Below are 56,950 nucleotides of genomic sequence, written 5' to 3'. Positions count from 1 at the left end.
GGACCGCCGGATGTACGACGTCCTCGGCTGCATGCCGACCATCCCCGGCGCGGTCGGCGCCTTCCGCCGCTCCGCCCTGGAGCCCATCGGCGGCATGAGCGACGACACGCTCGCCGAGGACACCGACGTCACCATGGCGCTGCACCGCGCAGGATGGCGGGTCGTCTACGCCGAGAACGCCCGCGCCTGGACCGAGGCCCCGGAGTCCGTCAGCCAGCTGTGGTCCCAGCGCTACCGCTGGTCGTACGGCACCATGCAGGCCATCTGGAAGCACCGCCGCGCGGTGATCGAGAAGGGCCCCTCGGGCCGCTTCGGCCGCGTGGGCCTGCCGTTCGTCTCGCTGTTCATGGTGCTGGCCCCGCTGCTCGCCCCGCTGATCGACGTCTTCCTGCTCTACGGCATCGTCTTCGGACCCACCGAGAAGACGATCGTGGCCTGGCTCGGCGTCCTGGCCATCCAGGCGGTCTGCGCCGCCTACGCCTTCCGGCTGGACCGGGAGAAGCTGACCCCGCTCATCTCGCTGCCCCTCCAGCAGATCCTGTACCGCCAGATCATGTACGTGGTGCTGCTCCAGTCCTGGATCACGGCGCTCACCGGCGGCCGGCTGCGCTGGCAGAAGCTGCGGCGCAGCGGCGGGGTGTCCGCGCCGCCGCCCGGCGCCGACGGCATCCCGCCCCAGCGGCGGTCCGGGGCCATGGACGGGAGGCCGGTGCGATGACCACCCCGCCCTACGACCCGACGCGGCCGCCCGCCGCGGCCGGCTTCCCCGCCCCACCCCTGCCTGGTCCGACCCGGAGCGCCCCGCACATGACCGCACCACCCCTCCAGCCGCCCGTCGGCACGGACACCGCCGTACCGGCGGAGCCCCGGCCGAAGCAGGCCCGGCGCGCTCCCGTGCGCGACCGGTACTTCGACCTGCTCCGGGCGGTGGCCCTCTTCCGCGTGGTCCTGTACCACCTGATGGGCTGGGCCTGGCTGCCGGTGGTGTTCCCGTCCATGGGCGTGATGTTCGCCCTCGCGGGCAACCTGATGGCCCGCAGCCTCAAGCGGCCGGCCGTACAGGTCGTCCGCAGCCGCATGCGCCGCCTGCTGCCGCCGCTGTGGCTGCTGGGCGTCGTCGGCGTGACCGGCATGGTGCTGCAGGGCTGGGGGCCGAACGAGGACGGGCACCCGGGCTGGTGGTGGTTCCACCTGGTCTACTGGATCCTGCCGCTGAGCGACCCGCCCTTCGCCGAGAGCGTGCCGGGCATCCACGGCATCCTGGGCGAGGACTGGGCCGCGGAACTGGGCGGGCCGCTCTGGTACATCCGCGCCTACCTCTGGTACGTCCTGCTCTCCCCGGTCCTGCTGCGCGCGCTGCGGGCCCTGCCGTGGCTGACGATCCTCGCGCCCCTGGTGCTGTCCGCCGCCTTCCAGTTCGGCTACCTGAACCTGCCGGGCGAGCGCTTCCCGTCCGCGCTCACGGACTTCAGCACCTTCGGCGCCTGCTGGATCCTCGGCATGGCCCACCAGGAAGGCATCCTGAAGCGGCTGCCGCGCTACGTCGTGCCCTCGGTCGCTCCCGTGATCGCCGCACTGGGGCTCTGGTACGCCTTCAGGGAGGGCTTCAAGACCGGGTACGACCTGGACTCCATCCCCTTCGCGCAGGCCGTCTGGTCCTTCGCCACGGTCCTGCTGCTCCTGCACGTCAGCCCGTCGTGGACCGAGTGGCCGCGCCGGCTGCGCCGCTGGGACCGGCTGATCACCCTGCTCAACTCCCGCGCGGTGACGATCTACCTGTGGCACAACGTCTGCATCCTGGTCGCGGCCACGCTCTGGGACCAGTTGTGGGGCTTCGACGCCATCTACGAGAACGTCCCGTGGCTGCTGGAGAGCCCCTGGCCGGTGCTGGTCATCGCCTGGCTGCTCATCGGGAGCTGCATCGTCTGGTTCGGCTGGATGGAGGACGTGGCCGCCAAGCGCAGGCCCCAGCTGTGGCCGGACGGCGGCAAACGCACGGCAGCGAAGCAGCCGAGGGCCCGCGCCGCGCACCGGGGCTGACGCTCCGCACCCGGGGCCGCGCGCCGCACCGGGGCTGACGGGTGTCGGCCCGCCGTGCGAGACTGCCCCGGTTGCGCGAGTGAACAGGGTGGCGTGAGCCGGTCAGGGGGAGCAGCGGGATGAGCAAGCGGCAGACGCAGAAGATGCTGGAGCTGATGGCGAGCGGCGAGCCGGTCCAGCTCACCAGCCGGATGTCGTCCGTGAAGAAACTCGCCAAGCTCGCCTTCGTCGCCCAGCAGTTCGGGTATGAGTACGCCGACGTGCGGCAGAGCGGCGGGAACAACGCCGCGCTCACCATGCTGCTCGTCCCCGACCCGAGCCCGCAGGCCCGCACCCGGGCCGCGCAGAACTGGGCGCAGTACCCGAACGCCGGTGACGGCGTGTCGCTGCCGCCGCTCGTGCCGGACGCCTTCGAACTCCTCAAGGCCCGGATCAACTTCGACCTCACTGGCAAGAACGCCCAGAAGAACATGGGCTACGGCGCGCTCGGCGCCACCGTCGCCAGTGTGGTCCTCGCCTACCGCGAGGGCGGTTCGTCCGACGACTTCGTCCTCGCCGGGATCATCTGGCTGGTCCTCATGGTGGCCCTGGGCCTCGGCTTCCTCGTCACCCGCAAGCGCAACGCCAAGTTCGCGGCGCGGCTGCAGGCGGCCGGGTTCGTGCCGCTGGCCGACGAGACCGGGCGGGTGCGGTACCTGCCGCCCGGCGGGCAGCTGCCGGGGCACGGGAACCCGTTCGGCACCGCGCCGGGTGGCTACGGGCAGCCGGCCCCGGGCCCGTACGCCGCCCAGCCGCCGCAGCAGCAGCCGTACGGCGCACCGCCGCAGCCGTACGCACCGCAGGCCCCGCAGCCGTACGCGCCCCAGCCCGCCCCGCAGGCCCAGCAGCCCTACGCGCCCCAGCCGCCCTACCCCTCGCAGCAGGCCCCGCAGCCGTACGCCCAGCCGCAGCAGCCGTACGCGCCCCCGCAGGGGCAGCAGCCGTACCCGCCGCAGGGCCACCCGCAGCAGAACCCGCACTGGCAGCCCCAGCACCCGCAGGGCTGACCGCGATCTCTCACCCCGCCTCCGCGCCGGGTGAGAGCAACGTTCCCTGCCGGTCATCCACAGCCCCACCGGCCCGAAACGCGCCCTGCCTAGCGTCGGCGCCACCGAGCTGTGGAGCACCGTGGAGGCGCGATGAAAGCCCGTGGCGGACGCTGGATCGAGCACTGGGATCCGGAGAACGAGACCTTCTGGAAGGAGACGGGGCGGCGAACGGCCCGGCGGAACCTGTTCTTCTCCGTGCTCTCCGAGCACATCGGGTTCTCCGTCTGGACGCTGTGGTCCGTGCTGGTGCTCTTCATGGGCCCGGAGTACGGGCTGTCACCGGCCGACAAGTTCCTGCTGACCTCCGTGGTGACCCTGGTCGGTGCCGTCGTGCGGGTGCCGTACACCTTCGCCGTCGCGGTCTTCGGCGGCCGCAACTGGACGATCGTCTCGGCGAGCCTGCTCCTGGTCCCGACGGTCGCGGCCTTCGTCGTGATGGAACCGGGGACGTCCTTCTCGACGTTCCTGCTGATCGGACTGCTGGCCGGGATCGGAGGCGGCAACTTCGCCTCGTCCATGACCAACATCAACGCCTTCTTCCCGCTCCGGGAGAAGGGGTGGGCGCTGGGCCTCAACGCCGGCGGCGGAAACGTCGGCGTCCCCGTCATCCAGCTCGTCGCCCTCGCGATCATCGGGGCGAACGGCGGGCCCCGGGTGCTGCTCGGCATCTACATCCCGCTGATCCTGGTCGCCGTCGTCCTCGCCGCGCGCTACATGGACAACCTCACCACGGTGAAGAACGACACCGGGGCCGCCAAGGACGCGGCCCGGGACGCCCACACCTGGATCATGTCGGTGCTGTACGTCGGCACCTTCGGCTCGTTCATCGGCTACAGCTTCGCCTTCGGACAGGTGCTGACCACCCAGTTCGGGCGGACGCCGCTGCAGGCCGCGTACCTCACGTTCATCGGCCCGCTGCTCGGTTCCCTCGTCCGTCCGCTGGGCGGCAGGCTCGCCGACCGGTACGGCGGTTCGCGGATCACCCTGTGGAACTTCGTCGCCATGGCCGCCGCCACCGCGGTGCTCGTCCTGGCCAGCATGGAGAAGTCGCTGGCGCTGTTCGTGCCCGTGTTCGTGGTGCTGTTCGTGCTCAGCGGGCTCGGCAACGGCTCGACGTTCAAGATGATCCCGGGCATCTTCCACTCCAAGGCGCTGGCGCGCGGGCTGACGGGCGAGGCGGCCGTACTGCACGGACGGCGCCTGTCGGGTGCGTCGATGGGGCTGATCGGTGCGGTGGGCGGCCTCGGCGGCGTCGGGATCAACCTCGCCTTCCGCCAGTCCTTCCTCTCCTCCGGGTCGGGCACCGGTGCCTTCGTCGCCTTCCTGGCCTGCTACGCCGTGTGCATCGTGGTGACGTGGGCGGTATACCTCCGCCGCCCCGCCGTGCGCGGCGATGCGCGGGCGGGAGCGGCGCGGACGGAGGCGCGGCGCAGCTATGCGGAGGTGTGACGTAACACTGGTGACATGAGGCCGAACCGAGCCTGTCACGCACCGTTGACAGGCTCGGTCGGCACGTGACTGTGCACGCGGGTGTGAACGGATCGGAGCGCGGCGGGCGATGGACGACGTAAGCGAGGCGGGTGGCATGGACGAGGGAACGCAGCGACCCGACCACGGCCCCCTGGCCGGGTTCACCGTGGGCGTGACCGCCGCCCGCCGGGCCGACGAACTGGGCGCGCTGCTCCAGCGGCGCGGTGCCACCGTGCTGCACGCGCCGGCGCTGCGGATCGTGCCGCTGGCCGACGACGGCGAGCTGATGGCCGCGACCAAACGCATCGTCGACCAGGCACCGGACGTCGTCGTCGCCACCACCGCCATCGGGTTCCGGGGCTGGGTCGAGGCCGCCGACGGCTGGGGGCTCGGCGAGACGCTGCTGGAGCGGCTGCGCACGGTGGAGCTGCTGGCGCGCGGGCCCAAGGTCAAGGGCGCGGTACGGGCCGCGGGGCTGACCGAGCGGTGGTCGCCCGCCTCGGAGTCCATGGCCGAGGTCCTGGACCGGCTCCTGGAACAGGGGGTGGAGGGCCGCCGGATCGCCGTGCAACTGCACGGGGAGCCGCTGCCGGGGTTCGTGGAGGCGCTGCGGGAGGGCGGCGCCGAGGTGGTGGGCGTGCCGGTGTACCGCTGGCTGCCGCCGGAGGACCTCGGGCCGGTGGACCGGCTGCTGGACGCCGCCGTGTCGCGCGGCGTGGACGCGGTGACCTTCACCAGCGCGCCCGCCGCGGCGTCCCTGCTGGGCCGGGCCGAGGAGCGGGGCCTGCTGCCGGAGCTGCTCGCCGCGTTCGGCCACGACGTGCTGCCCGCCTGCGTCGGGCCGGTCACCGCGGTGCCGCTCCAGGCGCACGGCGTCGACACGGTCCAGCCCGAGCGCTTCCGGCTCGGGCCCCTCGTCCAGCTGCTCTGCCAGGAACTGCCGGCCCGCGCCCGGGCCCTGCCCGTCGCCGGGCACCGGCTGGAGATCCGCGGACACGCGGTGCTCGTCGACGGGGAGCTGCGGACCGTGCCGCCCGCCGGCATGTCCCTGCTGCGCGCCCTGGCCCGGCGGCCCGGCTGGGTCGTGCCCCGCGCGGAGCTGCTGCGCGCCCTGCCGGGCACCGGCCGCGACGAACACGCCGTCGAGACCGCCATGGCCCGCCTCCGCACGTCCCTCGGCACCCCGAAGCTGATCCAGACGGTCGTCAAACGCGGCTACCGCCTCGCCCTGGACCCACCCACGGACGCCAAGTACACAACCGACTGACCCCCTGACCCCCCGGCCCTTCCGCACCCGCGGCGCCTCCACCCGCTCGCCGCGACCAGTCGCCCTCGGGTGTGTCAGTGCGGTGGCGCCGGGGAGGGCGTGGTTGCCGGTCGGGAGGGGCGGTTCCGGGTGGCCAGGCCCGTGGCCAGGCAGGCCGTCGCCAGGGTCGACAGGGCGGCGCGTACGGCGTTCCACGCCACCCACGGGTCCTCGAACCGCTCGCGCAGCGCCGCCGGGTCGCCGGGGCCGGCCAGGGCGTCGTTGAGGGGGACGTTGCCGACGACGGTGACCAGGAAGGCGAGCGCGTACGCCGTCGCGCCGGCCCGGATCCACCAGCGGCCGGGCAGCCCGCGCGACTGCCACCCCGCCAGGCCCGCGAGGGCGAGCGCGCCCATGAAGACCAGCAGGAACACCGGGTTCTGGATCACGTCGTTGACGTCGCGCATCACGTCGACGTACACCCGGTCCCCGCTGCGCGCCAGCGCCGGCATCACGGCGCAGGCGAAGACGTAGAAGGTCCCGGCCATCAGACCCGCGGCGACCGTGGCCGCGACCAGTACTCCAGCGGCGGTGCGGGACCGCCGTTCCCCGTTGGTGTTCGTCATGCGTCCAGTCAACGCGCGGCCCGGCGCGCCGGACATGGCCCGGGCGCGCGGGCGCATGCGCGAGCGTCCACGCGGGAGCGGTACGAGGGGTTCCGGGCGCGGGAGCGGGCAGGCACTGTAGAGGGGAGCGGTCCGCGTGCGGCCCGCGCGGTCTCCCTGCTCCCCTTTCCGGGCCCGTGCCTGAGCGGGCAAGCCCTAGGCGGTGACAGGAACATGGCACTGGGCACGGCCACCGACCCGTACGAGCTGCGGTTCGACACCGGGCGGATCTGTCTGGACCTCGTCGCCACCACCCACCCCGCCGAACGCCTCGGCTCCGTCGACGCCCTGCGTGCCTGGATCACCGGCTCCGGACTCGTCCCGCCCGGCACCCCGCTGGCCCACGCCGACCCCTCCTGGCTGACCGGCTTCCGCGAACTGCGCGGCGAGACCGCCCGGTTGGTGCGCGGCCGCCCGGTGCCCCCCGACCGCCGCCACGAACTCGCCCTCGCCCGCGTCAACGAACTCGCCCTCGCCGCACCGCCCGCCCCCCGTGCGGTACCCGGCCGGGACGGCGCACTGGTGCGGGAGCTGACCGGGCCACCGCGGTGCGCCGCGCTGCTCGGCGCCCTCGCCCGGGACGCCGTGGACCTGCTCACCGACCCCGTCGCACGGGCGAGCCTCAGGCAGTGCGCGGGCGACAACTGCCCCATCGTGTACGTCGACACCTCCCGCGGCCGCCGCCGGCGCTGGTGCTCCAGCGAGATCTGCGGCAACCGCGAGCGCGTCGCCCGGCACCGCCGCCGCGCGGCCCTGGCCCGGTAAGTACCCGTAGGTTCCCCCGCGTCCCGTTCGTCACGCCGCCCCCGGGAAAACTCTCATCTCGTTTTGAACACGCCGCACTTCGCGTCCGTACCGGATGGGCGAGCGACCGACTGGGGGATCCCCCGGACACCGGAGGTGGGCGTGCGCAAGGATTCCGTCGTGGCCAACGAACGTGGTGCGAGGGCCCGACATCGCATGTCCCAGTCGTCCTCGGAGCCCGACGAGGAGCTGATGCGCGCGCTGTACCGCGAGCACGCCGGCCCCTTGCTGGCCTACGTGCTGCGGCTGGTCGCGGGGGACCGCCAGCGCGCCGAGGACGTCGTCCAGGAGACGCTCATCCGGGCCTGGAAGAACGCCGGTCAGCTCAACCGTGCGACCGGATCGGTACGCCCCTGGCTGGTGACGGTCGCCCGGCGCATCGTCATCGACGGCCACCGCAGCCGGCAGGCCCGGCCGCAGGAGGTCGATCCGTCGCCGCTGGAGGTCATCCCCGCGGAGGACGAGATCGACAAGGCGCTGTGGCTGATGACGCTGTCGGACGCGCTCGACGACCTGACCCCGGCCCACCGGGAGGTCCTCGTCGAGACGTACTTCAAGGGGCGTACCGTCAATGAGGCGGCGCAGACACTGGGCATACCCAGCGGCACCGTTCGCTCCCGGGTGTTCTACGCCCTGCGTTCGATGAAGCTGGCACTGGAGGAGCGGGGGGTGACGGCGTGATGAGCGGCTACGGGGGAGTTCAGGGATTCGGCGGGGGATTCGGCCCGGACGACACGGGTAATCCTGTCCCCATGCAGGGAGCACCGGCGCCGAACGAGCACGAGACCGTCGGCGCCTACGCCCTCGGGATCCTCGACGACGCCGAGGCGACGGCCTTCGAGGCCCACCTCGCCACCTGCGAGTGGTGCGCCCAGCAGCTCGACGAGCTGGCCGGCCTGGAGCCGATGATGGCGGCCCTCGCCGACCTGCCCGGCACCGGTACGCCCGCGATCGCCGAGTCGCTCACCGTCAAGCCCAGCCCGCGGCTCTCGGAGAAGCTCGTCGACGAGGTCGCCGAACGCCGCGCGAGCAAGCGCCGCCGCAACTTCTACCTGGTGGGCACCGCCGCCGCGCTGATCATCGGCGGCCCGTTCGCCGCCGTGGCGACCACGGGCGGCGGCGGTGGCGGCGGTGACGACGGCGGCAGCCCCAGGGCCGAGGCCTCGCAGCAGGCGGCGAGCCCGGCCGAGGCCGCGTTCGCCGCCATGCCGGACCGGGTCACCGCCACCGACCCGGCCACGCAGGTCAGCGCGACCGTGGCGCTGGAGAAGAAGGCCTGGGGCACCGAGACGGTCCTGGAGCTGAAGAACCTCAAGGGCCCCCAGAAGTGCTCCCTGATCGCCGTCGGCAAGAACGGCGAGCGGGAGACCCTCACCTCCTGGACGGTCCCCGACTGGGGCTACGGCATCCCGGGCGCCACCACCGACAAGGGCAAGAAGCCGCTCTACGTGCACGGCGGCGCCGCCTTCGAACCCAACCAGATCTCCCACTTCGAGGTCATGACCTTCGACGGGAAGCGACTGGTGGAGGTCGACGCGTAGCCGGCCGCGGGCGTGCCGTGGCTTCCTGGGCCCCCTTCGCGTATTTTTGACGGCTGCCCAGCACGTCAGAAGGGGGCCCGGTGGCCGCACAGGCGCAACAGGATTCGGCGGTCGACTCGGAGCACGACCCGGTACGCGGGGACTCCGCACGGGAGGACTCCGTACGGGACCGAGAGATCGACGTGGAACAGGCGCACCTCGACCGGGTGTACCGCCGCCTGGAGGAGAAGATCCACGAGGCGGAGTTCCTCATGCACGACGCCGCCCAGCGCGGCCACGTCGGCACGCCCGGCGCCCTGGCCGAGCGCGACGCGCAGGTCTTCCGGGCCGGCATCCACCTCAACCGCCTGAACAACGAGTTCGAGGACTTCCTGTTCGGCCGCATCGACCTGCTCCTCGGCAAGGACGGGAAGAAGGGCCCGGACGGCGCGTACACGGCGGTCGAGCCCGCCGAGGGCGCCCTGCGCCCCGACGGCACCGCCGACATCGCCGAGACCCTGCACATCGGCCGGATCGGCGTCCTGGACGAGGACTACGCCCCGCTGGTCATCGACTGGCGGGCGCCCGCCGCCGCCCCCTTCTACCGGTCCACGCCGGTCGACCCGGGCCGGGTCGTGCGCCGCCGGGTGATCCGCTCCAAGGGGCGGCGCGTCCTCGGCGTCGAGGACGACCTGATGCGGCCCGAGATCACCGCCCGCCTGGACGGCGAGGAGCTGGCCGTCGTCGGCGACGGCGCCCTGATGGCCGCCCTCGGCCAGGCCCGTACCCACTCCATGCGGGACATCGTGGCCTCCATCCAGGCCGAGCAGGACCGGGTGATCCGCGCCCCCGCCGCCTCCGTGACCTACGTCGAGGGCGGCCCCGGCACCGGCAAGACCGCCGTCGCCCTGCACCGGGCGGCCTACCTGCTCTACCAGGACCGGCGCCGGTACGCGGGCGGCATCCTGATCGTCTCGCCGACGCCGCTGCTGGTGGCCTACACCGAGGGCGTGCTGCCCTCGCTCGGCGAGGAGGGGCAGGTCGCCATCCGTGCGATCGGTTCACTGGCCGACGACGCGGCCGGGGCGGAGGCCACGCTGTACGACACTCCGGCGACCGCCCGCGTCAAGGGCTCCTCCCGCATGCTCCGGGTGCTGCGCAAGGCCGCGCGCGGGGCGCTGGAGCCGGCCGACTCGCCCACCCTGCTCAGGGTCGTCGCCTTCGGCCGCCGCCTCGAACTGGAGGCCGAGGAGCTGGCCGGCATCCGCCGCACCGTCCTCGGCGGCACCGCGCCCGTCAACCTGCTGCGTCCCCGGGCCCGCCGGCTGCTCCTGGACGCCCTGTGGGAGAAGTCGGGGGCCGCGGCCCGGCACACCGACCCCGAGCTGGCCGCCGAGCTGCGCTCCTCCTTCGACGAGGACGTCAGCTCCGAGGACTCCTTCACCGCCTTCCTCGACGCCTGGTGGCCCGAGCTGACCCCCGCCGCCGTGCTGGCGGCCATGGCGGACGAGCGCCGCCTGGGCCGCTGGGCACGGCGCGTGCTGAACCCCGGGGAGGTCCGCAAGGTCGCCCGTTCGCTGCGGCGCGAAGGGTACTCCGTGCACGACATCGCCCTGCTCGACGAGCTGCAGGCGATCGTCGGCACCCCGGCCCGCCCCCGCAAGCGGCGCGAGGCGGACCCGCTGGACCAGCTCACCGGCCTGGAGGAGCTGATGCCGCAGCGCGAGGAGACCCAGTGGGAGCGCGCCGAGCGCCTCGCGCAGGAGCGCACCGAGTACGCGCACGTCATCGTCGACGAGGCGCAGGACCTCACCCCCATGCAGTGGCGGATGGTCGGCCGCCGCGGCCGGCACGCCACCTGGACCGTGGTCGGCGACCCCGCCCAGTCCTCTTGGTCCGACCCCGACGAGGCGGCCGCCGCCCGGGACGAGGCCCTGGGCACCCGTCCGCGCCGCCGCTTCGAGCTGACCGTGAACTACCGCAACCCGGCCGAGATCGCCGAGCTGGCGGCGAAGGTCCTCGCCCTGGCCATGCCCGGCTCGCCGTCCCCGTCGGCGGTGCGCTCGACCGGCGTGCGGCCGCGCTTCGCGGTGGTGGAGGACTCCCTGGCCGGGACGGTCCGGGCGGAGGCGGCCCGGCTGCTCGGCCTCGTGGACGGCACCGTCGGCGTCGTGGTCGCGATGGACCGGCGCGAGGAGGCCCGGCGCTGGCTGGCCGGGCTCGGCGACCGGGTGGTGGCGCTGGGCAGCCTGGAGGCCAAGGGCCTGGAGTACGACGCCACGGTGGTCGTCTCCCCGGCCGAGATCGCCGACGAGTCGCCCGCCGGACTGCGGGTGCTGTACGTCGCCCTGACCCGGGCCACGCAGCAGCTGACGGTCGTCTCCGGCGAGCGGGACGAGCCGGACGCCTCCGGCGTGCCGGACCTGCTGCGCGACTGAGCGCCGGGCCGGGGACCGGCTCCGGGACGTGCGAAGGGCCCGCGCCGTCGGCGCGGGCCCTTCGCTTGCGTTTAAGTGGCACCGACCCGCCATGCTCGCCTCGCGGCAAGTGGTCGCTCGTAGCGACGAAGGTTGGGCCCGGGGGCTTGGATCGAGCCGGTGCCACGTCCAAGGTAACAAACGATCCCCGCAAGACAATTCCCGTCCCGCGGGTTCCTTCGGCGACCTCGTCGCCTCCCTCGCGACTCTCCCGGTGCCCCCTTCCCCCGACGGGCTACTTCTCGTATGGTGGAAGTCGTTTTCCGAAATCCGGGTGAACAAAAAGTTCGCAATCCGGGGCGGCTACCGCGTACCCAGCGGTAGGTGCGACGATCGGACGGCACAACCCAGTTACACGGTGAAAGCAGAGGAAGTCGGCCATGGCAACGGCGCCCAGCGTCTCCTACTCGATGACGGTCCGACTGGAGGTGCCCGCGGGCGGAACCGCCGTCTCGCAGCTCACCACAGCGGTGGAGTCCGCCGGCGGCTCGGTCACCGGCCTCGACGTCACGGCCTCCGGCCACGACAAGCTCCGCATCGACGTCACCATCGCGGCCGGCTCGACCGCCCACGCCGAAGAGATCGTGGAGCAGCTGCGCGGCATCGAGGGCGTCAGCCTGGGCAAGGTCTCCGACCGTACCTTCCTCATGCACCTCGGCGGCAAGATCGAGATGGCGTCCAAGCACCCCATCCGCAACCGCGACGACCTGTCCATGGTCTACACGCCCGGCGTGGCCCGCGTCTGCATGGCGATCGCCGAGAACCCCGAGGACGCCCGCCGTCTGACCATCAAGCGCAACTCCGTTGCGGTCGTGACGGACGGCTCCGCGGTGCTGGGCCTGGGCAACATCGGCCCGAAGGCCGCGCTGCCGGTGATGGAGGGCAAGGCGGCCCTGTTCAAGCGCTTCGCCGGCATCGACGCCTGGCCGATCTGCCTGGACACCCAGGACACCGACGCGATCGTCGAGATCGTCAAGGCCATCGCCCCGGGCTTCGCCGGCATCAACCTGGAGGACATCTCCGCGCCCCGCTGCTTCGAGATCGAGGCCCGGCTGCGCGAGGCCCTCGACATCCCCGTCTTCCACGACGACCAGCACGGCACCGCCATCGTCGTGCTCGCCGCGCTGACCAACGCCCTGCGCGTGGTGGACAAGCCCATCGAGAACGTACGGGTCGTCATGTCCGGCGCCGGCGCGGCCGGCACGGCCATCCTCAAGCTGCTGCTCGCCGCCGGGGTCAAGAACGCCGTCGTCGCCGACATCCACGGCGTCGTGCACACCGGCCGCGCCGACCTGGTGGACGCCGCGCCCGAGTCCGCCCTGCGCTGGATCGCGGACAACACCAACCCCGAGGGCCTCACCGGCACCCTCAAGGAGGCCGTGCACGGCGCCGACGTCTTCATCGGCGTCTCCGCCCCCAACGTCCTGGACGGCGCGGACGTGGCCGCCATGGCGGACGGCGCGATCGTGTTCGCGCTCGCGAACCCGGACCCCGAGGTCGACCCGGCGATCGCCCGCGAGACGGCCGCGGTCGTCGCCACCGGGCGCAGCGACTTCCCGAACCAGATCAACAACGTGCTGGTCTTCCCCGGCGTCTTCCGCGGCCTGCTCGACGCCCAGTCCCGCACCGTCAACACCGAGATGATGCTCGCCGCCGCGCACGCCCTCGCGGACGTGGTGACCGAGGACGAGATCAACCCGAACTACATCATCCCCAGCGTCTTCAACGACAAGGTCGCCGGTGCCGTCGCGGGCGCCGTGCGGGACGCGGCGAAGGCCGCGGGAGTGGTGGCGTAGGTTCCCCCGACCGGGGAAGGCGGCCCGTGGCACGGTGGTGAGGATCACCACGGCGGGCCGCCCCTCCGGCGCGTCGCGGGATGTCGGGCCTCGGATCGCCCTCTAGGGTTGCGCAAGGCTCAGGCCCTCTCGGCGTGTGACTCCCAAGGGTGTTCTCACGACTCCTGGGGGTGCCGGATTGGCTTTACCGCCGCAGGTGGAGGCAGGATGCCTCCCTGGGCGCGAGGGTCTGACGACCGACCCGGGTCCGGGGAATGTCAGAGGGCCCTGGCAGCATCGGCATCGCTGTGCCCAACATGCGGCTCCGCCGCGTGGCACGCCTCAACGGCAAGAAGAACACGGGAGTAACAACATGAACCGCAGTGAGCTGGTGGCCGCGCTGGCCGACCGCGCCGAGGTGACTCGCAAGGACGCCGACGCCGTGCTGGCCGCGTTCGCCGAGGTTGTCGGCGACATCGTCTCCAAGGGCGACGAGAAGGTCACCGTCCCCGGCTTCCTGACCTTCGAGCGCACCCACCGTGCCGCTCGCACCGCCCGCAACCCGCAGACCGGCGAGCCGATCCAGATCCCGGCCGGCTACAGCGTCAAGGTCTCCGCGGGTTCCAAGCTCAAGGAAGCCGCCAAGGGCAAGTGATCGCTCCGCTCTGAGCGCAGGGGACTGCGCGGATCGTTCGTTCGGGATGCGGGCGTTTCGCGGCTGCGGGTCGTTCGTGGCTGGTCGCGCAGTTCCCCGCGCCCCTTCCGGGGCGCACCACGCAACGCCGATGGGGCGGCCACCCGGGTCCGGGTGACCGCCCCATCGGCGTGTTCGGGGGGCCGTCTAGCCGAGGGCCTTGCCCGGGAGTTCCACCTTTGCGCCCAGCTCCACGAGCTTGTCCAGGAAGTTCTCGTAGCCGCGGTTGATCAGGTCGATGCCGTGCACCCGGGAGGTGCCCTGGGCCGCGAGGGCGGCGATCAGGTACGAGAAGCCGCCGCGCAGGTCGGGGATGACCAGGTCGGCGCCCTCCAGTTTGGTCGGCCCGGAGACGACGGCCGAGTGCAGGAAGTTGCGCTGGCCGAAGCGGCAGTCGGAGCCGCCCAGGCACTCGCGGTAGAGCTGGATGTGGGCGCCCATCTGGTTGAGCGCCGAGGTGAAGCCCAGCCGGGACTCGTACACCGTCTCGTGGACGATGGACAGGCCCGTGGCCTGCGTCAGGGCGACCACCAGGGGCTGCTGCCAGTCCGTCTGGAAGCCGGGGTGCACGTCCGTCTCCAGGGCGATGGACTGCAGCCGCCCGCCCGGGTGCCAGAAGCGGATGCCCTCGTCGTCGATCTCGAACGCGCCGCCCACCTTCCGGAAGGTGTTCAGGAACGTCATCATCGAGCGCTGCTGGGCCCCGCGGACATAGACGTTGCCCTCGGTGGCCAGCGCCGCCGAGGCCCAGGAGGCCGCCTCCAGGCGGTCCGAGAGGGCACGGTGGGTGTAGCCGCCCAGCTCGTCCACACCGGTGATGCGGATCGTGCGGTCGGTGTCCATGGCGATGATCGCGCCCATTTTCTGCAGGACGCAGATCAGGTCCTCGATCTCCGGCTCCACGGCCGCGTTGGACAGCTCCGTGACGCCCTCGGCGAGCACGGCGGTCAGCAGCACCTGCTCGGTAGCGCCGACCGACGGGTACGGCAGCCGGATCTTGGTGCCGCGCAGCCGCTGCGGAGCCTCCAGGTACTGGCCGTCCGCCCGCTTCTCGATCTTCGCGCCGAACTGGCGCAGCACCTCGAAGTGGAAGTCGATGGGCCGGCCGCCGATGTCGCAGCCGCCCAGGCCGGGGATGAAGGCGTGCCCGAGGCGGTGCAGCAGCGGGCCGCAGAACAGGATCGGGATGCGCGACGAACCCGCGTGGGCATCGATGTCGGCGACGTTCGCGCTCTCCACGTGGGAGGGGTCGAGGACCAGCTCGCCGGGCTCCTCACCCGGACGGACGGTCACCCCGTGCAGCTGCAGCAGCCCGCGTACGACCCGCACGTCGCGGATGTCCGGCACATTGCGCAGCCGGCTCGGCGCACTGCCCAGCAGGGCGGCCACCATGGCCTTCGGCACGAGGTTCTTCGCACCGCGGACCCGGATCTCGCCCTCCAGCGGGGTCCCGCCGTGGACAAGCAGTACGTCATCAGCGCCGTTGACGGTCATGAATCTCGCGTTCCGTGGGGTTGGGCAGGGGCCAGAAGGGAAAGGGTAATCGTCTTGTACCCCCCTTCAGGGCGCCTCCGCACGGTCCTGCAACGTCATGGATTTGTCACAACACGCGGCGTTCACCGGCGCGTACAGGGGGTCACGATCGAGGGACGTGCGCGGGTGCGTGTTCACTCCCGTGCCCCCGATTGCCTCCCCACGGGAGGGGAACATGCGGGATCATGTCTGGCATGACCGAGGTGTCCTCGCTCACGGGGCGACTGCTCGTGGCAACGCCCGCCCTGGCGGACCCGAACTTCGAGCGTGCGGTGGTGCTCCTCCTCGACCACGACGAGGAGGGCTCCCTCGGTGTCGTCCTCAACCGCCCCACGCCGGTCGACGTGGGCGACATCCTGGAGGACTGGGCGGACCTGGCCGGCGAGCCGGGCGTCGTCTTCCAGGGCGGCCCCGTGTCGCTGGACTCGGCCCTAGGCGTCGCCGTCGTCCCCGGCGGGGCGACCGGCGAGCGGACGCCGCTGGGCTGGCGGCGGGTGCACGGCGCGATCGGCCTGGTGGACCTGGAGGCACCCCCCGAGCTGCTGGCCTCCGCCGTCGGCGCGCTGCGGATCTTCGCCGGGTACGCGGGCTGGGGACCCGGCCAGCTGGAGGACGAGCTGACCGAGGGCGCCTGGTACGTGGTCGAGTCCGAGCCCGGCGACGTGTCCTCGCCGTTCCCGGAGCGGCTCTGGCGCGAGGTGCTGCGCCGCCAGCGGGGCGAGCTGGCGATGGTGGCGACGTATCCGGACGACCCGTCGCTCAACTGAAGCGTGTGAGCTTCAGTACCCTTGGCGGTTATGAGCACTCTCGAGCCCGAGCGCGGGACAGGTACGGGAACCCTCGTCGAGCCGACGCCGCAGACGTCCCACGGCGACGGCGATCACGAGCGCTTCGCGCATTACGTCCAGAAGGACAAGATCATGGCGAGCGCCCTCGACGGCACCCCCGTCGTGGCGCTGTGCGGCAAGGTCTGGGTACCGGGCCGCGACCCGAAGAAGTATCCCGTCTGCCCCATGTGCAAGGAGATCTACGAATCCATGAGCGGCGGCGGGGACGAGGGCAAGGGCGGCGACAAGAAGTAGGCGCCGAGAAGCGGTAGGCCCGCGAGAGCGGTGCCGCTGCCCGTACAGACCTCTCAGATCTTCCCGAAGGCCCCCGGAGTGTGCCCGCGCACACTCCGGGGGTCTTCGTGCGTCCGGCGGATCGACAAAGAGGTTTACGAAATGGTTCAGACCTCTTGTGGACAGGTTCATGTCTCCCTACGCTCCTGGGTGTTGTGCAGAGCGAAACCGTCATTGCATATGTTGCAACGCACGTCCGGAGGAAAGACTCCATGAAGCTCGCCCCCCGCCTGGCCGTACTGCTGGCCGCGGCCGTCGTCGCCGCGACCGCCTGCGCCCCCCAGACGTCCGACAACTCCTCCTCCGGCAAGGACGAGAAGAGCGGCACGCTGCGCGTCTGGCTGTTCCAGGAGGTCAACAACAAGCCGAAGGAAAAGGTCGTCGACGCGGTCCTCGCCGACTTCAAGAAGGCGCACGAGGACACGAAGGTCACCGTGGAGTACATCCCGGTCGAGACCCGTGCCCAGCGCATCAAGGCCGCCTTCAACGACCCCAAGAGCGCCCCCGACGTCATCGAGTTCGGCAACACGGACACCGCCGGCTACGTCAAGGACGGCGGACTCGCCGACCTGACCGAGGAGTTCGCGGCCTGGGACGAGGCCAAGGACGCCGACCCCACCGCCCGCCAGTCGGTCACCGTGGACGGAAAGGTCTACGGCGCCCCCTACTTCGTCGGCGTCCGCGCCCTCTACTACCGCACCGACGTCTTCGACGAACTGGGCCTGAAGGCCCCCAGGACGCTGGACGAACTGGCTGCCACCGCCAAGCAGGTGCACGCCGCCAAGCCCGACCTCTACGGCATCGCGGTCGGCGGCGCCTACACCTACGGCGCGATGCCCTTCATCTGGGCCAACGGCGGTGAACTCGCCACCGGCAAGGGCGGCTCGTACGCCTCCGCCATCGACAGCGCCGCCGCCCGCAAGGGCATCGAGGCGTACACGTCCCTGTTCGGGGACGGCAACTGCCCCGCCGCCAAGTGCGCCGGCATGGGCGGCAACGACACCGTCACCGCGTTCGCCTCCGGCAAGGCGGCCATGGCCATCGGCGGCGACTTCAGCCACCAGGCCGTGGAGGCCGGCAAGGCGAAGGGCAAGTACGCGGTCGTGCCGCTGCCCGGCGTGAAGTCCGGCTCCATCGCCCCCGCCTTCGCGGGCGGCAACAACGTCGGCGTCCTGAAGAGCACCTCGCACCGCACCCTCGCCGTCGACCTGATGAAGCGGCTCGCGTCGAAGAAGGCGCAGGGCGAACTGTTCGACGCGATGGGCTTCCTGCCGACCTTCACGGACGTACGGCAGCAGGTGGCGGCCAAGGAGCCGTTCGTGAAGCCGTTCGTCGACACGCTCGCCGCGGGCACCAAGTTCGTGCCGGCCTCTCCGGCGTGGGCGACGATCGACTCCTCGCAGGTGCTGCCGACGATGTTCCAGGAGGTGATCAGCGGCAAGAAGGACGTGGGCGCTGCCGCTGGGGATGCGGCTCGGAAGATGGATGACGCGTTTGGCTCCGCCGGATGACGGGTTCGCCTATGAGCTCGGGGGGCGTTGTTCGTGGGCGGGTGCGGGTGCGTCGTGGCTTGTCGCGCAGTTCCCCGCGCCCCTTCGGGGGCTCCTCCGCTACCCCCTGGATATATCTTGCCCCCGCTCTTGTGGTCCTCGGTGGGCTGCTGGTCTACCCCGTCTATCAGCTCGGGCTGATCTCCTTCCTGGAGTACACGCAGGCTCAGGTCAGTGGTGGGGAGCCGGCGACCTTTCAGGGGTTCGGGAACTATGCGGAGCTGTTCGGGGACGGGGAGTTCTGGCGGGTGCTGCTCGCCACCGTCGTGTTCGCCGCCGCCTGTGTGGTGTCGACGCTGGCGGTCGGGTGCGCGCTCGCGGTGCTGCTCACGCGGGTGCGGGCGGTGCCGCGGCTGGCGCTGATGCTGGCGGCGCTGGGCGCGTGGGCGACCCCGGCGGTGACCGGGTCCACGGTCTGGCTGCTGCTGTTCGACCCCGACTTCGGGCCCGTCAACCGGATGCTGGGGCTCGGCGACCACTCCTGGACCTACGGGCGGTACAGCGCCTTCCTGCTGGTGCTGCTCGAAGTGGTCTGGTGCTCCTTCCCGTTCGTCATGGTCACCGTCTACGCCGGGATACGGGCCGTACCGGCCGAGGTGCTGGAGGCCGCCGCGCTCGACGGGGCCTCGCAGTGGCGGATCTGGCGCTCGGTGCTCGCGCCGATGCTCCGGCCGATCCTGGTGGTCGTCACCATCCAGTCGGTCATCTGGGACTTCAAGGTCTTCACCCAGATCTACGTCATGACGGGCGGCGGCGGCATCGCCGGCCAGAACCTCGTGCTCAACGTCTACGCCTATCAGAAGGCCTTCGCGTCCTCGCAGTACAGCCTCGGCTCCGCGATCGGCGTGGTCATGCTGCTGATCCTGCTCGCGGTGACGCTGGTCTACCTGCGGCTGCTGCGCCGCCAGGGGGAGGAGCTGTGAATCTTCTGCGCGCGCAGGTGCGCCGTCCGTGGCGGCTGGCGGCCGAGGCGTCCGCGCTGCTGATCGCCGTCGTGGTCGCCTTCCCGCTGTACTGGATGGTGCTGAGCGCCTTCAAACCGGCCGGGGAGATCGAGTCCACCGAGCCCCGGCCCTGGACGCTGACCCCCTCGCTGGACTCCTTCCGGCGGGTGTTCGAGCAGCAGGAATTCGGCCGCTACTTTCTCAACAGTCTGATCGTGGCGGGTTCCGTCGTGATCGCCTCGGCGCTGATCGCGTTCCTCGCGGCGACGGCGGTGACGCGTTTCCGGTTCCGTTTCCGGACCACCCTGCTGATCATGTTCCTGGTGGCCCAGATGGTGCCCGTGGAGGCGCTCACGATCCCGCTGTTCTTCCTCATGCGGGACTTCGGCCAACTGAACACGCTGGGCTCGCTGATCCTGCCCCACATCGCCTTCTCGCTGCCCTTCGCGATCTGGATGCTGCGGGGTTTCGTGAAAGCGGTCCCGGAGGCCCTGGAGGAGGCCGCCTACATCGACGGGGCGAGCCGGACGCGCTTTCTGTGGCAGATCCTTTTCCCGCTGGTCTTCCCGGGTCTCGTGGCCACCAGCGTCTTCTCCTTCATCTCGACCTGGAACGACTTCCTGTTCGCCAAGTCGTTCATCATCAGCGACACCTCCCAGTCGACGCTGCCCATGGCGCTGCTGGTCTTCTACAAGCCGGACGATCCCGACTGGGGCGGCGTCATGGCCGCGTCCACGGTGATGACGATTCCGGTGCTGGTCTTCTTCGTACTCGTACAACGACGACTCGTCTCCGGCCTCGGCGGAGCGGTGAAGGACTGACGACATGACGGACATGACGGAGGTGACGGCGGTGGCGGACGTGACGGACTCGGCCGATGTGATCCCCCGGCCGCGGCACGCGGTGGCCCAGGACGCCTTCTTCGACCTGGGCCCGGACACCCGGCTGGTGGCCGGCGAGGGCGCCGGGCACACCGAGCGCTGGCTGCGTGCCACGCTGGGCGCGGCCACCGGCCTGCCGCTGGCGCCCGGGGCGGGGGACGGCGGGGGAGTGGTCCGGCTGTCCCTGGACGGCGGACTGGCCGACGAGGGCTACCGCCTCGACGTGGCGCCGGAGGGCGTGCACCTCACCGGCGGCGGTCCGGCCGGCCTCTTCTGGGGCGCCCAGACGCTGCGCCAGCTGCTCGGCCCGGACGCCTTCCGGCGCGCCCCGCTGCCCGGCCGCCGCTGGCGACTGCCGCTGGGCCGCATCGAGGACGCGCCCCGGTTCGGCTGGCGCGGACTGATGCTGGACGTCTCCCGGCACTTCATGCCGAAGGACGGCGTGCTGCGCTACCTGGACCTGATGGCCGCCCACAAACTCAACGTCCTGCACTTCCACCTGACGGACGACCAGGGCTGGCGCATCGAGATCAAACGCCATCCGAAGCTCACCGAGACCGGCTCCTGGCGCTCGCGCACGAAATTCGGTCACCGCGCGTCGCCGCTGTGGGAGGACAAACCCCACGGCGGTTACTACACCCAGGAGGACATCCGGGAGATCGTCGCCTATGCCGCCGCACGGCACATCACCGTCGTCCCGGAAATCGACGTACCCGGACACTCGCAGGCCGCCATCGCCGCGTATCCGGAACTGGGCAACACGGACGTGATCGACACCACCGCCCTGACCGTCTGGGACACCTGGGGCGTCTGCCCGAACGTGCTGGCCCCGACCGAGAACACCCTGCGCTTCTACGAGGGCGTGTTCGAGGAAGTCCTGGAGCTGTTCCCCTCCGAGTTCGTCCACATCGGCGGCGACGAATGCCCCAAGGACCAGTGGCGGGCCTCGCCCACCGCGCAGGCGCGGATCGCCGAACTCGGCCTCGCCGACGAGGACGAACTCCAGTCCTGGTTCATCCAGCACTTCGACACCTGGCTCAGCGAGCGCGGACGCCGGCTCATCGGCTGGGACGAGATCCTGGAGGGCGGACTCGCCAAGGGCGCGGCCGTCTCCTCCTGGCGCGGTTACGCGGGCGGGATCGCCGCGGCGCGCGCGGGGCACGACGTCGTGATGTGCCCCGAGCAGCAGGTGTACCTGAACTTCCGGGAGGACGGCGGCGAGGACGAACCCGTGCCGATCGCCTTCGTGCGCACCCTGGAGGACGTCTACCGGTTCGAACCGGTTCCGGCGGAACTGACCCCGCGGGAGTCCGGACACGTGATCGGCACCCAGGCGAACCTGTGGACCGAGGTGACGGAGAACCAGGAGCGGGTGGACTACCAGCTCTTCCCGCGGCTCGCCGCCTTCGCCGAGGTCGCCTGGAGCGACCTGCCCGCCCCCGCCGACCGGGACTACGCCGCCTTCGAGCGGCGGATGGCCACCCACTACCGGCGGCTCGACGCCTTCGGCGTCGCCTACCGTCCGCCCGCCGGTCCGCTGCCCTGGCAGCGGCGGCCCGGCGTGCTTGGCCGGCCGATGGACGGGCCGCCGCCGAACAAGTGAGCACGTGGGCGAGTGACGGTGTGAGCAAGTAAGGGAAACGCCGAAACGCCCCTAAACGTCACCGAAGAGTGGCAACTCGCGCGCATCGCGCGTAGCTCCGATCGTCGGAGGTCCCGTACGAAAACGGACCATCTCGCCGACGAGGTGGGCGAATGCCTCCTAGCGGACCCCTGCGTTCGGGCCCTGCAAAGATGTGCCAGAGTTGCCACGTCCGCCCTGTCAGGTCGTACCGTACGGCCACATGGGCGGGACCAGGTGGGACAGCGGGAAGGGGCAGTCGGTTTGACCACGCACGCACCGCAGGCGGCGCAGGCCGTCACGCTGCCCACGACACTGGACGAGGCCGTGGCGGCGCTCACCGCGATGCCCGCGGCCGTTCCGGTCGCGGGCGGCACCGACCTGATGGCGGCCGTCAACTCCGGCCAGCTCAGGCCCGCCGCGCTGGTGGGCCTCGGCCGGATCAGCGAGATCCGCGGCTGGCAGTACCAGGACGGGCACGCGCTGCTCGGCGCGGGCCTCACCCACGCCCGCATGGGCCGCCCCGACTTCGCCGCGCTCATCCCGGCGCTCGCCGCCGCCGCGCGCGCCGCGGGGCCGCCGCAGATCCGCAACGCCGGCACCCTGGGCGGCAACATCGCCTCCGCCGCCCCCACCGGGGACGCGCTGCCGGTGCTGGCCGCCCTGGAGGCGACGCTGATCATCGCGGGACCGGACGGGGCCCGCCGTGAGATGCCGGTCTCGCACCTGCTGGCGGGCATGGAGATGCTCCGCGCGGGAGAACTCATCGGCTACGTGCGCGTGCCGCTGCTGCACGCGCCGCAGGTCTTCCTGAAGGCGACCGGCCGCACCGGACCCGGCCGCGCGACGGCCTCCGTGGCGCTGGTCCTCGACCCCGCCCGGCGCGGCGTGCGGTGCGCGGTGGGCGCCATCGCGCCGATGCCGCTGCGGCCCCTGGAGGCCGAGCAGTGGGTGGCCTCGCTCATCGACTGGGACAACGGCCGCGCCGTCGTCCCGGAGGCGCTGCACGGCTTCGGCGAGTACGTCGCCGCGGCCTGCATCCCCGACGCGGACCCGGCGGAGGACGGCTCCGTGCCGCCGCTGCCGCCCGCCGTACTGCACCTGCGGCGCACCGTCGCCGCGCTGGCCCGACGAGCACTGGGGAGGGCGCTGTCGTGACCGACGACCAGCACGGCGACGAGTACGGCGACCAGCACGACGCGCGGCACGACGACCGGCACCCGGGGGGCGCGCCCTCGGGAGGCGGGCGCTGGGACCCGCTGCCCCAGGGCGACTACGACGACGGTGCCACCGCCTTCGTGAAGCTCCCCGAGGGCGGCGTCGACGCGCTCCTCGCCTCCTCCGAGAGCCCGCTGGCCGCGCCCGGACACGGCTACGTGCCGCCCCAGATCACGGTCGCGCCCGCCACCACCGCCGGCACCGATCCGGCCGCCACCGGCTCCTGGACGATGCCGTCGGCCCCGACCGCGCCCGTGGACGGCGCCCAGTGGCAGGTTCCGGACGCCGGCCAGGACCCCGCCGCCCACCAGGGGTACGGCGACTACGCGGCCCAGCAGGACCCGTACGGCGGGGCGGCGCCCTACGGCGCGGACGCCGGACAGGACGACCGGTTCGGCTACCCGCCCGGCGCCACCGGACACTGGGACTTCTCCCAGGCCGCGCAGGCCCCGCACGCCGAGACCGAGGCCGCGGCGGCCAGGTCCGCGCCGGGCCAGGACGTGACCGGGCAGTGGTCCATCCCCGTGGCCGACGGCGACCTGCCGGACGAATCCGGCGAGTTCACCACCTCGTCCCTGGCCGAGCAGTGGGGCACCGGCGCCCCGGCCACCCTCCCCGGCGGCGCCCCCGCGCCCTGGGCGACGCAGCCGACCGGGCGGCCGTGGGGCGAGCCGACCGGACCGGCCGACGAGGAGCGGCCCACCGGGACCGCGCACGGACCCGTCCCCGCCGGGACCGGGCACGACTACGGCACCGGTGCCGACCCACACGTACCGCACCCGTCCGGCCCCGCTTCCGCGCCCGGGCAGGACCTGGAACACGGCTCCCCCGCGCGCGGGCACGGCCCCGAGTCCGGAGCCGGGGCAGGCCCCGGCCGTACCGACCCCGCCGCCGGTCCGCACGGGCCGGACCCGACCGCCGCGTACGGGTCGGCTCCCGCCGCGCGCGGGCCGGGGTACGGCGCCGACGCGGACCACGGCACCGACGCCACCGCCGGCGGTCACGGCACCGACGCCACCGTCGTCGGCCCCGGTCCCGACTCCGCCCTCGGCGGTCACGGCGCCGAGGCCGTGCACGGGTCCGCCCGTGGTCCCGAGTCCGGTGCCGGGGCGGGGCACGGACCCGGCTCCGGGTCCGGCGGTGCCGGGCAGGAGCCGAACTCGCCCGCACCCGCCGCCGACGCGAGCGCGCACCGACCCGGCGCCGTCGGGAACCCGGACGGACCCGGCCTCGCCGACGGCCCGTACGGGCAGGCACCCGCCGCCGACGTCCCGCCGGTGACCGAAGCCGCCGCCGGCCCCGCCGCACCGGGGGGCGACGCGTCCCCTGGGGCCGAGGAGGCCCCTGAGGGCCCGGCAGGGCGGTCGCCGGGCACCGCCGGGGAAGACAGGGCAGGATCCCGCCCGCAGGCCGCTGAAGGCCCCGTGGCGGGCCCCGCACCCGCCGACGGCCGGGAGCACGCGGCCGAGTCCGCCCGGGAACCCGGGCAGGAACCCGCGGCAGAGCCGCGGCCGGAGTCCGCGGCCGAGCCCCGGGGCGTCCCGGCCGGTCACGCGGCCGAGGCGGCGGACGCCGCGGACACAGCCGACGCAGCGGCCGATGCGCGCGCCACCGAGGCCGCACCCGACGGCGCGGAGGAGCCGCCGGCCCCCGCCGGCCCCCAGGAGGAACACCCCCTCGCCTCCTACGTGCTGCGCGTCAACGGCGCCGACCGGCCCGTCACCGACGCCTGGATCGGCGAGTCCCTGCTGTACGTGCTGCGCGAGCGGCTCGGCCTCGCGGGCGCCAAGGACGGCTGCTCGCAGGGCGAGTGCGGCGCCTGCAACGTGCAGGTCGACGGGCGGCTCGTCGCCTCCTGCCTGGTCCCGGCCGTGACCTCGGCCGGCAGCGAGGTGCGCACCGTCGAGGGCCTGGCCACCGACGGACAGCCGTCGGACGTGCAGCGGGCGCTCGCCCGGCGCGGCGCGGTGCAGTGCGGCTTCTGCGTGCCCGGCATGGCGATGACCGTGCACAACCTCCTGGAGGGCAACCCGGCCCCGACCGAGCTGGAGGCCCGCCAGGCGCTGTGCGGCAACCTGTGCCGCTGCTCCGGCTACCGGGGCGTCCTGGAGGCCGTCCAGGAGGTCGTCGCCGAACGCGAGGCGCACGCCGACGCCGACGCGCAGGCGGGCGCCGACTCCGAGGAGCCCCGCATCCCGCACCAGGCCGGTCCCGGTGCGGGCGGCGTCAACCCGGCGGCGTTCGACTCCCAGCCGCCGCCAGGGGCGCCGGACACCACAGGACAGCACGACCACCCGCCGTACGGCGACCACGGCGACCACAGCCGGGACGGAGGCCACGCGTGAGCAACGACGCCGCGACTGCGGAGGCCGAGGGAACCGCCGAGGCGGCACCCCCCGCCCCCGAGCCGATCCCGCACGGCCTCGGCGCGTCCCTGCCGCCCGCCGACGCCCGCGCCAAGACCGAGGGCACCTTCCCGTACGCCGCCGACCTGTGGGCCGAGGGCCTGCTGTGGGCGGCCGTCCTGCGCTCCCCGCACCCGCACGCGCGCATCGTGTCCATCGACACCGCCCACGCGCGCGAGATGCCCGGCGTACGGGCGGTCGTCACGCACGAGGACGTGCCCGGCACCCCGCTGCACGGCCGCGGCGGCCGCGCCGACCGCCCGGTCTTCGCCTCCGACGTCGTACGCCACCACGGCGAGCCCATCGCCGCGGTCGCCGCCGACCACCCGGACACCGCGCGGATGGCCGCCGCCGCCGTCATCGTCGAGTACGAGGTGCTCGACCCGGTCACCGACCCGGAGCAGGCCTTCGAGGCCGAGCCGCTGCACCCCGACGGCAACCTGATCCGGCACATCCCGCTGCGCCACGGCGACCCGGAGGCGGCCGGCGAGGTCGTCGTCGAGGGCCTGTACCGCATCGGCCGCCAGGACCCGGCGCCGATAGGGGCCGAGGCGGGTCTGGCCGTACCGCGTCCCGACGGCGGCGTGGAGCTGTACCTGGCCTCCACCGACCCGCACGGCGACCGGGACACCGCCGCCGCCTGCTACGGCCTGCCGCCCGAACAGGTGAAGATCGTCGTCACCGGGGTGCCGGGCGCCACCGCCGACCGCGAGGACCAGGGCTTCCAGCTGCCGCTCGGCCTGCTGGCGCTGAAGACCGGCTGCCCGGTGAAACTGACCGCCACGCGCGAGGAGTCCTTCCTCGGGCACACCCACCGCCACCCCACCCTGCTGCGCTACCGCCACCACGCGGACGCCGAGGGCCGGGTGGTGAAGGTCGAGGCGCAGATTCTGCTCGACGCGGGCGCCTACGCCGACACCTCCTCCGACGCCCTGGCCGCCGCGGTGGCCTTCGCCTGCGGCCCCTACGTCGTCCCGAACGCCTTCATCGAGGGCTGGGCGGTGCGCACCAACAACCCGCCGTCCGGCCATGTGCGGGGCGAGGGCGCCATGCAGGTGTGCGCCGCGTACGAGGCGCAGATGGACAAGATCGCCAAGAAGCTCGGCCTGGACCCGGCCGAGGTGCGGCTGCGCAACGTCCTGGCCACCGGCGACGTCCTCCCCACCGGCCAGACCGTCACCTGCCCCGCCCCCGTCGCCGAACTCCTCCAGGCGGTCCGCGACTTCCCCCTCCCGGCGCTGCCCAAGGACACCCCCGAGGACGAGTGGCTGCTGCCCGGCGGTCCCGAGGGCGCCGGCGAACCGGGCGCGGTGCGCCGGGGCGTGGGCTACGGCATCGGCATGGTGCACATGCTGGGCGCCGAGGGCGCCGACGAGGTCTCCACGGCCACCGTGAAGGTCCAGGACGGCGTGGCGACGGTGCTGTGCGCGGCGGTGGAGACCGGCCAGGGCTTCACGACCCTGGCCCGGCAGATCGTCCAGGAGACCCTGGGTGTGGACGAGGTGCACGTGGCCCCCGTCGACACCGACCAGCCCCCGGCCGGCGCGGGCTGCCGCGGCCGGCACACCTGGGTGTCGGGCGGCGCGGTGGAACGGGCCGCCAAGATGGTCCGCACCCAGCTCCTCCAGCCGCTGGCACACCAGTTCGGCATGTCGACCGAGCTGCTCCAGATCGCCGACGGCAAGATCACCTCGTACGACGGCGTGCTGTCGACCACCGTCGCCGAGGCGCTGGACGGCAAGGAACTGTGGGCCACCGCCCAGTGCCGCCCGCACCCCACCGAGCCGCTGGACGAGGCCGGTCAGGGCGACGCGTTCGTCGGCATGGCGTTCTGCGCGATCCGCGCGGTGGTGGACGTGGACATCGAGATCGGTTCCGTACGGGTCGTGGAACTGGCCGTCGCCCAGGACGTCGGCCGGGTCCTCAACCCGGCCCAGCTCACCGCCCGGATCGAGGCGGGCGTCACCCAGGGCGTCGGCATCGCGCTCACGGAGAACCTCCGCACCCCGCGGGGCCTGATCCGCCACCCCGACCTCACCGGCTACGCCCTGCCGACGGCACTCGACACCCCCGACATCCGCATCGTGAAGCTCGTCGAGGAGCGCGACGTCGTCGCCCCCTTCGGGGCCAAGGCCGTCAGCGCGGCACCGGTGGTGGCGTCCCCGGCGGCCGTCGCCTCCGCGGTGCGCGCGGCCACCGGACGGCCGGTGAACCGGCTCCCGATCCGCCCGCAGGCCGCGGTGGCGACCGGTCACTGAGCGGACATCGCGCCGCTCGCGCGCGTGAGGCAACGCGGAAGGCACCGGGCGCGTCCTACGGGGCGAACGGGGTCCGTGCGCAGGCGCGTTGTCAGTGGTGGCGCGTAGTCTCCGAAGGAGCGCGAACGACAGCCGTCGGCACCCGGACGGCCATACTTTCTCGGGGGAGACATGCACGCGGTCACTTGCGGTACGACGACCACGCGGGACGCGGCGGCGGACGTCCGCACGACGATCCCCTCGCTGGTCTCCCGGATCCGCCTCGCGACGTCCGTGGAGGACCCGTCGTGGACGCGCGGCGCCGCCCGGCGGCCCCAGGGAAGCTGCGAGCGCCCGTCCCTGTGGAACACCTCCACCCTGATGAGCTGCCTGCTCCTGGCGGTGAGCCACCGCACGGATCCGGGCACCTCCCGCGACCTGCCGCCCCGTTTCCTGGACCGCGAGTTCGGCCGCCACCGGGTGACCCGCTTCGAGGACATCGACTTCCCGAGCACCCTCACCCACGAGCCCACCCGCCGCTTCCTGCGCGACACGGGCCTGCCCGAGGACGCGCGGCCCTTCCGCCTCGACGCGGACGACCTGCCGCTGCCGACCCTGGCGGAGTACTGCGAGGAGCACCCCGGGCACCCCGTCCCGGCCGACGCGGACCGCCTCGTCCGCCTGGGACGGCTGGCCGACGGCGCCCACGTGGTCGTCGACGGCACGACGGGCGCCGTCCTGACCTGGCGGACCCCCGACGGCACCCTCCACCCCCTGGTGACGGACGTCTCCGCCCTCGCCCTCACCCTCTGGGCACTGCGCCGGGCGGGACGGTTGGAGGCGCCGGCCGGCGGTGGCCCGGACTACCGGGAGCCCGCCACGGGGCGCGCCTTGTAGAAGGACTCCTCCAGGTAGGCGGCCTCGTGCGGCTGGTAGGGCTCCTCCAGGTGGGCCGCCTCGCCCTCGTCGAGTTCGACGTCCACCGCGGCGATCGCGTCGGCCAGCTGGGCCGGCTTGGTGACCCCCACGATGGGCGAGGTCACCACCGGGTTGCGCATGACCCAGGCCAGGGCGACCTGCGCCGGGGCCAGACCCCGCCTGCCCGCGATCTCCTGGACGCGCTCGGCCACCGCCTGGTCCTCGTCGCGGTAGAGGATCCCGCCGCCCTCGTCGGTCCCGGCACGCGCCGTGGCGGTGCCCCGGGCCCGTGTCAGCCTGCCCCGCGCCAGCGGGCTCCACGGGATCACGCCGATGCCCTGGTCGGCACAGAGCGGGAGCATCTCGCGCTCCGCCTCCCGGTGGATCAGGTTGTAGTGGTCCTGCATCGACACGAACCGGGTCCAGCCGTTCAGGTCCGCCAGGTACAGGGCCTTGGCGAACTGCCAGGCGTACATGGAGGAGGCTCCGAGGTAGCGGACCTTCCCGGACCTGACCACGTCGTGCAGCGCCTCGAGGGTTTCCTCGATCGGGGTGTCGTAGTCCCAGCGGTGGATCTGGTACAGGTCGATGTAGTCCGTCCCCAGTCGCTTCAGGGAGGCGTCGAGCTCGGCGAAGATCGCCTTGCGGGACAGCCCGGCGCCGTTCGGGCCGGGGCGCATCCGCATCCAGACCTTGGTGGAGAGCACGACCTCCTCGCGCCGGGCGAAGTCCCTGACCGCCTGTCCGACGATCTCCTCGCTGCTTCCGGCGCTGTACCCGTTGGCCGTGTCGAGGAAGTTGACGCCGCCTTCGAGGGCCTGCTTGATGATGCCCCGACTGGCGTCCGCGCCCAGCGACCAGGGCTCGCCGCCCCGGTCCGGCTCGCCGAAGCTCATGCAGCCGAGGGCGATGGCGGAGACTTCCAGTCCGGTCGTTCCGAGTTTGATGTATCGCACGCCTCGGAACCTACGAGCTGAAGCGCGCTCCAACGCAACACGCCTCGGTCCGCAGTTCGGAGGCGTGGGGAAGGCGCGTATTGCTCGCGCTGGTGGAGGCCGTGGCGGGAATCGAACCCGCGTAACTCGCTTTGCAGGCGAGCCCCTCAACCGCTCGGGCACACGGCCGGGTCTTTGACTCGGTGCCTCGACGGTAGGCCGGGGCCGGGGATGTGCCCAAGGGATCCGGGCGGGCCGCAACACGACTGCCATATGCCGTTCATGAACGCTCGTCCGAGCCGTGGGCGCCCAGCCAAAGACCCGGTCCTGACGCGGCCGTACGTCATGCGACCTTGAAGCAGGACCAAACGATCTTTCCGAGCGGTGTGCGGTCGTGGACGCCCCAGCCGTCGGCGAGCGCGGCCACCAGGACGAGACCGCGTCCGGACAAGTCGGTGGCGGCGGTCTGACGGGGCTCGGGGCGTCGTCGGCGGCTGTCGTGCACCTCCAGGCGTACGACGCCGTCCTCGGCGTTGAGACGGACCAGGAACCCGTGGTCGGCGACAGTGCCGTGGACCAGTGCGTTCGTGGCGAGTTCGGAGACGCAGAGGCGGATGTCGTCGTGCCGTTCCGCCCAGCCCCAACCGGTCAGGGTCGTGGAGACGAAGTCCCTCGCCTGCCCCACCGACTCGGGGCGTGCCTCGAAGAAGCGCTGCACCGTTTTGATCATTGCTGTCCTCATGACTCGGTCTCCAGGAGGCGGACGGCTTCCGGGCTGTGGCAGTGGGCCACCGTGATGGAGGTGGCCGACGGGCATGTGGGGCGGGATCGGCGAACCAGCAGCAGCCGGGACCCGACGGCCTCGATGCGTCGGCCTCGTTCAGCGGCCATCGCCCTGGGGCCAAGGTGCGACAGGGCCGGGGCGAGCACGCCGTAGACGTCCGGCAGGGCCAACGCGTCCAGCAGGCCGGTGAAGGGGGCTGAGCCGGGGCCGGCGCCTGCGATGCGTTCGGCGAAGATGCCGGACAACGTCAGCTCGTGGCCGCGGGAGTAATCGGCGAGCGAGGCGACCAGCGCCTCCCTCCGGGCGTCGGAGACGCGCACCAGCCGCAGAAATCCGTAGACGACAGGTCCGCTGACCAGGCGATGTTCCGTGAGGGGTTCCATGGGAGAGACCGTCCAAAGGGCCGACACGTGGTGACGTTCCTGAGCATGGAGGTCGTCGAACTCCTGGCCAATCACCCGTTGTTCTACTTTCGTCCTACTTCCGTCCCGCCCTTTCCCCGGCATCTGCTTCGATGGCGGTGGAAGGGAGCGAGACGTGGCAACCGTGCACCACTGGACCGGTCTGGAGGCCAGGGCTCTGCGTCTCGCCCTGCGTCTGAGCGTGCGGGCTTTTGCCGAGCACCTCGGTGTGGCGGTCGCTACGGTCTCGAAGTGGGAGAGCAAGCGCGCGAAAACCGAGCCCAGACCCGACACCCAGGCCATCCTCGACACCGCCCTCGGACGTGCGGACGCTCCTGCCCACCTGCGCTTCGAGACTCTCCTCTCCGAGATGGCCAGCACTGTGCAGGGCGCTGGGCGGCGCGTCACTGCAGCCGGACCCCGAGCCTGGGAGTACGAATCGTGGGCCGACGACCTGGACCGCGTGGTGGTCGCCCTCTCCCGTCAGAATTTCGCCTTTGCCGACAGCCTGCTCAGCCGCTGGTTGGCGCGGTTCGATGCCCAGGGACTGGATGACAAGGGGCTGTATCTGTTTGCCCGCTCGACGGCACTGCTCGGTGACCTCAGGCGTGACCAAGGCTCCGTTCTCGGCCCACTCTCCGCCCAGCACTCCTACGCCGGTGCTCGCGCGGTCTTCACCCGGCTCGACATCCCGCGTCGTGTTGCCCAACTCGACCTTTCCCTTGCGGTGGTCACGGAAATGTCCGGCAGGCTGGAGGCAGCTGCCCGCCAATACGAAGGCCTCGCCGTCGACGACCGTCTTTCCCACCGTGACCGCGCCCGGGCCCGCCTGTGGGTGGGCACGGCGCTGAGCAAGAACGGTCGGCACGACTACGCGACCCGGGTCATGCAGGCCGCGACCCGAGACTTCGAGGCCCTCACCGAACCCGACGACTGGTCGGTGGCCCACCAGAAACTCGCCCTTGCCCGCCGTGGCGCCGGCGACCTCACCCAGGCCCTGCACTCATCGACATCGCCCGCAGCAGCGGGACCACCGACTCGCCGATGCAACGCGTACGGCTGGACACCGCCCACGGCCACGTCCTGCTCTCCGACACAGCGACGCGGGATGATGGGCTCCAGGTCCTCGATCAAGCCACCCGCACAGCCGCGCGGTACGGACTCGTGCACCAACTGCGCAGTATCGAGGGCATCAAGGCCATGAAAGAGGGGCCGATCGGCCCCCGGCGACGGTGACCAGGGAGAAGCGCGTGAGCGACAAGCAGCAGGCCATCACCGAGAACCAGTGGCGTCGCGCCGCGCTCATCTGGGACTACCACCAGATGCACCACCAGCTGCGACCCGCCGACGTGGCGATCGGGCTGGGCAGCCACGACCTCGGCGTCGCCACCCACTCCGCAGAGCTGTACCGCGCGGGGCTGTTCCCGACCCTGGTCTTCACCGGCGGCAACAGCCCTACCACCGCCGAGGTCTTCCCGCGCGGCGAGGCCGTCCACTTTCGCGAGCACGCCATCGCCCTGGGCGTCCCCGCCGAGGCGATCCTGCTGGAACCGAACGCCGGTAACACGGGCCAGAACATCACCCTCTCCCGCGAGGTCCTCACCGACGCCGGCATCACCCCGACCACGGTGATGTTGGTTTCCAAGCCGTACATGGAGCGGAGGTCGTTCGCGACCGCTCGCAAGTTGTGGCCCGACGTCGAGGTCCTCTGCGCGTCGGAGCCGCTGGAGTTCGACGACTACGTGAAGTCCATCGGCGACGTGAAGCTCGTCCTGGACATGCTCGTCGGTGACCTCCAGCGGGTCATCGAGTATCCGAAGCTCGGATTCGCCATTGAGCAGGAAGTACCGGAGGACGTGCGTGGAGCGTACGAGTCTCTCATCCGTGACGGCTTCACCAGCCGCCTCATCGCTTCCTGACCTGCCGGAACCGGGCGGGCTGTGCGCGGTTCACCAGCCCAACCTGTTCCCGAGACTGGCCACACTGGCCAAGCTCTTCGCGGCGGACTACTGGATCGTCCTGGACGACGTGCAGTTCGCCCGCCGCGACTACCAGCACCGAGCACGCCTCGGCGCCCTCGATGCACCGAGCCGCCAGCAGTGGCTCACCGTCCCCACTCGTCTTCCCCAGGGCAGGCCGACTCTCATCCGGGACGCGTTGATCGTCGATCCCGGCAGGGCCCGCCGGAAGACCATGGGGATGCTGCGCCAGTACTACGGAGCCGGCCCACACTGGTCGGCCCTCGCCGAACTGCTGGACGGGGTGCTGGACGCCTTCGACACGGGGAGGATCGCCGCCGTCGCCACGGTCTCCACCCGCATGTTGCTGGACTCCCTCGGCTGGCAGGGCCAAGTCCTGATCAGCAGCGACCTGCCCTCCAGGCCGGGACGCTCTCAGCGGCTTGCCGACCTTTGTGCCGTGACCGGTGCCCGCGCGTACGCGTGCGGGACCGGGGGAGTGACCTACCTCGACCCGGCTCCATTCGCCGCCGAGGGCATAGTGGTCATGCCGTTCCAGCCGCCGACGACCGGTATCTGGTCTTCCAGTCGGAGGCTGAGTGCGCTGTCGGCCGTGGCGGCGCTCGGCCCGCGGGAGGTGGCAGCCCGCATGCGGAGACTTGCCTCGGACCAAGGCCTTTTGCTGTCCGCTGCTTGACTGCTGCCCGCTCGCTCGCCTGGTCAGGCGGCCGCAGACCGGGGCGGGAGTCGAACCCGCGTAACTCCCCGCGAGCGGAGCTCGCTGATGAATGCAGCGCAGGCGAGCCCCTCAACCGCTCGGGCACACGGCCGGGTCTGTGACTCGGTGACTCGACGGTAGGCCGGGGCCGGGGATGTGCCCAAGGGATCCGGGCGGGCCGCAACACGACTGCCACACGTCGTTCATCAACGCCCTCCGGGCCCGGCGGGTCGTACGACCAAGGTCCCGGTCCCGCCCGGTCTCCCGACAGGGGTCAAGGCGGGCCTTGGCCCTTACTCTGGCGACCATGACCGTCCCTGAGCCCCGCGACACCGACGTCGCCGTCCCCGCCGAGCCCTCCCTCGCCCCCGCCGCCCCGGCCGAGACCGTGCTGAGCCGTGCCTACCGGGCGCTGAGCATCGGCATCGTCTCCGTCGTCGTGCTGATCGCCTTCGAGGCGACGGCGGTCGGCACCGCGATGCCGGTGGCGGCGCGGGAGCTGGACGGGGTGTCGTTGTACGCGTTCGCGTTCTCGGGGTACTTCACGACGAGTCTGTTCGGGATGGTGCTCTCCGGCCAGTGGTCGGACCGGCGCGGGCCGCTGGCCCCGCTGACGACCGGCATCGCCGCCTTCGCGGCCGGGCTCGTGCTGTCCGGGACGGCGGGGACGATGTGGCTGTTCATCCTCGGCCGGGCCGTGCAGGGGCTCGGCGGCGGGCTGGTCATCGTCGCGCTGTACGTCGTCGTCGGACGGGCCTACCCCGAGCGGCTGCGGCCCGCGATCATGGCGGCCTTCGCGGCGGGCTGGGTGGTCCCGTCCGTCGTCGGCCCGCTGGCCTCCGGCGCGGTGACCGAACACCTCGGCTGGCGCTGGGTGTTCGTCGGCATCCCGGTACTGGTCGTCGCCCCGCTCGCCCTCGCGCTGCCGCAGATACGCCGCCGCGCGTCCGGCCCCGTGGGCGGTGGACAGGCGCCGGCCTCCTTCGACGGCCGCCGGATCCGCCTCGCCCTCGCCATCTCGCTGGGCGCGGGCCTGCTCCAGTACGCCGCCCAGGACCTGCGCCCGATCGCCCTGCTGCCGGGCGCCGTGGGTGTGGCGCTGCTCGTGCCCGCCGTGCTCGGCCTGCTGCCGCGCGGCACCTACCGGGCGGTGCGCGGACTGCCCTCCGTGGTGCTGCTGCGCGGGGTGGCCGCGGGGTCCTTCATCGCCGCCGAGTCCTTCGTCCCGCTGATGCTGGTCACCCAGCGCGGACTCAGCCCGACCCTGGCCGGGCTCTCCCTCGCGGCCGGCGGCGCGACCTGGGCGGCGGGTTCGTGGCTGCAGTCCCGGCCACGACTGGAGCCGCACCGGGAGCGTCTGATGGCCCTCGGCATGCTCCTGGTCGCGGCGGCCATCACCACGGCGCCCAGTGTGCTGATCGACGCCGTCCCCGCCTGGACGGTGGCCGTCGCCTGGGCCTTCGGCTGCTTCGGCATGGGCCTGGTGATCTCCTCCACCAGCGTGCTGCTGCTCAAGCTCTCCGCCCCCGAGGAGGCCGGCACCAACTCCGCCGCCCTCCAGATCTCCGACGGCCTCTCCAACGTCGTGCTGCTCTCCGTCGGCGGCGCGGCCTTCGCCGCCCTCGGCGGGGGCACCGTCAGCCACGCGGCCACCGAGGCCACCGGCTCCCACCCGGCCGCGTTCGCGGCGGTGTTCCTGCCGATGGCGGCGGTGGCGCTGGTGGGGGCGTGGGTGGCGACGCGGGTGCGGGAGAAGTGAGTGCCGTGCGGCGGGCGGGGCGGCTGTGACGTCCGTCCCACCCGGGGGTGACCCGCCCCCGTGCGCACGGTGATCGCGGCGGCCCGCCGGTAGGGTGGCCCGGTTGTCATACGTGGCCGAGCCGCTCTACCCCCTTCGGAGACCGTGACTACCACCGCCAGCTCCAGCACCTCGCACCACCTGTCCCCGGCCTTCCCCGGCCGTGCCCCCTGGGGCACCGCCGGCAAGCTGCGGGCCTGGCAGCAGGGGGCGATGGAGAAGTACCTCCAGGACCAGCCCCGGGACTTCCTGGCCGTCGCCACCCCCGGCGCCGGAAAGACGACCTTCGCGCTGACGCTGGCGTCCTGGCTGCTGCACCACCACGTCGTGCAGCAGGTGACCGTGGTCGCGCCGACCGAGCACCTGAAGAAGCAGTGGGCCGAGGCCGCGGCGCGGATAGGGATCAAGCTGGACCCCGAGTACAGCGCTGGCCCGCTCAGCCGCGAGTACCAGGGCATCGCCATCACCTACGCAGGCGTCGGCGTCCGCCCCATGCTGCACCGCAACCGCGTCGAGCAGCGCAAGACCCTGGTCATCCTCGACGAGATCCACCACGCCGGTGACTCCAAGTCCTGGGGCGAGGCCTGCCTGGAGGCGTTCGAGCCCGCCACCCGCCGCCTCGCGCTCACCGGCACGCCCTTCCGCTCGGACACCAACCCGATCCCCTTCGTGGCGTACGAGGAGGGCAACGACGGCATCCGCCGCTCCGCCGCCGACTACACCTACGGCTACGGCTCGGCGCTCGCCGACGGCGTGGTCCGGCCCGTCATCTTCATGAGCTACAGCGGCAACATGCGCTGGCGGACGAAGGCGGGCGACGAGATCGCGGCGCGGCTCGGCGAGCCGATGACCAAGGACGCCGTCAGCCAGGCCTGGCGCACCGCGCTGGACCCCCGCGGCGAGTGGATGCCGGCCGTGCTGCGCGCCGCCGACCAGCGGCTGACCGAGGTCAGGAAGGCCATCCCGGACGCCGGGGCGCTCGTCATCGCCGCCGACCAGGACTCCGCCCGCGCCTACGCCAAGCTGATCCGCGAGATCACCGGCGACAAGGCCACCGTCGTGCTGTCCGACGACGCCGGGGCCTCGAAGAACATCGACACCTTCAGCCGGGGCACCGACCGGTGGATGGTCGCCGTCCGCATGGTGTCCGAGGGCGTCGACGTCCCCCGCCTCGCGGTCGGCGTCTACGCGACCACCATCTCCACCCCGCTCTTCTTCGCCCAGGCCGTCGGCCGTTTCGTACGGTCCCGGCGGCGCGGCGAGACCGCCTCCGTCTTCCTGCCCACCGTCCCGGACCTGCTCACCTTCGCCAACGAGATGGAGCGCGAGCGCGACCACGTCCTGGACAAGCCCAAGAAGGAGGGCGAGGAGGACCCCTACGCCGAGTCCGAGAAGGAGATGGACGAGGCGAACCGGGAGCAGGACGAGGACACCGGCGAGCAGGAGCAGTTCGCCTTCGAGGCGCTGGAGTCCGAGGCCACCTTCGACCGGGTCATGTACAACGGCGCCGAGTTCGGGATGCAGGCTCACCCGGGCAGCGAGGAGGAGCAGGACTACCTCGGCATCCCGGGCCTGCTGGAGCCCGACCAGGTGCAACTGCTCCTGCAGAAGCGGCAGGCCCGGCAGATCGCGCACAGCCGCAAGAAGCCCGACGAAGAGGCCGACCTGCTCGAACTGCCCGCCGAGCGGCGCCCGGTGGTCTCCCACAAGGAGCTGATGGAGCTGCGCAAGCAGCTCAACACCATGGTCGGCGCCTACGTCCACCAGAGCGGCAAACCGCACGGCGTGATCCACACCGAGCTGCGCCGCGTGTGCGGCGGCCCGCCCAGCGCCGAGGCGACCGGCGGACAGCTCCGCCAGCGCATCGCCAAGGTCCAGGAGTGGGCGACGCGCATGAAGTGACGCGGGGGCCACCGGTGGTCGTGCGCGTGCGCGGTACGTACCGGGACAAACACCGTCGGTTGATAACGGTTGGCGCCCGGATTCTGGACGGAGCCTTCCGCTGAGCGGACCTGGTAGTTACTGTCCCGCTACGCACACGCCCCGTGGCAGCGCCGCCGCGGAGCGCAGCCGTGAAGCGACTGGGTCCGGGACAAGGCGCCGGGCCGTCAGCCGATCGGCGGCCTCTGAAGCGCGTCACTGACGGGACTCGGTGACGCATCCGCCGCGAGGAGGGCCGCCGACCTCACCACTAAGGAGTGGGCGTCGTGACCGCGGAGACCTCTCAGACGCTCGACAGGGGCCTGCGGGTCCTCAAACTGCTGGCCGATACGGACCACGGACTGACCGTCACCGAGCTGTCCCACAAACTGGGCGTCAACCGGACCGTCGTGTACCGGTTGCTCGCCACGCTGGAGCAGCACGCACTCGTACGCCGCGACCTGGGCGGCCGCGCCCGCGTCGGCCTCGGCGTACTGGGCCTCGGCCGCCAGGTGCACCCCCTGGTCCGGGAGGCCGCGATGCCGGCCCTGCGCGCGCTCGCCGAGGACATAGGGGCGACGGCCCACCTGACCCTGGTGGACGGCGCGGAGGCCCTGGCCGTGGCCGTCGTGGAGCCGACCTGGACGGACTACCACGTCGCCTACCGCGCGGGCTTCCGCCACCCCCTGGAACGGGGCGCCGCCGGCAAGGCCATCCTCGCCGCCCGCCGCCCTCCCCGGCCCTCCGGCGAGGACCCGGACGCCCCCGGCTACACCCTCACCCACGGCGAACTGGAGGCCGGCGCCTGCGGCGCGGCGGCCCCCCTGCTCGGCGTCACGGGCGTCGAGGGCAGCGTCGGCGTGGTGATGCTGGCGGACGTCGTCCCCGAGCGCGTGGGCGAACGCGTCATGCACGCGGCCCGAGAGGTGGCGGAGGCACTGCGGTGAGACGGGGCGTGCCCGGGTGTCGGTGCCCCGGGAATCGCGCCACGTTAGATTGACTTCGTGCTCTCTCGTCTCACGCGTCCCCAGTTCCTCGCCGTCTGTGGTGTGCCCGTCGTGGCGCTGCTCGCGACCGCCGTGTTCGCGCCGTTGCCGTTCTCCGTGGCGCGGCCGGGGCTGACGGCCGACGTGCTGGGCGAGAACCAGGGGGCCGAGGTGATCACGATCAGCGGCGCGCCGACGCACGAGACCAGCGGGCAGCTGCGGATGACGACGATCGAGGCGACCGGGCCGGACGCGAGCATCCACCTCGGGGACGTGCTCGGCAGCTGGTTCGACACCGACCGGGCCGTGATGCCGCGCGACGCCGTCTACCCGAGCGGCGACGACGTGAGCGAGATCGAGCAGTACAACCAGGAGCAGATGAAGGAGTCCCAGGACTCCGCCACCGCGGCCGCGCTGCGGTACCTCCGGATGGACCAGGACGACGTCGACGTCGAGCTCCGTCTGGAGGACGTCGGCGGGCCCAGCGCCGGGCTGCTGTTCTCGCTCGGCATCGTCGACAAGCTCGGCGCCGGGGACCTCACCGGCGGCAAGGTCGTCGCGGGCACCGGGACGATCACGGACGACGGCAAGGTCGGCGCCGTCGGCGGGGTGCCGCTCAAGACGCAGGCCGCCCGGCGGGACGGGGCCACCGTGTTCCTCGTCCCGAAGGCCGAGTGCTCAGACGCGCAGGCCGAGCTGCCGAAGGGGCTGCGGCTGATCCCGGTGACGACGCTCAAGGGCGCGGTCGACTCGCTCAAGGCGCTGGAGAGCGGCAAGGGCAGCGTCCCCGCCTGCTAACCCCGCGAGCGCGGAACGCGGCCCTACCCCTCCTTCACGAAGCCCCTCTCCTTCATCCAGTCCAGCGCCACCTCGTGCGGGTCCTCGCCGTCCACGTCGACCTTCGCGTTCAGGGTCTGCGCCACGTCGTTGGTCAGCGCCTTGGTGACCGGGTCCAGGACCGACGCGATCGCCGGCCACTTCTTCAGGGTGGCCGTGCGGACCATGGGCGCCGCGTTGTAGTTCGGGAAGAACTTCCTGTCGTCCTCCATCACCACCAGGTTCATGGACTTGATCCGCCCGTCGGTGGTGTACACCTCGCCGTAGGTGCAGGCGCCCTTCGCGGTCTGGGTGTAGATGATGCCGGTGTCCATCTGGGTGATGTTCCGGGCGGGCAGCGACATGCCGTACGCCTTCTCCAGGCCCGGCAGGCCGTCCGCGCGGTTGGCGAACTCGCCCTCCACGCACAGCGTCACCGCCCCGGGGTCGGACTTCGCCAGCTCCGCCACCTGCGACAGGTTCTTCGTCCGGTACTTCTTGTAGTTGGCCTGGTTCATCGCCAGCGCGTACGTGTTGTTGAGGCGGGCCGGGGGCAGCCACGTCAGGCCCTTCTTCGCGTCGGCCTCCTTCACCGCCTCCCACTGCTGCCGCGGATCGGGGATCGGCCTGCTGTTGCCCAGGTACGTGATCCACGCGGTGCCCGTGTACTCGTACGTGGCGTCGGCGTCGCCGTTCTCGACCGCCGCGCGGGTGCCCACCGAGCCCTGGATGCCGGTGCGGTCGAGCACCTCGGCCCCGGCCGCCTCGAAGGCGATGCCCATGATCGCGCCGAGTACCAGTTGCTCGGTGAACTCCTTCGAGGTGACCGTGAGATCGGCCCCCTCCAGCGGCTTCCCCCTGCCGATGGTGCCCGGCTCCACGTCGTCGACCATCGGGGAGCCGCTGGTCAGGCCGCACCCGGCGGAGGCGGCAAGGAGTACCGCGGCCAGCGCCCAGCAGGTGCGCCGTCTCATGCGCCCACCTCCAGTCCCCGAGGCCGCAGCAGCAGTTCGGCCAGCGAGGCCAGCCAGTCCACCAGCAGGGCGAGGGCGACGGTGAGGATCGAGCCCAGGACCAGCACCGGCATCCGCTGGCTGGTGATGCCGGTGGTGATCAGCACCCCCAGGCCACCGCCACCGCCGAAGGTCGCCAGCGTCGCCGTACCCACGTTCAGGACCAGGGCCGTGCGCACGCCCGCCAGGATGAGCGGGACGGCCAGCGGGAGTTCCACCCGGGTGAGCACGCCCAGCGGGGACATGCCGATGCCGCGGGCCGCCTCCAGGAGCGTCGGGTCGTTGGCCTTCAGCCCGGCGATGGTGTTGGAGAGCACGGGCAGCACGGCGTAGATGATGATGCCGATCAGGGCGGCCCTGCGGCCGATGCCCAGCCAGATCACCAGCAGCGCCAGCAGGCCGATCGCCGGCGTCGCCTGGCCCATGTTGGCGAACGCCATGGCGAACGGGGTGGCCCGGCGGAACATCCGGCGGGTGAGCAGGATGCCCAGCGGGATCGCGATGATCAGCACGAAGAAGGTGGAGATCACCGTGAGCTGGACGTGCTGCCACAGCGCCTTGGTGACCTGGCCGTTGCCGAGGGCGTTGCGGCTGAGCGCGTCCAGGTCCGCCTGCCGGAACCACAGCCAGGTCGCCAGCAGTACGGCGATCAGGACGACGGGCAGGAAGGTCAGCTTGCGCCAGCCGACCCGGGGCCCGGCCGCCGCCGGGGACGGCGGGGGAGCCCCGCCCTGCTCCGCCTCCTCCCCGTCCCGCTCGTCCGCGTCGTCCCGGAAGGCGATCCCCTTGACCTCGTGCTCGCCGGCGGGACGGCGGCCGGGGGAGGGGCGGGAGGAGCCGCTCACGCGCGGCCTCCGACCTCGCCGAAGCCCTCCTGCTCGCTGTGCGTCTGGGTGGCCCGGGTCTCCTCCAGGTCGTGCTGGTGCTCCAGCGCGTCGAGCCGGTCGGCCTCCAGCAGCTCGTGCACCGAGTTCATCAGCGTCTCCATGTCGACGACGCCCTCGTACTCGCCGCGCCGCCCGGTGACCGCGACCCGCCCCGCGTTGTCGGTCAGCACCGCCTCCAGCGCGTCCCGCAGGGTGGCGTCCCGGGTCACCGTGTCGTGGACCAGCGTCCCGGCCCGCGCCAGCGAACCCCTGGCCCGCATCAGGTCGCCGCGCCGCAGCCACTTGTAGGGGCGCCCGCGCCGGTCCAGGAGCAGGATCTCGTTGGTGCCCGACTCCCGCAGCCGGTCGAAGATGTGCTGGAGCGGGTCCTCCACGGTCACCGTCGGGTAGTCCGTGATGCCCACGTCCCGCACCCGGGTCAGGTTCAGCCGCTTCAGGGCCGCGCCGGCGCCCACGAAGCCGGAGACGAAGTCGTCCGCCGGGTTGGTGAGGATCGCCTCCGGGGTGTCGAACTGCGCGATGTGGGAGCGCTCGCGCAGCACCGCGATCCGGTCACCGATCTTGATCGCCTCGTCGAAGTCGTGGGTGACGAAGACGATCGTCTTGTGCAGCTCCCGCTGGAGCCGGATCAGCTCGTCCTGCAGGTGGTCCCGGGTGATCGGGTCGACCGCGCCGAACGGCTCGTCCATCAGCAGCACCGGCGGATCGGCCGCCAGCGCCCGCGCCACGCCCACCCGCTGCTGCTGGCCGCCGGAGAGCTGGCGCGGATAGCGGCCGTGGAACTCCCCGGCGTCCAGGCCGACCAGGTCCAGCATCTCCTCCACCCGCGACCTGATCCGCGCCTTCGACCAGCCGATCATCTTCGGCACCAGCGCGATGTTCTGGGCGACGGTCATGTGCGGGAAGAGACCGGAGGACTGGATCGCGTAGCCGACCTTGCGGCGCAGCTTCACCGGGTCGATGTCGGTGACGTCCTCGCCGTTGATGCGGATGCGGCCGCCGCTGGGCTCGATCAGCCGGTTGATCATCTTCAGGGTGGTGGACTTCCCGCAGCCCGAGGGGCCGACGAAGATGACCGTCTCCCCGGCCCTGATCTCCATCGACACGTTCTCGACGGCGGGCTGCGGGTTGCCCGGGTAGCGCTTGGTGAGGGACTCCAGCTCGATGGTCGCGCCGGTGGCACCGGTGGCGCCGTCCCCTTCGGTGGTGCTGTCGTGACCGTACTCAGACACGGATCCCCCTCGGAATGGTCAGCCGTCCCAGCAGCACGTACGCCGCGTCGAACAGCAGGGCCAGGACGATGATCCCGAGCGTGCCCGCGAGCACCTGGTTGAGCGCGTTCTTGCTGCCCAGCGAGGCGATCCCGCGGAAGATCTCGTTGCCCAGGCCCGGCCCCGAGGCGTAGGCGGCGATCGCCGCGATGCCCATCAGCATCTGCGTGGAGACCCGAATGCCGGTCAGGATCGGCGGCCAGGCCAGCGGCAGCTCCACCCGCAGCAGCCGGGCCGCACGCGACATCCCGATGCCCTTGGCGGCGTCCACCAGCGCCGGGTCGACCCCGCGCAGGCCCACGATCGAGTTCCGCACGATCGGCAGCAGCCCGTAGAGGGTCAGCGCGGTCACCGTCGGCGGCACGCCGAGGCCCACGACCGGGATCAGCAGACCGATCATGGCCAGCGACGGGATGGTGAGGATGGCCGACGTGGACAGGGTCGCCACGTTCCCCGCCCAGTCGCTGCGGTAGGTGAGGACCCCGATCAGCACCCCGAGCAGGGTCGCCACGACCATGCACTGGAAGACCGCGCTGGCGTGCTGGCCGGCATCGGCGAGCAGCTGCTGGTGGCGGCTGCCCAGGAAGTCCCAGAAGTTCACATCGGCTCACCTCCGGGTCGGTCCCGCCTCAGTCGTGTCCGGCGCTGTCCTCGGCCGCCTGCTCCACCAGCGGGATGATCCGCAGCGGAACGGGGTTCTCCATGACGATCGCCGTGGCGGCCCGGACGATGCCATCAAAACCGACAACCCGGTCGATCACCCGCTGGAGATCGGCGTTCGAGCGGGCCACCAGGCGGCACAGCATGTCCCCGGTGCCGGTCGTGGTGTGCAGCTCCAGCACCTCCGGAACGGTCGCCAAGTGCGCCCGTACGTCGGCCCCTTGGCCCTGCCGGATCTCCAGCGTGGCGAACGCGGTGACCGGGTAGCCGAGGGCCGCCGGGTCCACCTCGGGACCAAAACCGCGTATGACTCCGTTCGACTGAAGCCGGTCGAGCCGCGCTTGCGCCGTGCCGCGGGCCACCCCGAGCCGCCGGGACATCTCCAGCACCCCGATCCGCGGCTCCCGCGCCAGCAGACCGATGATCCGCCCGTCCAGTCGGTCGATCCCCGTCACCGCCATACCCGCACCCTCCCGGCTGGTCATCCTGTACAGATCGCCTGCCTCCACCGGCATATCACTGGTCAGGTTGCCCACTGGAAACGCAAACTATTGCGCACCTTGCGGACACGGGAGAACCTGCGGCTATGACGCAGACCACACACCACACTCCCGACACCGCCCGGCAGGCCGATCCCTTCCCGGTCAAGGGAATGGACGCGGTCGTCTTCGCCGTGGGCAACGCCAAGCAGGCCGCGCACTACTACTCCACCGCCTTCGGCATGAAGCTGGTCGCGTACTCCGGACCGGAGAACGGCAGCCGGGAGACCGCGAGCTACGTCCTGGAGAGCGGCTCCGCCCGCTTCGTGTTCACCTCGGTGATCAAGCCCTCGACCGACTGGGGCCGCTTCCTCGCCCAGCACGTGGCCGAGCACGGCGACGGCGTCGTCGACCTCGCCATCGAGGTCCCGGACGCCCGCGCCGCCCACGCCTACGCCGTCGAGCACGGCGCCCGCTCGCTCGCCGAGCCGCACGAGGTCAAGGACGAGCACGGCACCGTGGTCCTCGCGGCCATCGCCACCTACGGCGAGACCCGGCACACCCTCGTCGAGCGCACCGGCTACGACGGCCCCTACCTGCCCGGGTACGTCGCCGCCAAGCCGATGGTCGCCCCGCCCGAGCAGCGCGTCTTCCAGGCCGTGGACCACTGTGTCGGCAACGTCGAACTCGGCCGCATGAACGAGTGGGTCGGCTTCTACAACAAGGTCATGGGCTTCACGAACATGAAGGAGTTCGTGGGCGACGACATCGCCACCGAGTACAGCGCGCTGATGTCGAAGGTCGTGGCCGACGGCACCCTCAAGGTCAAGTTCCCGATCAACGAGCCCGCCGTCGCCAAGAAGAAGTCCCAGATCGACGAGTACCTGGAGTTCTACGGCGGCGCCGGCGTCCAGCACATCGCGCTGAACACCAACGACATCGTGGCGACCGTCCGCGCGATGAAGGCGGCCGGCGTCGAGTTCCTGGACACCCCCGACTCGTACTACGACACGCTCGGCGAGTGGGCCGGCGAGACCCGGGTGCCCGTCGACATCCTGCGCGAGCTGAAGATCCTCGTCGACCGCGACGAGGACGGCTACCTGCTGCAGATCTTCACCAAGCCGGTCCAGGACCGTCCGACCGTCTTCTTCGAGATGATCGAACGCCACGGCTCCATGGGCTTCGGCAAGGGCAACTTCAAGGCCCTGTTCGAGGCGATCGAGCGCGAGCAGGAGAAGCGCGGCAACCTCTGAGACGCCTGGTGACGCCCAGTGCCGTCTAGCCGGGCGGGCCCTCCACCGGGGGCTCGCCCAGCTCCGCCAGCGCCCGCTTCGCCTCCGGCGCCCGCAGCGGCGAGAAGTACGGGTTGATCGTCAGCGCCTCCCGCAGGTGCCGACGCGCGGGCCCGTACCGCTCCAGCGCCTTCTCGATCATCCCCCGGTGGAAGGCGTACAGCGCGCTGCGCACCCCGCCGCCCTTGTCGCCGTCGGTCGCGAGCGTCGCGAACTCCAGCGCCTCCTCGTCCGCACCGGTGCGGTGCAGCGCCCAGCCCAGCGCGTCGGCGACCTCGGTCCCCGGCTGCCGGCCCCACTCGGTCCGCAGCCGCTCCACCGCCGCCGCCGGATCGCCGTGGTCCGCGTCGAGCCGCCCCAGCACCAGCTGCTCGTCGGCCCCGGCCGCCTCCGCGCCCCGCGCCCGCTCCCGCAGCAGGTCGTACTCGACCCGCGCCGCCTGCCCGAGGCCCAGCGACTCGTACAGCTCGCCCAGCTCCAGCGCGTACTCGGGGCTGGGCCGCTTGGCCAGCGCCGCCTGGTACGCGGACAGCGCCTCCGTCGTCCGGCCCAGCGCCGCCAGTGCCCGGCCCTGCCCGGCCTGGGCGGCCCGCTGGTCCGGGTCGGTGCGCAGCGCTTCCTGGAAGAACCGCAGCGCCTCCTCGCGGTCCCCGCGCTCGAACGCCAGCCGCCCGGCCTGCTCCAGGTACGCCGCCCGCTCGGCCGGTGCCCCGGCGGCCGCCGCCGCGTCCGAGATCCGGGCCGCCGCGTCCTCCCGCCAGCCCCGGTCCCGGTAGACGGCCGCCGCCAGCGCGCCCGCCGCCGGGGCGTCCGGGCGCAGCTGAAGCACCTTGTCCAGGGCCCGGCCCACGCCCTCGTGGTCGCCGAGCCCGGCGTACGCGCCGATCAGCACCGCGTGCGCCGTCCACCGCTTCGGCGCCGCCTTCACCGCGCTCTCGCCCCACTTCTTCGCGGTGGGGAAGTCCCGGCGGGCCACCGCCAGCGCCGCGAGCCCCTCCAGCGCCTGCGGGTTGCGCTCGGGCCCGGTCTTCAGCGAGGTGCGCAGCGCCTTCTCGGCCTTCGGCCAGTTCGCGCCGTCCGCGGTACGGCGGCCCTGCTCGACGTAGGCCGCGCCGAGCACCGCCCACGACGCCCCGTCCAGCGGATGCGCCCGCAGATGGCTCTCCCGGTCGCCGATCAGCGCGGCCAGGTCCGGCAGTGCGGCGGGCACCCCGGTGGTGACCGCCCCGCGCGCCAGCGCCGCGGGCCCCGGCGCGGGCGGGGGAGCGCCGTCACCGTCCCAGGGGAGCAGCACCAGGACCCCGCCGAGTACGGCGGCCCCGGCGACGGAGGCGATCAGCACCCGGCGTCCGCGGCGCGACCGCCGCCGCCCGCCCCGGGTGTCCCGCTGCACGGCGTCCACGGCGTCCACGGTGTTCATGGCGTTCATGGCGCTCACTGTGCGCCAATATGACGATCGCACCGGACAGGCGACGGGTGCCGTCGACGGGGTTCACACCGATGGCCCCGGGTGCGACGCTGTGATCATGAGCCGTATCGAAGCGCCTCGCGACGAAGACGACGCAGCCGCGGCGGTCGCCAGCACTCTCGTCGACCGGCTGACGGCCGGTCTGCCCGCCGGGTCCGTCCTCACCGACCCCGACGTCACGGCCTCCTACGCCAACGACATGGCGAGCTTCTGCCCGGCCGGCGCCCCCGCCGTGGTCGTCCTGCCGAGCACCGTGGCGGACGTCCAGCACGTCATGAGCACCGCCACCGAGCTGCGCGTCCCGGTGGTCCCGCAGGGCGCCCGCACCGGCCTGTCCGGCGCGGCCAACGCCACCGACGGCTGCGTGGTCCTGTCCCTGACGAAGATGGACCGCATCCTGGAGATCAACCCGGTCGACCGCGTCGCCGTCGTCGAACCGGGTGTCGTCAACGCCGCGCTCTCCCGCGCGGTGAACGAACACGGCCTCTACTACCCGCCGGACCCCTCCAGCTGGGAGATGTGCACCATCGGCGGCAACATCGGCACCGCCTCCGGCGGCCTGTGCTGCGTCAAGTACGGGGTGACCGCCGAGTACGTCCTCGGCCTGGACGTCGTCCTCGCCGACGGCCGCCTGATGTCCACCGGCCGCCGCACCGCCAAGGGCGTCGCCGGGTACGACCTCACCCGGCTCTTCGTCGGCTCCGAGGGCTCGCTCGGCATCGTGGTGAAGGCGGTCCTCGGGCTGCGCCCCAAGCCGCCCGAGCAGCTGGTGCTGGCCGCCGAGTTCGCCTCCGCGGCCGCCGCCTGCGACGCGATCTGCCGGATCATGGAGGGCGGCCACGTCCCCTCCCTCCTCGAACTGATGGACCGTACGACCGTCAAGGCGGTCAACGACCTCGCCCACATGGGTCTCCCGGAGAGCACCGAGGCCCTGCTGCTGGCCGCCTTCGACACCGCCGACCCGGCCGCCGACCTGGCCGCCGTCGGCGCGCTGTGCGAGGCCGCGGGCGCCACGCAGGTGGTCCCGGCCGAGGACGCGGCCGAGTCCGAACTCCTCCTCCAGGCCAGGCGCCTGGCCCTGACCGCCCTCGAAGCGGTCAAGGGCACCACGATGATCGACGACGTGTGCGTGCCGCGCTCCCGGCTCGGCGAGATGCTGGCGGGCATCGAGCGGGTCGCCGCGAAGTACGGCCTCACCATCGGGGTCTGCGCCCACGCGGGCGACGGCAACACCCATCCCACCGTCTGCTTCGACGCCGCCGACCCCGACGAGTCCCGGCGGGCCCGCGAGTCCTTCGACGAGATCATGGCGCTCGGCCTGGAACTCGGCGGCACCATCACCGGGGAGCACGGCGTGGGCGTACTGAAGAAGGAGTGGCTCGCCCGGGAGATCGGCCCGGTGGGCCTGGAGATGCAGCGGGCCGTCAAACAGGTCTTCGACCCGCTGGGCATCCTCAACCCGGGCAAGCTCTTCTGACCGCCGCCGCTCCTCACCGGGCGAGCAGCTCGGCCAGCCCGTCGTCGATCCCGAGCCGCGTGCCCTCGGTGCCCGGCGGCAACGCCCGCAGGGTCCGCTCCAGCCAGGCCGACACCTGAGGAGTCGGCGCCTCCAGGAGGGCGTCGCCGTCCGGGCTGCTCAGCGCGATCAGCACGACGCTCCGGCCCTCCGCCTTCGACGGCCACACCCGCACGTCGCCGTGCCCGGACGGCCGGAAGACGCCCTCCACCAGGAGGTCGCGGGCGAACGTCCAGTGCACCGGGTGGCCGGAGTCGATGTGGAAGGTGATGTGGACGGCGTAGGGGTCGTCGGTGTGGTAGACGAGCCTGGCCGGCACCGGGATGCCGTGCTCGGGCGACAGCACGAGCCGCAACTCCAGCTCGCGTTCCACGACGGTGGGGCCGGTGTGATCGGGGTGCATGGCGGGTTCCTCTCCCGGGTCTCGAACGGTTCTTGCCCGGAGAGAGCGGCCGGGGGCCGGAGCATTACGCGGGTTCGGGAATCTTTTTTCTCGGCCCCGGCCCTCGGGGCACCCCGGGTACGGCCCGCCCCCGGGTACCGGCCCCCGTCCGGATGTGAAGGTCCCGGCGTGAGGTTGCCCGGAAAGGGGTGGGTACGGCGGGACCGGCGGTGCGGATTGCGGCCGTCTGATAGATGTTGAGGCCCCCCTATCAACCCCCGAGCAGATACGGGACGACGGACATGAGCGCCCCAACCCCGGCCCCCGGCGACGACAGGCCCCGCGAGGGGTACTACCCGGACCCGTCCATCCCCGGATACGTCCGCTACTGGAACGGCGCCTCCTGGGTGGCGGGCACGAGCCGCCCCGCCCCCAAGGACGGCGAGCCGCTCGCGCCTCCGCCCGGCGCGCGGCCCTCCGTCGAGGAGACCGGACCGCACTTCTTCGACGAGGACCCGGTCGAGGACCCGCCGCCCGCCGCCGCCTCCCAGCACGGCAACCGTCCGGAGTCCGCCACCGCCTGGGGCGCCGACCGCTCCGGCCCGTCCGGTCCCGCCGACGCCCCCGGGCAGCGCGCCGCCTGGCCGGGCCCGGCGCGGGGCGCGGACCCGCGGGTCCCGCACGCCCGGCAGGCCGCACCGCAGACCGACGGCGCCGCGGGCTCCGGTGCCGCGCCGGACGCGGGCCCGGCGGGCGCCGACCGGCCCGCGCAGGACACCGCGGCCGCCTCCGGCGCTGCTTCCGGTGAGGCGGAGGCCCAGGGCGGCAACACCTTCGTCTTCCGCCGGCCCACGGCGGGGCGGCAGGACGCCCCCGCCGCCGCGGAGGACGAGGGCACCATGACCTTCCGCGCGGTCACCCCGCGTACGGGCACGCGCCCCGGCGGCCCCGGTGCCGGTTCAGACTCTGGTGCCGGTTCAGGCTCCGGGCCCGGCTTCGGGGCCGGCAAGGCCGCCGCCGCCCGGGCCGCCGCCGCGCCGGTTCCCCAGGCGCCCGCCGCTCCCGCGGTGCCCCACCAGGCGCCCCCGCCGCAGCCCGCCCCCGCCGCCCCCGCCGCGCCGGTCGCGGCGGGCGGTCCCGGCGGCGGCCAGACCTCCTGGGCACAGCAGGTGCACCGGCTGGCCGGGGCGGGCGGGGACGAGCAGCCCGTCGCACCCTGGAAGCCGCCGGTCGAGGACGTCTTCCAGGCCGCCGCCCGGCGCCAGGCGGCGGCCCGGCCCGCCGGTCTCGGCAAGCGGCTGGCCGCCCGGCTGATCGACACCGTCGTCCTCGCGGGCGTCACCGCCGTGGCCGCCGTACCGCTCGGCGCCAAGGCGGTCGACCACGTCAACGACAAGATCGACGAGGCCAAGCTCTCCGGCGAGACCGTCACGGTCTGGCTGCTGGACGGCACGACCTCCACGTACCTGGGCATCGTGCTCGCCGTCCTGCTGCTCTTCGGCGTCGTCTACGAGGCGCTGCCCACCGCCAGGTGGGGCCGCACCCTGGGCAAGAAGCTGCTCGGCCTTGAGGTACGGGACATCGAGGCCCACGAGTCGCCGTCCTTCGGCGCGGCGCTGCGCCGCTGGCTGGTCTACAGCGTCCCGGGGCTCCTGGCCGTCGGCGTGGTGGGCGTCGTCTGGTGCCTCTTCGACCGCCCGTGGCACCAGTGCTGGCACGACAAGGCCGCCGGCACGTTCGTCGCGGGCTAGCTCGGCCGGGGGGCGGGGGAGCGGGGGGTTCGTTTTCGGGTGCGGGTGCGTGGGGGCTGGTCGCGCAGTTCCCCGCGCCCCTTTCAGCGGCGTCCAGTGCACGCCCTTCTTTTCACCACGCACCGCACCCGCCGGTGAAACCCGCACCTCACCCCCGAACGGCGCACCCCCGTCCACCGGACGGCCCTCGGCGGATGCGCCGTAAGAGACTCCGGGGTCGACTCGGGACATGAGCAGCGAACCGCCCCCCGGCGCCGGCGGGCAGCAGCCGCCGGACGACGACCCGCTGAGGAAGAACCCCTACGACAACCCGCCCCCGGGCGGAGGCGGCCCGTACGGCGGTGCCCCGCCCCCACCGGGGGGAGGCGGCCCGTACGGCGGTGCCCCGCCCCCACCGGGGGGAGGCGGCCCGTACGGCAGCCCGCCTCCCCCCGGTGCGGGCGGCCCCTACGGCGGTGACCCGTACGGCGGTGGCGGCGGTCGCCCCGGCGATCCGCTGGCCGGGATGCCGCCGCTCGCCGACAGCGGCCGCCGCACGCTCGCGCGGATCATCGACATGATCCTCGTGGGCATCGTGGTCTGGCTGCTCAGCTGGGCCTTCAACGTCCAGGAGTACACGGTGGACGGCGACGACGTCTCGGTCGGCAAGTCCTTCGGGCAGTCCGTGATCGCCGCCGTGCTCTACATCGCGTACGACACCTACATGATCACCAGGACGGGCCAGACCCTCGGCAAGAAGTGGCTGGGGATGCGGGTGGCCAACCTGGACAACGGGGCGACGCCCGCGGTGCAGACGTCGCTGATCCGTGCCCTGGTGCTGTGGATCCCGTTCGCCTTCTGCTGCGCCTGCGTGTGGACGATCATCGCGGGCGGCTGGAGCTTCTTCGACAAGCCCTACAAGCAGGGCCTGCACGACAAGGCGGCCAAGACGGTCGTGGTCAGCACCCGTTGACGGCGGACGCGGACGCTCAGGCGGCCCGCCCGCGCGTGGCCTCGCCCGCGCCCGCGGAGACCCGGGCCGCCGCGGGCACCTGCACCGGCTCCCGGTCCGCGGCGAGCGGGTGGGCCGGCACGGCGGTCACCGCGCGCGTCCTGGGCTGGGGGACCGTCATGGCGACCAACAGCCCGAGGGCGAGGGCCGCGACGGCGATGAGGGCGACTCCGGGGCCCGAACTCGTCTGCGACAGCAGCAGCATGGCGAGCGTCGAGAAGATCACGGTGCACGTACCGTAGGCGAACTGTGCGGCAGTCGGACGGGGCATGGCCATCGTGTCCTCGGAAGGCAATCATGGGGGTGAGACAGGCTGTCGGCCTGGCTTTCCGCCGGTCTCCGGGCGTTCCGCCAAGCGACTCTAACCCGCTGTGTGCCCGAGCGGAACCGGTACTAAGCCCGACCTAACCGGCACGGCCGATGCACGGGGGGCGCACGGATTCATGACGTCCGGGAAGTGGACGGTCCCGCGCGCCCGTCGGGGCGGTCCGGGGTCCGTCCTATCGGGCGCGTACCCGGCGAAGGTCACGATCCGGTGTCCGCAAAGCGAACGGCGGCTCCGCATAGTGCACTTGTTCTGCTCAAGTCAAGGTCTGTCTTTTCCGTCGAACCTCTAGTCAAATGTCGTCACTTGACTACACGCGTTGATCACGTGTGCGCGGACTATGCACTGTCCTAGGTCCCCCATCCGCGCGCGTGCACGCGGGGGAGGAACTCAAGTGACCAGAAGATCCTGGACGTTCAGAACGGCGGCGACCACCGTCGCACTCGCCGCCGCGACCGCCACGCTCTCGGCGGCCGGCGTGGCGCAGGCGGACTCGCCGTCCCGGCCGGAGGCCGTGAACCGCCACGACCCGAGCCCGGACAAGACCACCCGCTCCCACGACCTCAAGGGCCCGCTGAGCGACACTCAGGCCGCCCAGCGCGAAGAGGCCCTGAAGCAGGTCATATCCGGCAACGCGTCGGTGAAGAAGAAGGACGGCTCCAACGTCGTCCAGCTGAAGAGCAAGAAGGGCGACGCCAAGTACGTCGAGCTGGGCCGGGAGAAGACGGACAAGATCTTCACCATCCTGGTCGAGTTCGGCGACAAGGTCGACAGCCGCTACGGCGGCACCCCCGGCCCGCTGCACAACCAGATAGCCAAGCCGAACCGCAAGACGGACAACTCCACGGCCTGGCAGGAGGACTACGACCAGGAGCACTTCCAGGACCTGTACTTCGGTTCCGGCAAGGGCGTCAACTCGGTCAAGACCTACTACGAGAAGCAGTCCTCCGGCCGCTACTCGGTCGACGGCGAGGTCTCCGACTGGGTCAAGGTCCCCTACAACGAGGCCCGCTACGGCTCCAACAAGTGCGACCCCGACAACTGCGCCTGGTTCGCGGTGCAGGACGGCGTCACCGCCTGGGTCGCCGACCAGAAGGCGGCCGGCCGCACCGACGCCCAGATCAAGTCCCAGCTGACCCAGTACGACCAGTGGGACCGCTACGACTACGACGGCGACGGCGACTTCAACGAGCCCGACGGCTACATCGACCACTTCCAGATCGTGCACGCCGGCGAGGACGAGTCCGCGGGCGGCGGCGCGCAGGGCGAGGACGCCATCTGGGCCCACCGCTGGTACGCCTTCGGCACCGACGCCGGCGCCACCGGCCCCGCCGACAACAAGCTCGGCGGCACCCAGATCGGCGACACCGGCATCTGGGTCGGCGACTACACCATCCAGCCGGAGAACGGCGGACTCGGCGTCTACGCGCACGAGTACGGCCACGACCTCGGCCTGCCGGACCACTACGACACCGCCGGCGGCGACAACTCCACCGGCTTCTGGACGCTGATGTCGTCCGGCTCCTGGCTCGGCACCGGCCGCAACGAGATCGGCGACCTGCCCGGCGACATGAACGCCTGGGACAAGCTCCAGCTGGGCTGGCTGAACTACGACACCGCCAAGGCGGGCGTCAGCTCCTGGCACAAGCTGGGCCTGGCCGAGTACAACACCAAGCACAAGCAGGGCCTGGTCGTCGAGCTGCCCAAGAAGGCGGTCACCACCGAGATCGTCACCCCCGCCCAGGGCGAGACCCAGTGGTGGAGCGGCAGCGGCAACGACCTCAAGAACACGCTGACCCGCAGCGTCGACCTCACCGGCAAGTCGTCCGCCTCCCTCACCCTGGACGGCTGGTACGACATCGAGGCCGATTACGACTTCCTCTACACCGAGGTGTCCACCGACGGCGGCGCCAACTGGACCGCGATCGACGGCACCTTCGACGGGCAGCCGATCCAGCGCGACGGCAGTGACAAGCCCGCCCTGAGCGCCACCGTGGACGCCTACGGCAAGCTGGTCTACCCGCTGGACGCCTACGCCGGCAAGAAGATCGACCTGCGCTTCCGCTACCAGACCGACGGCGGCCTGGCCATGAAGGGCTTCACCGCCGACGAGATCGCGGTGACGGCCGACGGCGAGACCCTCTTCTCCGACAACGCGGAGACCGAGGACGCCGCGTGGACGGCGAACGGCTTCACCCGCAAGGGCGCCTCCTTCACCAAGGAGTACGCGCAGTACTACATCGCCGAGAACCGGCAGTACGTGTCGTACGACGAGACGCTGAAGACCGGCCCGTACAACTTCGGCTTCTCGGAGCGCCCGAACTGGGTCGAGCACTACGCGTACCAGAACGGCCTGCTGATCTGGAAGTGGGACACCTCCCAGGCGGACAACAACACCAGCCAGCACCCGGGCACCGGCCTGGTCCTGCCGATCGACTCGCACCCGACCGCGCTGAAGTGGAAGGACGGGACGCTGATGCGCAACCGCTTCCAGGCGTACGACTCGCCGTTCAGCCTCTACCGCACGGACGGCATGACGCTGCACAAGGCGGACGTCGCGAAGTACGTCCCGGGCTCGAAGGGCGTCTCGGTCTTCAACGACCGCAAGAACGACTACTACGACCCGGCGAACCCGACCGGCGGTGTCAAGATCACTGACACCAACACGAAGATCAAGATCCTGAAGGAGGCCAAGAACGGCTCGACGATCGAGCTGGAGGTTGGCCCCGCAGGCAGGTAAATAGCATCTGCCCAGGTCAGAGCATGATCGGCGGTGACCCCCTGGCGGGTCACCGCCGATCCGTGTTTAGGTGCGTCCTGTGGTTCTCTTATTGACACCGGGCCCGGTGCCCGGACCGACCCAGGCTGACTCGGGGGTATGACCGCATGGCCGCAGGAGGCTTCTGCAAGCTGCCGAACGGCACGGTGGTGGTGGCACTGAACCTGCCCAGCCCCGCCGCGTCGAGCGCCGGCAGCGTGCGTTTTCTCGTCCACGCCCAGAACCGGGCGCGCGCCCTGACCAGGCTGCGCAACCTGGGGCTGCGCAGCGTCTACCTGCGGGGCAACGCGGCCCCGCCGACCCCGGACGAGGTCACCGCGGTCCTGCACCACCCGGACGGCCTGATATGGCGCACGGCACCGGTGGCGGGCACCGTGGGCGGCCCCGACCTGGTCCAGGAGCTGTGGCACCCCATCCGCGCCCTGCTCAGACGCCCGACCGCCCAGACCTAGGAGCCCCCGGGGGCGCTACTGCACGACCGGCTTCCCGGACAGCTCCACGCCCGCCGCCCGCAGCTCCTCCAGCGCCCGCTCGGTGGTCTCCACCGCCACCCCGGCGGTCAGGTCGAGCAGCACCTGCGTACGGAAGCCCTCGCGGGCCGCGTCCAGCGCGGTGGCCCGCACGCAGTGGTCGGTGGCGATGCCCACCACGTCGACCTCGTCGATCTCGCGGGACCGCAGCCACTCGGCGAGCCCCGTGCCGTTCTCGTCGGCGCCCTCGAAGCCGCTGTAGGCGGCGGCGTACGCCCCCTTGTCGAAGACGGCGTCTATCGCGCCGGAGGCGACGGCGGGGGCGAAGTTCGGGTGGAAGCCGACGCCCTCGGTGCCGGCGACGCAGTGCGCCGGCCAGGAGTGGACGTAGTCCGGGTTGTCGGCGAAGTGGCCGCCCGGGGCGACGTGGTGGTCCCGGGTGGCCACCACGTGGCGGTAGCCGGCGGGCGCCTGCCCGATCAGCTCGGTGATGGCGGCGGCCACGTCGGCGCCGCCGGACACGGCGAGGCTGCCCCCCTCGCAGAAGTCGTTCTGCACGTCTACGACGATCAAGGCGCGGCGCATGGTCGATGTCCTTCGACTGGTTCGGATGTGCGGTTGAGGGGCACCAGCTTTAGCTACCCGAGCCCCCGTGCGCGTACTCCGTCGGAATGACGGGTTCCCCGCGGGAGAGCTGGGTGGCGGACAGCGGGAGGTTGGCGCGGGCGGCGGCGTGCCGGTCCCGGGCGGCGTCCAGCGGCTCGCGGGCGACCACCTCGCCGCCCTTGACCAGCTCGACCAGGAGCTGCCGGCCGGCGAGATCGTCGGGCACCGGCCCGGTGCCGACCACCTCGGCCTCGGCGTACCCGTCCGCGTCCAGGCGCCGCGCGGCCCACTTGCGGCCGCCGACGGAGGTCTTGCCGCCGCTGGACTTCTTGGCCACCGGCACCAGCGGCGCGCCCTCCTGGCCGGACTCGGCGCGGGCGACCAGCTTGTAGACCATGGAGGCCGTCGGGTGCCCGGAGCCGGTCACCAGCTGGGTGCCGACGCCGTAGGCGTCCACGGGCGCCGCCGCCAGCGAGGCGATGGCGTACTCGTCCAGGTCCGAGGTGACGACGATCTTCGTGTCCGTCGCGCCCAGCTCGTCCAGCTGCTGGCGCACCCGGTGGGCGACCAGCAGCAGGTCGCCGGAGTCGATGCGCACCGCGCCCAGCTCGGGCCCGGCGACCTCCACGGCCGTGCGGACCGCCTCGGCGACGTCGTAGGTGTCCACGAGCAGCGTGGTGTCCCGGCCCAGGGCGTCCACCTGGGCGCGGAAGGCGTCCCGCTCCTGGTCGTGCAGCAGGGTGAAGGCGTGGGCGGAGGTGCCGACGGTGGGGATGTTGTAGCGGAAGCCGGCGGCCAGGTCGGAGGTGGTGGCGAAGCCGCCGACGTAGGCCGAGCGGGCGGCGGCGACGGCGGCCAGCTCGTGGGTGCGCCGGGCGCCCATCTCGATCAGCGGGCGGTCCCCGGCGGCGGAGGACATCCGGGAGGCGGCGGCCGCGATCGCCGAGTCGTGGTTGAGGATGGACAGGATCACCGTCTCCAGCAGCACGCACTCGCCGAAGGTGCCCTCCACCCGCATGATCGGCGAGCCCGGGAAGTACACCTCACCCTCGGGATAGCCCCAGATGTCGCCGCTGAACCGGTACCGGGCCAGCCAGTCCAGGGTCTCCTCGTCCACGATGTCCCGCTCGCGCAGGAAGCGCAGCACGCCCGCGTCGAAGCGGAAGTTCTCCACCGCGTCCAGCACCCGCCCGGTGCCGGCCACGACGCCGTAGCGGCGGCCGTCCGGCAGCCGCCGGGTGAAGACCTCGAACACGCTGCGCCGCCCGGCCGTACCGGCCTTCAGGGCGGCCCGCAGCATGGTCAGCTCGTACTGGTCCGTGAAGAGCGCCGTCGAGGGGACGTCCACCGGCAGCCCAAGGTCCGCTGTGTTCATACGACGGATCGTACCCCCATTTCGTCAGTCTGACGATTTCGAAGTCCGCCCGGTTCGCGTGGCGCCCGCCACAGGCCCGTTTGTGCGGGTGCCCCCCTGTGGTGGCAGCATGGGCTGTGTGACGGCAGCCGCACCCATGGAGATCGAGAAGACCGAGTCGGCGGAGGAGGTCTTCGCCGTACCCGAGCCCGACGTGCCCTGGGTGACGATCGTCCACAACGACCCCGTCAACCTCATGAGCTACGTGACGTACGTCTTCCAGACGTACTTCGGCTACTCGAAGGACAAGGCCACCAAGCTCATGATGGACGTCCACCACAAGGGCCGGGCGGTCGTGTCCAGCGGCAGCCGGGAGGAGATGGAGCGGGACGTACAGGCCATGCACGGCTACGGTCTGTGGGCCACCCTCCAGCAGGACCGGAAATGAGCCCGGAAACGACCCACGCCCGCCCGCAGGACGGAAGCAGCTGAATCGCCTTCATGCCCGGACAATTCGAACCGCTCCCCGGCGGCGGCGCGGCCGTCGCGCTCGACGACGTCGAGATCTCCATCATCCGCTCGCTGGCCGTGCAGCTCCTGGAGCTGATCGGCCCGGGACCCGCCGAGGACGCCTCCGACGACCCGCTCGCCGAGCTGTTCGCCGAGGGCCCGAGCGAGCCGCCCTCCGACCCGGTGCTGCGCCGCCTGTTCCCGGACGCCTACGGCGACCCCGAGGGCACCCCGCAGGCACAGGAGGCCGAGGAGCAGCGGGCGCACTCCGCGGAGTTCCGCCGCTACACCGAGAACGACCTCAGGGCCGGCAAGCGGGACAGCGCGCTCGCGGTGATCCGCGGCCTGGACGCCGTCGCCTCCCGGTCCGCGGGGGAGGACGGGGCGGTGCTGAAGCTGTCGGCGGACGAGTCCCGGCAGTGGCTCGGCGCCCTCAACGACCTGCGCCTGGCGATCGGCTCCCGGCTGGAGATCGCCGACGAGGACGACACCGACCTGCTCTACCGGCTCCCCGACGAGGACCCGCGCAAGCCGATGGTGATGGCGTACCTCTGGCTCGGCGGGCTCCAGGAGTCGCTGGTCGCGACCCTTATGCCCTGAACGGGACCGGTTCGTCACTCTCCGTGTCCGCTCAGCGGAGCCTCAAATCCGGATAACGATCCCGTCAAAGCCG

At 72.3% G+C, this 56,950-nt stretch carries 50 protein-coding genes, 2 tRNA genes and 1 pseudogene (1 of these 53 only partly in view); 36 read left to right on the top strand and 17 right to left on the bottom strand.

Features of this window, described 5'->3' with window-relative positions:
• The 5 genes from K7854_RS03340 to K7854_RS03320 form a co-directional block, all read left to right on the top strand.
• Nucleotides 1-718: the final stretch of a bifunctional polysaccharide deacetylase/glycosyltransferase family 2 protein gene (locus tag K7854_RS03340; RefSeq protein WP_226024821.1), read on the top strand. 1,487 nt of this gene lie to the left of the window's left edge; the window shows 718 of its 2,205 coding nt (coding positions 1,488-2,205); its start codon lies beyond the left edge, outside the window; the stop codon is at nt 716-718.
• Nucleotides 719-807: 89 nt separating this feature from the next.
• Nucleotides 808-2,040, top strand: a complete 1,233-nt coding sequence (locus K7854_RS03335; protein ID WP_226024820.1) for an acyltransferase family protein — start codon at nt 808-810, stop codon at nt 2,038-2,040.
• A gap of 119 nt (nt 2,041-2,159) precedes the next feature.
• Complete coding sequence (locus K7854_RS03330; protein ID WP_226024819.1) at nt 2,160-3,086, top strand: hypothetical protein; 927 nt, start codon at nt 2,160-2,162, stop codon at nt 3,084-3,086.
• Between the two features lie 132 nt (nt 3,087-3,218).
• Entirely contained in the window at nt 3,219-4,577 is a 1,359-nt protein-coding gene (locus K7854_RS03325) for a NarK family nitrate/nitrite MFS transporter (protein ID WP_226024818.1), read from the top strand.
• A 136-nt stretch (nt 4,578-4,713) separates the two neighbouring features.
• Nucleotides 4,714-5,865, top strand: a complete 1,152-nt coding sequence (locus K7854_RS03320) for a uroporphyrinogen-III synthase (RefSeq protein WP_226024817.1) — start codon at nt 4,714-4,716, stop codon at nt 5,863-5,865.
• Nucleotides 5,866-5,939: 74 nt separating this feature from the next.
• Here K7854_RS03320 and K7854_RS03315 read toward each other — a convergent pair whose 3' ends face one another.
• A complete protein-coding gene (locus tag K7854_RS03315; protein ID WP_226024816.1) occupies nt 5,940-6,470 on the bottom strand; it encodes an anthrone oxygenase family protein in 531 nt (176 codons plus the stop codon).
• A 213-nt stretch (nt 6,471-6,683) separates the two neighbouring features.
• Here K7854_RS03315 and K7854_RS03310 point away from each other — a divergent pair, with 213 nt between their 5' ends.
• The 6 genes from K7854_RS03310 to K7854_RS03285 all read left to right on the top strand — a co-directional run bounded on the left by K7854_RS03310 (nt 6,684) and on the right by K7854_RS03285 (nt 13,740).
• Nucleotides 6,684-7,274, top strand: coding sequence for a CGNR zinc finger domain-containing protein (locus K7854_RS03310; RefSeq protein WP_226024815.1), 591 nt, complete (start codon nt 6,684-6,686; stop codon nt 7,272-7,274).
• 195 nt (nt 7,275-7,469) lie between these two features.
• Nucleotides 7,470-7,994, top strand: a complete 525-nt coding sequence (locus K7854_RS03305; RefSeq protein ID WP_007450155.1) for a sigma-70 family RNA polymerase sigma factor — start codon at nt 7,470-7,472, stop codon at nt 7,992-7,994.
• A 71-nt stretch (nt 7,995-8,065) separates the two neighbouring features.
• The gene (rsuA, locus tag K7854_RS03300) at nt 8,066-8,854 is read left to right on the top strand and encodes an anti-sigma U factor RsuA (protein ID WP_226024814.1); all 789 of its coding nucleotides are present in this window, start codon (nt 8,066-8,068) and stop codon (nt 8,852-8,854) included.
• An 80-nt stretch (nt 8,855-8,934) separates the two neighbouring features.
• On the top strand, nt 8,935-11,271 hold the full coding sequence (locus K7854_RS03295; RefSeq protein ID WP_226024813.1) for a HelD family protein: 2,337 nt from the start codon (nt 8,935-8,937) through the stop codon (nt 11,269-11,271).
• Between the two features lie 419 nt (nt 11,272-11,690).
• Nucleotides 11,691-13,106 (top strand): NAD-dependent malic enzyme, encoded by a 1,416-nt coding sequence (locus K7854_RS03290; RefSeq protein WP_226024812.1) that lies wholly within the window; start codon nt 11,691-11,693, stop codon nt 13,104-13,106.
• A 352-nt stretch (nt 13,107-13,458) separates the two neighbouring features.
• Complete coding sequence (locus tag K7854_RS03285) at nt 13,459-13,740, top strand: HU family DNA-binding protein (protein WP_004987462.1); 282 nt, start codon at nt 13,459-13,461, stop codon at nt 13,738-13,740.
• A 186-nt stretch (nt 13,741-13,926) separates the two neighbouring features.
• Here the strand turns inward: K7854_RS03285 and murA are convergent, their stop codons facing one another.
• The gene (gene murA, locus K7854_RS03280; RefSeq protein ID WP_226024811.1) at nt 13,927-15,273 is read right to left on the bottom strand and encodes a UDP-N-acetylglucosamine 1-carboxyvinyltransferase; all 1,347 of its coding nucleotides are present in this window, start codon (nt 15,271-15,273) and stop codon (nt 13,927-13,929) included.
• A gap of 233 nt (nt 15,274-15,506) precedes the next feature.
• Between murA and K7854_RS03275 the strand changes: the two genes are divergently transcribed.
• The 10 genes from K7854_RS03275 (at nt 15,507) to K7854_RS03230 (ending at nt 28,186) form a co-directional block, all read left to right on the top strand.
• Nucleotides 15,507-16,079, top strand: coding sequence for a YqgE/AlgH family protein (locus K7854_RS03275; protein WP_226024810.1), 573 nt, complete (start codon nt 15,507-15,509; stop codon nt 16,077-16,079).
• A gap of 30 nt (nt 16,080-16,109) precedes the next feature.
• Nucleotides 16,110-16,394 (top strand): DUF3039 domain-containing protein, encoded by a 285-nt coding sequence (locus K7854_RS03270; protein ID WP_030402030.1) that lies wholly within the window; start codon nt 16,110-16,112, stop codon nt 16,392-16,394.
• 251 nt (nt 16,395-16,645) lie between these two features.
• A complete protein-coding gene (locus K7854_RS03265; RefSeq protein ID WP_226024809.1) occupies nt 16,646-17,944 on the top strand; it encodes an extracellular solute-binding protein in 1,299 nt (432 codons plus the stop codon).
• Nucleotides 17,941-18,906 carry a carbohydrate ABC transporter permease gene (locus K7854_RS03260; RefSeq protein WP_226024808.1) on the top strand — a complete coding sequence of 322 codons (966 nt, stop codon included), beginning with the start codon at nt 17,941-17,943 and terminating at the stop codon, nt 18,904-18,906. Before K7854_RS03265 ends, K7854_RS03260 begins: the two co-directional genes overlap by 4 nt.
• Nucleotides 18,903-19,748, top strand: coding sequence for a carbohydrate ABC transporter permease (locus K7854_RS03255; RefSeq protein ID WP_226024807.1), 846 nt, complete (start codon nt 18,903-18,905; stop codon nt 19,746-19,748). The genes K7854_RS03260 and K7854_RS03255 overlap by 4 nt, the downstream gene beginning before the upstream one ends.
• 4 nt (nt 19,749-19,752) lie before the next feature.
• Nucleotides 19,753-21,411, top strand: a complete 1,659-nt coding sequence (locus tag K7854_RS03250) for a beta-N-acetylhexosaminidase (protein WP_226024806.1) — start codon at nt 19,753-19,755, stop codon at nt 21,409-21,411.
• 282 nt (nt 21,412-21,693) lie between these two features.
• Nucleotides 21,694-22,587 (top strand): FAD binding domain-containing protein, encoded by an 894-nt coding sequence (locus K7854_RS03245; RefSeq protein ID WP_226024805.1) that lies wholly within the window; start codon nt 21,694-21,696, stop codon nt 22,585-22,587.
• Entirely contained in the window at nt 22,584-24,992 is a 2,409-nt protein-coding gene (locus K7854_RS03240; RefSeq protein WP_226024804.1) for a 2Fe-2S iron-sulfur cluster-binding protein, read from the top strand. Before K7854_RS03245 ends, K7854_RS03240 begins: the two co-directional genes overlap by 4 nt.
• On the top strand, nt 24,989-27,310 hold the full coding sequence (locus K7854_RS03235; RefSeq protein WP_226024803.1) for a xanthine dehydrogenase family protein molybdopterin-binding subunit: 2,322 nt from the start codon (nt 24,989-24,991) through the stop codon (nt 27,308-27,310). The genes K7854_RS03240 and K7854_RS03235 overlap by 4 nt, the downstream gene beginning before the upstream one ends.
• A gap of 171 nt (nt 27,311-27,481) precedes the next feature.
• Complete coding sequence (locus K7854_RS03230; RefSeq protein ID WP_226024802.1) at nt 27,482-28,186, top strand: SUKH-4 family immunity protein; 705 nt, start codon at nt 27,482-27,484, stop codon at nt 28,184-28,186.
• On the opposite strand, the gene K7854_RS03225 is transcribed toward K7854_RS03230, so the two are convergent.
• The 4 genes from K7854_RS03225 to K7854_RS03210 all read right to left on the bottom strand — a co-directional run bounded on the left by K7854_RS03225 (nt 28,153) and on the right by K7854_RS03210 (nt 30,309).
• Nucleotides 28,153-29,163: an aldo/keto reductase gene (locus K7854_RS03225; RefSeq protein WP_226024801.1), complete on the bottom strand. Its 1,011-nt coding sequence runs from the start codon at nt 29,161-29,163 to the stop codon at nt 28,153-28,155. The genes K7854_RS03230 and K7854_RS03225 overlap by 34 nt on opposite strands.
• Before the next feature lie 93 nt (nt 29,164-29,256).
• Nucleotides 29,257-29,331, bottom strand: a tRNA-Cys gene (locus tag K7854_RS03220).
• 154 nt (nt 29,332-29,485) lie between these two features.
• The gene (locus tag K7854_RS03215) at nt 29,486-29,872 is read right to left on the bottom strand and encodes an ATP-binding protein (RefSeq protein WP_226024872.1); all 387 of its coding nucleotides are present in this window, start codon (nt 29,870-29,872) and stop codon (nt 29,486-29,488) included.
• Nucleotides 29,873-29,880: 8 nt separating this feature from the next.
• Complete coding sequence (locus K7854_RS03210) at nt 29,881-30,309, bottom strand: hypothetical protein (protein WP_226024800.1); 429 nt, start codon at nt 30,307-30,309, stop codon at nt 29,881-29,883.
• 154 nt (nt 30,310-30,463) lie between these two features.
• Here K7854_RS03210 and K7854_RS03205 point away from each other — a divergent pair.
• From K7854_RS03205 to K7854_RS03195, 3 genes and pseudogenes are all read left to right on the top strand, one after another.
• Nucleotides 30,464-31,563 (top strand): annotated as a pseudogene (locus K7854_RS03205) (helix-turn-helix domain-containing protein).
• A 14-nt stretch (nt 31,564-31,577) separates the two neighbouring features.
• Entirely contained in the window at nt 31,578-32,246 is a 669-nt protein-coding gene (locus K7854_RS03200; protein WP_226024799.1) for a YdcF family protein, read from the top strand.
• Nucleotides 32,212-32,982 (top strand): WbqC family protein, encoded by a 771-nt coding sequence (locus K7854_RS03195; RefSeq protein WP_226024798.1) that lies wholly within the window; start codon nt 32,212-32,214, stop codon nt 32,980-32,982. The genes K7854_RS03200 and K7854_RS03195 overlap by 35 nt, the downstream gene beginning before the upstream one ends.
• A 35-nt stretch (nt 32,983-33,017) precedes the next feature.
• Here the strand turns inward: K7854_RS03195 and K7854_RS03190 are convergent.
• A tRNA-OTHER gene (locus K7854_RS03190) sits at nt 33,018-33,115 on the bottom strand.
• Between the two features lie 195 nt (nt 33,116-33,310).
• On the opposite strand from K7854_RS03190, the gene K7854_RS03185 reads away from it, so the two are divergent.
• The 4 genes from K7854_RS03185 (at nt 33,311) to K7854_RS03170 (ending at nt 38,505) form a co-directional block, all read left to right on the top strand.
• On the top strand, nt 33,311-34,762 hold the full coding sequence (locus tag K7854_RS03185; RefSeq protein ID WP_226024797.1) for an MFS transporter: 1,452 nt from the start codon (nt 33,311-33,313) through the stop codon (nt 34,760-34,762).
• Between the two features lie 144 nt (nt 34,763-34,906).
• Complete coding sequence (locus K7854_RS03180; RefSeq protein ID WP_226024796.1) at nt 34,907-36,703, top strand: DEAD/DEAH box helicase; 1,797 nt, start codon at nt 34,907-34,909, stop codon at nt 36,701-36,703.
• 305 nt (nt 36,704-37,008) lie between these two features.
• Nucleotides 37,009-37,668 (top strand): IclR family transcriptional regulator, encoded by a 660-nt coding sequence (locus tag K7854_RS03175; RefSeq protein WP_226024795.1) that lies wholly within the window; start codon nt 37,009-37,011, stop codon nt 37,666-37,668.
• A gap of 57 nt (nt 37,669-37,725) precedes the next feature.
• Complete coding sequence (locus K7854_RS03170) at nt 37,726-38,505, top strand: YlbL family protein (RefSeq protein ID WP_226024794.1); 780 nt, start codon at nt 37,726-37,728, stop codon at nt 38,503-38,505.
• A 23-nt stretch (nt 38,506-38,528) separates the two neighbouring features.
• On the opposite strand, the gene K7854_RS03165 is transcribed toward K7854_RS03170, so the two are convergent.
• Genes K7854_RS03165 through K7854_RS03145 form a run of 5 tightly spaced genes read right to left on the bottom strand, consistent with a single transcriptional unit; the run spans nt 38,529 to nt 42,815 of the window.
• Nucleotides 38,529-39,497: a glycine betaine ABC transporter substrate-binding protein gene (locus K7854_RS03165; protein ID WP_226024793.1), complete on the bottom strand. Its 969-nt coding sequence runs from the start codon at nt 39,495-39,497 to the stop codon at nt 38,529-38,531.
• Nucleotides 39,494-40,381, bottom strand: coding sequence for an ABC transporter permease (locus tag K7854_RS03160; protein ID WP_226024792.1), 888 nt, complete (start codon nt 40,379-40,381; stop codon nt 39,494-39,496). The genes K7854_RS03165 and K7854_RS03160 overlap by 4 nt, the downstream gene beginning before the upstream one ends.
• Nucleotides 40,378-41,655, bottom strand: coding sequence for a betaine/proline/choline family ABC transporter ATP-binding protein (locus K7854_RS03155; RefSeq protein WP_226024791.1), 1,278 nt, complete (start codon nt 41,653-41,655; stop codon nt 40,378-40,380). Before K7854_RS03155 ends, K7854_RS03160 begins: the two co-directional genes overlap by 4 nt.
• Nucleotides 41,648-42,295, bottom strand: a complete 648-nt coding sequence (locus tag K7854_RS03150) for an ABC transporter permease (protein ID WP_226024790.1) — start codon at nt 42,293-42,295, stop codon at nt 41,648-41,650. The genes K7854_RS03155 and K7854_RS03150 overlap by 8 nt, the downstream gene beginning before the upstream one ends.
• A gap of 28 nt (nt 42,296-42,323) precedes the next feature.
• Nucleotides 42,324-42,815, bottom strand: coding sequence for an Lrp/AsnC family transcriptional regulator (locus K7854_RS03145; protein WP_226024789.1), 492 nt, complete (start codon nt 42,813-42,815; stop codon nt 42,324-42,326).
• 125 nt (nt 42,816-42,940) lie between these two features.
• Between K7854_RS03145 and hppD the strand changes: the two genes are divergently transcribed.
• Entirely contained in the window at nt 42,941-44,086 is a 1,146-nt protein-coding gene (gene hppD / locus K7854_RS03140; protein WP_226024788.1) for a 4-hydroxyphenylpyruvate dioxygenase, read from the top strand.
• Between the two features lie 25 nt (nt 44,087-44,111).
• On the opposite strand, the gene K7854_RS03135 is transcribed toward hppD, so the two are convergent.
• Nucleotides 44,112-45,545, bottom strand: coding sequence for a tetratricopeptide repeat protein (locus K7854_RS03135; protein ID WP_226024871.1), 1,434 nt, complete (start codon nt 45,543-45,545; stop codon nt 44,112-44,114).
• 100 nt (nt 45,546-45,645) lie between these two features.
• On the opposite strand from K7854_RS03135, the gene K7854_RS03130 reads away from it, so the two are divergent.
• Nucleotides 45,646-47,070 carry an FAD-binding oxidoreductase gene (locus K7854_RS03130; protein WP_372480989.1) on the top strand — a complete coding sequence of 475 codons (1,425 nt, stop codon included), beginning with the start codon at nt 45,646-45,648 and terminating at the stop codon, nt 47,068-47,070.
• Between the two features lie 13 nt (nt 47,071-47,083).
• Here K7854_RS03130 and K7854_RS03125 read toward each other — a convergent pair whose 3' ends face one another.
• Nucleotides 47,084-47,512 (bottom strand): SsgA family sporulation/cell division regulator, encoded by a 429-nt coding sequence (locus K7854_RS03125; RefSeq protein WP_226024786.1) that lies wholly within the window; start codon nt 47,510-47,512, stop codon nt 47,084-47,086.
• 281 nt (nt 47,513-47,793) lie between these two features.
• Between K7854_RS03125 and K7854_RS03120 the strand changes: the two genes are divergently transcribed.
• Both K7854_RS03120 and K7854_RS03115 read left to right on the top strand, forming a co-directional pair.
• Nucleotides 47,794-49,242: an RDD family protein gene (locus K7854_RS03120; RefSeq protein ID WP_226024785.1), complete on the top strand. Its 1,449-nt coding sequence runs from the start codon at nt 47,794-47,796 to the stop codon at nt 49,240-49,242.
• 229 nt (nt 49,243-49,471) lie between these two features.
• Nucleotides 49,472-50,194 (top strand): RDD family protein, encoded by a 723-nt coding sequence (locus K7854_RS03115; RefSeq protein ID WP_226024784.1) that lies wholly within the window; start codon nt 49,472-49,474, stop codon nt 50,192-50,194.
• Between the two features lie 16 nt (nt 50,195-50,210).
• Here the strand turns inward: K7854_RS03115 and K7854_RS03110 are convergent, their stop codons facing one another.
• Nucleotides 50,211-50,510 carry a hypothetical protein gene (locus K7854_RS03110; RefSeq protein ID WP_226024783.1) on the bottom strand — a complete coding sequence of 100 codons (300 nt, stop codon included), beginning with the start codon at nt 50,508-50,510 and terminating at the stop codon, nt 50,211-50,213.
• Between the two features lie 442 nt (nt 50,511-50,952).
• On the opposite strand from K7854_RS03110, the gene K7854_RS03105 reads away from it, so the two are divergent.
• Nucleotides 50,953-53,298, top strand: a complete 2,346-nt coding sequence (locus K7854_RS03105; protein WP_226024782.1) for an immune inhibitor A domain-containing protein — start codon at nt 50,953-50,955, stop codon at nt 53,296-53,298.
• Between the two features lie 146 nt (nt 53,299-53,444).
• On the top strand, nt 53,445-53,789 hold the full coding sequence (locus K7854_RS03100; protein WP_226024781.1) for a hypothetical protein: 345 nt from the start codon (nt 53,445-53,447) through the stop codon (nt 53,787-53,789).
• Between the two features lie 15 nt (nt 53,790-53,804).
• Here the strand turns inward: K7854_RS03100 and K7854_RS03095 are convergent, their stop codons facing one another.
• Nucleotides 53,805-54,392, bottom strand: coding sequence for a nicotinamidase (locus tag K7854_RS03095; RefSeq protein WP_226024780.1), 588 nt, complete (start codon nt 54,390-54,392; stop codon nt 53,805-53,807).
• A gap of 49 nt (nt 54,393-54,441) precedes the next feature.
• A complete protein-coding gene (locus tag K7854_RS03090; protein ID WP_226024779.1) occupies nt 54,442-55,788 on the bottom strand; it encodes a nicotinate phosphoribosyltransferase in 1,347 nt (448 codons plus the stop codon).
• Nucleotides 55,789-55,897: 109 nt separating this feature from the next.
• Between K7854_RS03090 and clpS the strand changes: the two genes are divergently transcribed.
• Together clpS and K7854_RS03080 are read left to right on the top strand one after the other, a co-directional pair.
• On the top strand, nt 55,898-56,215 hold the full coding sequence (gene clpS / locus K7854_RS03085; protein WP_102930550.1) for an ATP-dependent Clp protease adapter ClpS: 318 nt from the start codon (nt 55,898-55,900) through the stop codon (nt 56,213-56,215).
• 53 nt (nt 56,216-56,268) lie between these two features.
• Nucleotides 56,269-56,877 carry a DUF2017 domain-containing protein gene (locus K7854_RS03080; protein WP_226024778.1) on the top strand — a complete coding sequence of 203 codons (609 nt, stop codon included), beginning with the start codon at nt 56,269-56,271 and terminating at the stop codon, nt 56,875-56,877.
• Nucleotides 56,878-56,950 lie beyond the last annotated feature (73 nt).

Origin of the sequence: Streptomyces hyderabadensis (assembly GCF_020404845.1) — a bacterium.
GTDB lineage: Bacteria > Actinomycetota > Actinomycetes > Streptomycetales > Streptomycetaceae > Streptomyces > Streptomyces hyderabadensis.
The sequence above is the reverse complement of the archived record's forward strand: the minus strand, read 5'-3'. Positions and strand labels throughout refer to the sequence as shown.

What these genes read in the sequence shown, in the direction of transcription:
- murA (WP_226024811.1), bottom strand. Translation starts at nt 15,273, where the DNA reads ATGACCGTCAACGGCGCTGATGACGTACTGCTTGTCCACGGCGGGACC.
- clpS (WP_102930550.1), top strand. Translation starts at nt 55,898, where the DNA reads ATGGGCTGTGTGACGGCAGCCGCACCCATGGAGATCGAGAAGACCGAG.
- hppD (WP_226024788.1), top strand. Translation starts at nt 42,941, where the DNA reads ATGACGCAGACCACACACCACACTCCCGACACCGCCCGGCAGGCCGAT.
- K7854_RS03215 (WP_226024872.1), bottom strand. Translation starts at nt 29,872, where the DNA reads ATGATCAAAACGGTGCAGCGCTTCTTCGAGGCACGCCCCGAGTCGGTG.
- K7854_RS03265 (WP_226024809.1), top strand. Translation starts at nt 16,646, where the DNA reads ATGAAGCTCGCCCCCCGCCTGGCCGTACTGCTGGCCGCGGCCGTCGTC.
- K7854_RS03165 (WP_226024793.1), bottom strand. Translation starts at nt 39,497, where the DNA reads ATGAGACGGCGCACCTGCTGGGCGCTGGCCGCGGTACTCCTTGCCGCC.
- K7854_RS03290 (WP_226024812.1), top strand. Translation starts at nt 11,691, where the DNA reads ATGGCAACGGCGCCCAGCGTCTCCTACTCGATGACGGTCCGACTGGAG.
- K7854_RS03305 (WP_007450155.1), top strand. Translation starts at nt 7,470, where the DNA reads ATGTCCCAGTCGTCCTCGGAGCCCGACGAGGAGCTGATGCGCGCGCTG.
- K7854_RS03125 (WP_226024786.1), bottom strand. Translation starts at nt 47,512, where the DNA reads ATGCACCCCGATCACACCGGCCCCACCGTCGTGGAACGCGAGCTGGAG.
- K7854_RS03135 (WP_226024871.1), bottom strand. Translation starts at nt 45,545, where the DNA reads ATGAACACCGTGGACGCCGTGGACGCCGTGCAGCGGGACACCCGGGGC.
- K7854_RS03310 (WP_226024815.1), top strand. Translation starts at nt 6,684, where the DNA reads ATGGCACTGGGCACGGCCACCGACCCGTACGAGCTGCGGTTCGACACC.
- K7854_RS03285 (WP_004987462.1), top strand. Translation starts at nt 13,459, where the DNA reads ATGAACCGCAGTGAGCTGGTGGCCGCGCTGGCCGACCGCGCCGAGGTG.
- K7854_RS03145 (WP_226024789.1), bottom strand. Translation starts at nt 42,815, where the DNA reads ATGGCGGTGACGGGGATCGACCGACTGGACGGGCGGATCATCGGTCTG.
- K7854_RS03110 (WP_226024783.1), bottom strand. Translation starts at nt 50,510, where the DNA reads ATGGCCATGCCCCGTCCGACTGCCGCACAGTTCGCCTACGGTACGTGC.
- K7854_RS03315 (WP_226024816.1), bottom strand. Translation starts at nt 6,470, where the DNA reads ATGACGAACACCAACGGGGAACGGCGGTCCCGCACCGCCGCTGGAGTA.
- K7854_RS03120 (WP_226024785.1), top strand. Translation starts at nt 47,794, where the DNA reads ATGAGCGCCCCAACCCCGGCCCCCGGCGACGACAGGCCCCGCGAGGGG.
- K7854_RS03090 (WP_226024779.1), bottom strand. Translation starts at nt 55,788, where the DNA reads ATGAACACAGCGGACCTTGGGCTGCCGGTGGACGTCCCCTCGACGGCG.
- rsuA (WP_226024814.1), top strand. Translation starts at nt 8,066, where the DNA reads ATGCAGGGAGCACCGGCGCCGAACGAGCACGAGACCGTCGGCGCCTAC.
- K7854_RS03275 (WP_226024810.1), top strand. Translation starts at nt 15,507, where the DNA reads ATGACCGAGGTGTCCTCGCTCACGGGGCGACTGCTCGTGGCAACGCCC.
- K7854_RS03335 (WP_226024820.1), top strand. Translation starts at nt 808, where the DNA reads ATGACCGCACCACCCCTCCAGCCGCCCGTCGGCACGGACACCGCCGTA.
- K7854_RS03230 (WP_226024802.1), top strand. Translation starts at nt 27,482, where the DNA reads ATGCACGCGGTCACTTGCGGTACGACGACCACGCGGGACGCGGCGGCG.
- K7854_RS03095 (WP_226024780.1), bottom strand. Translation starts at nt 54,392, where the DNA reads ATGCGCCGCGCCTTGATCGTCGTAGACGTGCAGAACGACTTCTGCGAG.
- K7854_RS03210 (WP_226024800.1), bottom strand. Translation starts at nt 30,309, where the DNA reads ATGGAACCCCTCACGGAACATCGCCTGGTCAGCGGACCTGTCGTCTAC.
- K7854_RS03080 (WP_226024778.1), top strand. Translation starts at nt 56,269, where the DNA reads ATGCCCGGACAATTCGAACCGCTCCCCGGCGGCGGCGCGGCCGTCGCG.
- K7854_RS03320 (WP_226024817.1), top strand. Translation starts at nt 4,714, where the DNA reads ATGGACGAGGGAACGCAGCGACCCGACCACGGCCCCCTGGCCGGGTTC.
- K7854_RS03250 (WP_226024806.1), top strand. Translation starts at nt 19,753, where the DNA reads ATGACGGACATGACGGAGGTGACGGCGGTGGCGGACGTGACGGACTCG.
- K7854_RS03325 (WP_226024818.1), top strand. Translation starts at nt 3,219, where the DNA reads ATGAAAGCCCGTGGCGGACGCTGGATCGAGCACTGGGATCCGGAGAAC.
- K7854_RS03185 (WP_226024797.1), top strand. Translation starts at nt 33,311, where the DNA reads ATGACCGTCCCTGAGCCCCGCGACACCGACGTCGCCGTCCCCGCCGAG.
- K7854_RS03270 (WP_030402030.1), top strand. Translation starts at nt 16,110, where the DNA reads ATGAGCACTCTCGAGCCCGAGCGCGGGACAGGTACGGGAACCCTCGTC.
- K7854_RS03260 (WP_226024808.1), top strand. Translation starts at nt 17,941, where the DNA reads ATGACGGGTTCGCCTATGAGCTCGGGGGGCGTTGTTCGTGGGCGGGTG.
- K7854_RS03330 (WP_226024819.1), top strand. Translation starts at nt 2,160, where the DNA reads ATGAGCAAGCGGCAGACGCAGAAGATGCTGGAGCTGATGGCGAGCGGC.
- K7854_RS03100 (WP_226024781.1), top strand. Translation starts at nt 53,445, where the DNA reads ATGGCCGCAGGAGGCTTCTGCAAGCTGCCGAACGGCACGGTGGTGGTG.
- K7854_RS03115 (WP_226024784.1), top strand. Translation starts at nt 49,472, where the DNA reads ATGAGCAGCGAACCGCCCCCCGGCGCCGGCGGGCAGCAGCCGCCGGAC.